At 69.2% G+C, this 54969-nt stretch carries 52 protein-coding genes and 1 tRNA gene; 23 read left to right on the top strand and 30 right to left on the bottom strand.

Going from position 1 to position 54969, the window contains the following annotated elements; translation table 11 throughout:
* Positions 1-624: 624 nt before the first annotated feature.
* On the top strand, positions 625-855 hold the full coding sequence (locus tag MKL09_RS12870; protein WP_244020619.1) for a hypothetical protein: 231 nt from the start codon (positions 625-627) through the stop codon (positions 853-855).
* Positions 856-905: 50 nt separating this feature from the next.
* On the opposite strand, the gene mqo is transcribed toward MKL09_RS12870, so the two are convergent.
* From mqo to leuC, 4 genes are all read right to left on the bottom strand, one after another.
* Positions 906-2636, bottom strand: coding sequence for a malate dehydrogenase (quinone) (gene mqo / locus MKL09_RS12865; RefSeq protein ID WP_244020618.1), 1731 nt, complete (start codon positions 2634-2636; stop codon positions 906-908).
* Positions 2637-3114: 478 nt separating this feature from the next.
* Positions 3115-3636, bottom strand: coding sequence for a lipocalin-like domain-containing protein (locus MKL09_RS12860; protein ID WP_244020616.1), 522 nt, complete (start codon positions 3634-3636; stop codon positions 3115-3117).
* A 278-nt stretch (positions 3637-3914) separates the two neighbouring features.
* A tRNA-Leu gene (locus MKL09_RS12855) sits at positions 3915-3999 on the bottom strand.
* Positions 4000-4080: 81 nt separating this feature from the next.
* Positions 4081-5493: a 3-isopropylmalate dehydratase large subunit gene (leuC, locus tag MKL09_RS12850; protein WP_244020614.1), complete on the bottom strand. Its 1413-nt coding sequence runs from the start codon at positions 5491-5493 to the stop codon at positions 4081-4083.
* A gap of 244 nt (positions 5494-5737) precedes the next feature.
* On the opposite strand from leuC, the gene MKL09_RS12845 reads away from it, so the two are divergent.
* Both MKL09_RS12845 and MKL09_RS12840 read left to right on the top strand, forming a co-directional pair.
* Positions 5738-6703, top strand: coding sequence for a 2-hydroxyacid dehydrogenase (locus MKL09_RS12845; protein ID WP_244020612.1), 966 nt, complete (start codon positions 5738-5740; stop codon positions 6701-6703).
* The gene (locus MKL09_RS12840; protein WP_244020610.1) at positions 6700-7599 is read left to right on the top strand and encodes an AprI/Inh family metalloprotease inhibitor; all 900 of its coding nucleotides are present in this window, start codon (positions 6700-6702) and stop codon (positions 7597-7599) included. The genes MKL09_RS12845 and MKL09_RS12840 overlap by 4 nt, the downstream gene beginning before the upstream one ends.
* 1 nt (position 7600) lies before the next feature.
* Here MKL09_RS12840 and MKL09_RS12835 read toward each other — a convergent pair whose 3' ends face one another.
* The 4 genes from MKL09_RS12835 to MKL09_RS12820 form a co-directional block, all read right to left on the bottom strand.
* Positions 7601-8215, bottom strand: a complete 615-nt coding sequence (locus MKL09_RS12835) for a cytochrome b (protein ID WP_244020607.1) — start codon at positions 8213-8215, stop codon at positions 7601-7603.
* 147 nt (positions 8216-8362) lie between these two features.
* Positions 8363-8935: an NAD(P)H-dependent oxidoreductase gene (locus MKL09_RS12830; protein WP_244020605.1), complete on the bottom strand. Its 573-nt coding sequence runs from the start codon at positions 8933-8935 to the stop codon at positions 8363-8365.
* Positions 8936-9143: 208 nt separating this feature from the next.
* Complete coding sequence (locus MKL09_RS12825) at positions 9144-9803, bottom strand: class I SAM-dependent methyltransferase (RefSeq protein WP_244020603.1); 660 nt, start codon at positions 9801-9803, stop codon at positions 9144-9146.
* 2 nt (positions 9804-9805) lie between these two features.
* Complete coding sequence (locus tag MKL09_RS12820) at positions 9806-10969, bottom strand: glycosyltransferase family 4 protein (RefSeq protein WP_244020601.1); 1164 nt, start codon at positions 10967-10969, stop codon at positions 9806-9808.
* Positions 10970-11103: 134 nt separating this feature from the next.
* Between MKL09_RS12820 and MKL09_RS12815 the strand changes: the two genes are divergently transcribed.
* On the top strand, positions 11104-12372 hold the full coding sequence (locus MKL09_RS12815; protein ID WP_244020599.1) for a DNA topoisomerase IB: 1269 nt from the start codon (positions 11104-11106) through the stop codon (positions 12370-12372).
* Positions 12373-12408: 36 nt separating this feature from the next.
* Here MKL09_RS12815 and MKL09_RS12810 read toward each other — a convergent pair whose 3' ends face one another.
* Together MKL09_RS12810 and MKL09_RS12805 are read right to left on the bottom strand one after the other, a co-directional pair.
* Positions 12409-13083: a LuxR C-terminal-related transcriptional regulator gene (locus MKL09_RS12810; RefSeq protein WP_244020597.1), complete on the bottom strand. Its 675-nt coding sequence runs from the start codon at positions 13081-13083 to the stop codon at positions 12409-12411.
* Between the two features lie 214 nt (positions 13084-13297).
* On the bottom strand, positions 13298-14194 hold the full coding sequence (locus MKL09_RS12805) for a GGDEF domain-containing protein (protein ID WP_244020595.1): 897 nt from the start codon (positions 14192-14194) through the stop codon (positions 13298-13300).
* Positions 14195-14271: 77 nt separating this feature from the next.
* Here MKL09_RS12805 and MKL09_RS12800 point away from each other — a divergent pair, with 77 nt between their 5' ends.
* Entirely contained in the window at positions 14272-14625 is a 354-nt protein-coding gene (locus tag MKL09_RS12800; RefSeq protein ID WP_244020594.1) for a hypothetical protein, read from the top strand.
* On the opposite strand, the gene MKL09_RS12795 is transcribed toward MKL09_RS12800, so the two are convergent.
* Together MKL09_RS12795 and MKL09_RS12790 are read right to left on the bottom strand one after the other, a co-directional pair.
* Positions 14600-14941, bottom strand: coding sequence for a hypothetical protein (locus MKL09_RS12795; RefSeq protein WP_244020593.1), 342 nt, complete (start codon positions 14939-14941; stop codon positions 14600-14602). The two genes, MKL09_RS12800 and MKL09_RS12795, sit on opposite strands and share 26 nt — an antisense overlap.
* A 123-nt stretch (positions 14942-15064) precedes the next feature.
* A complete protein-coding gene (locus MKL09_RS12790) occupies positions 15065-15304 on the bottom strand; it encodes a hypothetical protein (RefSeq protein WP_244020592.1) in 240 nt (79 codons plus the stop codon).
* A 254-nt stretch (positions 15305-15558) separates the two neighbouring features.
* Here MKL09_RS12790 and ruvB point away from each other — a divergent pair, with 254 nt between their 5' ends.
* From ruvB to ybgC, 3 genes are all read left to right on the top strand, one after another.
* Complete coding sequence (gene ruvB / locus MKL09_RS12785) at positions 15559-16608, top strand: Holliday junction branch migration DNA helicase RuvB (protein ID WP_244020591.1); 1050 nt, start codon at positions 15559-15561, stop codon at positions 16606-16608.
* Between the two features lie 367 nt (positions 16609-16975).
* Positions 16976-17704 carry a DUF4142 domain-containing protein gene (locus MKL09_RS12780; RefSeq protein ID WP_244020590.1) on the top strand — a complete coding sequence of 243 codons (729 nt, stop codon included), beginning with the start codon at positions 16976-16978 and terminating at the stop codon, positions 17702-17704.
* Between the two features lie 128 nt (positions 17705-17832).
* The gene (gene ybgC, locus MKL09_RS12775) at positions 17833-18264 is read left to right on the top strand and encodes a tol-pal system-associated acyl-CoA thioesterase (RefSeq protein ID WP_244020589.1); all 432 of its coding nucleotides are present in this window, start codon (positions 17833-17835) and stop codon (positions 18262-18264) included.
* Between the two features lie 9 nt (positions 18265-18273).
* Here ybgC and MKL09_RS12770 read toward each other — a convergent pair whose 3' ends face one another.
* Complete coding sequence (locus MKL09_RS12770; protein ID WP_244020588.1) at positions 18274-19062, bottom strand: HpcH/HpaI aldolase family protein; 789 nt, start codon at positions 19060-19062, stop codon at positions 18274-18276.
* Positions 19063-19381: 319 nt separating this feature from the next.
* Between MKL09_RS12770 and tolQ the strand changes: the two genes are divergently transcribed.
* From tolQ to tolB, 4 genes are all read left to right on the top strand, one after another.
* Positions 19382-20098, top strand: coding sequence for a protein TolQ (tolQ, locus tag MKL09_RS12765; protein ID WP_092043862.1), 717 nt, complete (start codon positions 19382-19384; stop codon positions 20096-20098).
* Between the two features lie 25 nt (positions 20099-20123).
* Complete coding sequence (locus MKL09_RS12760; protein WP_244020587.1) at positions 20124-20570, top strand: ExbD/TolR family protein; 447 nt, start codon at positions 20124-20126, stop codon at positions 20568-20570.
* A gap of 11 nt (positions 20571-20581) precedes the next feature.
* A complete protein-coding gene (gene tolA / locus MKL09_RS12755) occupies positions 20582-21883 on the top strand; it encodes a cell envelope integrity protein TolA (protein WP_244020585.1) in 1302 nt (433 codons plus the stop codon).
* A gap of 65 nt (positions 21884-21948) precedes the next feature.
* Entirely contained in the window at positions 21949-23307 is a 1359-nt protein-coding gene (gene tolB / locus MKL09_RS12750) for a Tol-Pal system beta propeller repeat protein TolB (RefSeq protein WP_244020583.1), read from the top strand.
* Positions 23308-23332: 25 nt separating this feature from the next.
* On the opposite strand, the gene MKL09_RS12745 is transcribed toward tolB, so the two are convergent.
* From MKL09_RS12745 to secA, 7 genes are all read right to left on the bottom strand, one after another.
* Positions 23333-24388: a nucleotidyltransferase domain-containing protein gene (locus MKL09_RS12745; RefSeq protein ID WP_244020581.1), complete on the bottom strand. Its 1056-nt coding sequence runs from the start codon at positions 24386-24388 to the stop codon at positions 23333-23335.
* Positions 24389-24600: 212 nt separating this feature from the next.
* A complete protein-coding gene (locus MKL09_RS12740) occupies positions 24601-25833 on the bottom strand; it encodes an MFS transporter (RefSeq protein ID WP_244020580.1) in 1233 nt (410 codons plus the stop codon).
* A 74-nt stretch (positions 25834-25907) separates the two neighbouring features.
* Positions 25908-28457 carry a sensor histidine kinase gene (locus MKL09_RS12735; RefSeq protein ID WP_244020578.1) on the bottom strand — a complete coding sequence of 850 codons (2550 nt, stop codon included), beginning with the start codon at positions 28455-28457 and terminating at the stop codon, positions 25908-25910.
* A gap of 393 nt (positions 28458-28850) precedes the next feature.
* Complete coding sequence (gene ahcY, locus MKL09_RS12730; RefSeq protein ID WP_244020576.1) at positions 28851-30251, bottom strand: adenosylhomocysteinase; 1401 nt, start codon at positions 30249-30251, stop codon at positions 28851-28853.
* A 137-nt stretch (positions 30252-30388) separates the two neighbouring features.
* Complete coding sequence (locus MKL09_RS12725) at positions 30389-32335, bottom strand: potassium transporter Kup (RefSeq protein WP_244020574.1); 1947 nt, start codon at positions 32333-32335, stop codon at positions 30389-30391.
* A gap of 268 nt (positions 32336-32603) precedes the next feature.
* Complete coding sequence (gene bioD, locus MKL09_RS12720) at positions 32604-33275, bottom strand: dethiobiotin synthase (protein ID WP_244020572.1); 672 nt, start codon at positions 33273-33275, stop codon at positions 32604-32606.
* Positions 33276-33288: 13 nt separating this feature from the next.
* Complete coding sequence (secA, locus tag MKL09_RS12715; RefSeq protein WP_244020571.1) at positions 33289-36186, bottom strand: preprotein translocase subunit SecA; 2898 nt, start codon at positions 36184-36186, stop codon at positions 33289-33291.
* A gap of 248 nt (positions 36187-36434) precedes the next feature.
* Here secA and MKL09_RS12710 point away from each other — a divergent pair, with 248 nt between their 5' ends.
* Positions 36435-37340, top strand: coding sequence for a peptidylprolyl isomerase (locus MKL09_RS12710; protein ID WP_244020569.1), 906 nt, complete (start codon positions 36435-36437; stop codon positions 37338-37340).
* Between the two features lie 76 nt (positions 37341-37416).
* On the opposite strand, the gene MKL09_RS12705 is transcribed toward MKL09_RS12710, so the two are convergent.
* From MKL09_RS12705 to hemH, 4 genes are all read right to left on the bottom strand, one after another.
* Entirely contained in the window at positions 37417-37713 is a 297-nt protein-coding gene (locus tag MKL09_RS12705) for a type II toxin-antitoxin system RelE/ParE family toxin (protein ID WP_244020567.1), read from the bottom strand.
* Positions 37710-37967, bottom strand: coding sequence for a type II toxin-antitoxin system ParD family antitoxin (locus MKL09_RS12700; protein WP_244020566.1), 258 nt, complete (start codon positions 37965-37967; stop codon positions 37710-37712). The genes MKL09_RS12705 and MKL09_RS12700 overlap by 4 nt, the downstream gene beginning before the upstream one ends.
* A 108-nt stretch (positions 37968-38075) precedes the next feature.
* Complete coding sequence (locus MKL09_RS12695) at positions 38076-38234, bottom strand: hypothetical protein (protein ID WP_244020565.1); 159 nt, start codon at positions 38232-38234, stop codon at positions 38076-38078.
* Between the two features lie 94 nt (positions 38235-38328).
* Positions 38329-39411 (bottom strand): ferrochelatase, encoded by a 1083-nt coding sequence (hemH, locus tag MKL09_RS12690; RefSeq protein WP_244020564.1) that lies wholly within the window; start codon positions 39409-39411, stop codon positions 38329-38331.
* A 224-nt stretch (positions 39412-39635) separates the two neighbouring features.
* Between hemH and MKL09_RS12685 the strand changes: the two genes are divergently transcribed.
* Positions 39636-40325: a uracil-DNA glycosylase gene (locus MKL09_RS12685; RefSeq protein WP_244020563.1), complete on the top strand. Its 690-nt coding sequence runs from the start codon at positions 39636-39638 to the stop codon at positions 40323-40325.
* A gap of 4 nt (positions 40326-40329) precedes the next feature.
* On the opposite strand, the gene MKL09_RS12680 is transcribed toward MKL09_RS12685, so the two are convergent.
* The gene (locus MKL09_RS12680; RefSeq protein ID WP_244020723.1) at positions 40330-40701 is read right to left on the bottom strand and encodes a hypothetical protein; all 372 of its coding nucleotides are present in this window, start codon (positions 40699-40701) and stop codon (positions 40330-40332) included.
* Positions 40702-41071: 370 nt separating this feature from the next.
* Here MKL09_RS12680 and MKL09_RS12675 point away from each other — a divergent pair, with 370 nt between their 5' ends.
* A complete protein-coding gene (locus tag MKL09_RS12675; RefSeq protein WP_244020562.1) occupies positions 41072-41548 on the top strand; it encodes an AMP-dependent synthetase in 477 nt (158 codons plus the stop codon).
* A 109-nt stretch (positions 41549-41657) separates the two neighbouring features.
* Here the strand turns inward: MKL09_RS12675 and MKL09_RS12670 are convergent, their stop codons facing one another.
* On the bottom strand, positions 41658-42233 hold the full coding sequence (locus MKL09_RS12670) for a disulfide bond formation protein B (RefSeq protein ID WP_244020561.1): 576 nt from the start codon (positions 42231-42233) through the stop codon (positions 41658-41660).
* Positions 42234-42245: 12 nt separating this feature from the next.
* Complete coding sequence (locus MKL09_RS12665) at positions 42246-42407, bottom strand: DUF5993 family protein (RefSeq protein WP_244020559.1); 162 nt, start codon at positions 42405-42407, stop codon at positions 42246-42248.
* Positions 42408-42599: 192 nt separating this feature from the next.
* Here MKL09_RS12665 and MKL09_RS12660 point away from each other — a divergent pair, with 192 nt between their 5' ends.
* The 3 genes from MKL09_RS12660 to MKL09_RS12650 all read left to right on the top strand — a co-directional run bounded on the left by MKL09_RS12660 (position 42600) and on the right by MKL09_RS12650 (position 45418).
* Positions 42600-43421, top strand: a complete 822-nt coding sequence (locus tag MKL09_RS12660; RefSeq protein ID WP_244020557.1) for an enoyl-CoA hydratase — start codon at positions 42600-42602, stop codon at positions 43419-43421.
* 119 nt (positions 43422-43540) lie between these two features.
* Complete coding sequence (locus tag MKL09_RS12655) at positions 43541-43855, top strand: hypothetical protein (RefSeq protein WP_244020555.1); 315 nt, start codon at positions 43541-43543, stop codon at positions 43853-43855.
* A gap of 126 nt (positions 43856-43981) precedes the next feature.
* Positions 43982-45418 (top strand): phospholipase D-like domain-containing protein, encoded by a 1437-nt coding sequence (locus MKL09_RS12650; RefSeq protein ID WP_244020553.1) that lies wholly within the window; start codon positions 43982-43984, stop codon positions 45416-45418.
* On the opposite strand, the gene MKL09_RS12645 is transcribed toward MKL09_RS12650, so the two are convergent.
* Positions 45336-46091: an endonuclease/exonuclease/phosphatase family protein gene (locus MKL09_RS12645; protein ID WP_244020552.1), complete on the bottom strand. Its 756-nt coding sequence runs from the start codon at positions 46089-46091 to the stop codon at positions 45336-45338. The genes MKL09_RS12650 and MKL09_RS12645 overlap by 83 nt on opposite strands.
* Positions 46092-46516: 425 nt before the next feature.
* Between MKL09_RS12645 and MKL09_RS12640 the strand changes: the two genes are divergently transcribed.
* The 5 genes from MKL09_RS12640 to MKL09_RS12620 all read left to right on the top strand — a co-directional run bounded on the left by MKL09_RS12640 (position 46517) and on the right by MKL09_RS12620 (position 53740).
* Entirely contained in the window at positions 46517-47755 is a 1239-nt protein-coding gene (locus tag MKL09_RS12640) for an exonuclease SbcCD subunit D (protein ID WP_244020551.1), read from the top strand.
* 10 nt (positions 47756-47765) lie between these two features.
* Positions 47766-51242, top strand: a complete 3477-nt coding sequence (locus MKL09_RS12635) for an ATP-binding protein (protein WP_244020550.1) — start codon at positions 47766-47768, stop codon at positions 51240-51242.
* A 181-nt stretch (positions 51243-51423) separates the two neighbouring features.
* Positions 51424-52485, top strand: a complete 1062-nt coding sequence (locus MKL09_RS12630; RefSeq protein ID WP_244020549.1) for an alpha/beta fold hydrolase — start codon at positions 51424-51426, stop codon at positions 52483-52485.
* Positions 52482-53150 (top strand): DUF938 domain-containing protein, encoded by a 669-nt coding sequence (locus MKL09_RS12625; RefSeq protein WP_244020548.1) that lies wholly within the window; start codon positions 52482-52484, stop codon positions 53148-53150. The genes MKL09_RS12630 and MKL09_RS12625 overlap by 4 nt, the downstream gene beginning before the upstream one ends.
* Before the next feature lie 257 nt (positions 53151-53407).
* Positions 53408-53740, top strand: coding sequence for a YdhR family protein (locus MKL09_RS12620; protein ID WP_244020547.1), 333 nt, complete (start codon positions 53408-53410; stop codon positions 53738-53740).
* Positions 53741-53786: 46 nt separating this feature from the next.
* Here MKL09_RS12620 and MKL09_RS12615 read toward each other — a convergent pair whose 3' ends face one another.
* Together MKL09_RS12615 and MKL09_RS12610 are read right to left on the bottom strand one after the other, a co-directional pair.
* Positions 53787-54161: a hypothetical protein gene (locus MKL09_RS12615; protein WP_244020546.1), complete on the bottom strand. Its 375-nt coding sequence runs from the start codon at positions 54159-54161 to the stop codon at positions 53787-53789.
* 201 nt (positions 54162-54362) lie between these two features.
* Positions 54363-54902, bottom strand: coding sequence for a VOC family protein (locus MKL09_RS12610; protein WP_244020544.1), 540 nt, complete (start codon positions 54900-54902; stop codon positions 54363-54365).
* Between the last annotated feature and the right edge of the window lie 67 nt (positions 54903-54969).

The following is a 54969-nucleotide window of genomic DNA, read 5'->3' as shown; positions in this document are numbered from 1 at the left end:
CCACCGGAGGCTTGGATCGGCATCCGGACGAGGCCAGGGGACACCTGTAAGATGAACGCTTCGTAAAATTTACAACCGGGCCAGACGGTGGGGACGCGCCCAGCGGCTTTCGGGTTGCTGGTTTCGGCATGTCCGCCCGGTAGCCACGCCGATACTGATGACTGTGCAAAATAAACTGGACTGTCCAGATTTTGCCGCAATTTAGATCAGACTTCGGGCCTATATCAGGACATGCGATCGGAAGTATCAGATGTTCGAGAGTCTTTTCTGGGGGGCGGCGATCATCGCCCTGGTTGGATCGGCGGCGCTGGTCGCGATCGGGGCCGCCGTTCAGCCCCGGATCGTTCAGAAGGATGATCCCGCGTCCGGCATCCTGGACCCGCGCCGGACGTTTGGACGAAAGCGAACCTGGCGCCGGCCGTTTCGCCCGACGCGTCGCCTCCGGTCTCTCCCACTGCGGTAGCGGTCCGGCTTTACCACATTGGACAGTAAATCTGTCTGCACCAAAGACGTACGGCCGAAGTTCATGCCGCCGATGCTAACGTGCCGAGACTGCAAAACAGCAGTCCAACCGAAGTGCGAGAGGGCTCAGGACGGATGAGCGTGCGTCAGATTTGCGATCAGGTGCGAGTCACCGAACAGGCGTTCACCGCGGCGCTCGGCGCCATGAAGGCGACGGGGTTGCGCGAGGAACTGACCCGCGAACTTCAGGATATGGAATCCGCGGAGATCGAGGCCGGACAGGACGCGGTCTCGGCCCGCTCGGCCTCGTGGAAGCGGGTCAAGATGCTCCACGGCCTCGGTTATCCGGTCGATTTCGGCTGGCTCCACCTCACCGGCAACGCGGCCCGCTGAGGCCGGCCCCGAGCCTCGCGCGAGCGCGGGAGACCCGGGACCGGTTCGGCTCAGGGAGCCAGATCGTGGACCGGCGCCGGGACGGCGGTGTTGCTGCTGTTCAGCACCGTGCTGCTGGTCGGGACGGCCTTGAGCGCCGCCTTGTCGATCTGCGGCGGGGCCGGCAGCTGCAGCTGCTCGCTGGTATAGGCCCATTCCTCAGCGACCCGATCCGGATCGTCGTTGAGCTTGGTGCCGTAGCTCGGGACGATCTGCTTGATCTTGGCCTGCCACTCGGGCGTGGCGACGTTCTTGGCGAACACCTTCTCGAGCACCTGCAGCATGATCGGCGCCGCCGTCGAGGCACCCGGCGAGGCGCCGAGCAGGGCGGCGATGCTGCCGTCCTTGGCGTTGACGATCTCGGTGCCGAGCTTCAGCACGCCGCCCTTGTCCGTGTCGCGCTTGATGATCTGCACGCGCTGACCCGCCTGCCAGAGGCGCCACTCCTCCTTCTTGGCCTTCGGGAAGTACTCGCGCAGGGCCGCGATCCGGTCGTCATCCGACAGCATGAGCTGGCCGGCCAGGTACTCGACCAGGGGGAACTCGTCGACGCCGACCCGGACCATCGGCCAGATGTTGCTGGTCGTGGTCGAGCTGAGCAGGTCGAGATACGAGCCCTCCTTGAGGAACTTGGTCGAGAAGGTCGCGAACGGCCCGAACAGGATCACGCGCTTGCCGCCGAGCACGCGCGTATCCAAGTGCGGCACCGACATCGGCGGGGAGCCGACCGACGCCTTGCCGTAGGCCTTGGCGAGGTGGAGCGTCGCCACGTCCGGGTTCTCGTTGATCAGGAACGAGCCGCCGACCGGGAAGCCGGCGTAATCCTCGCCCTCCGGGATGCCCGACTTCTGCAGCAGGTGCAGGGCGCCGCCGCCGGCGCCGATGAACACGAACTTGGCGTCGACGTTGCGCCGCGACCCGTCCTTGGTGTTGCGGGAGGTGACCCGCCAGGAGCCGTCCGCGTTCTTGGTGATGCCCTCGACCTCGGTCGAGAGGTTCAGCTTGAAGCTCGGCTGGCCCTGCAGATACGACACGTACTGCCGGGTGACCTCGCCCCATTCGACGTCGGTGCCGAGCGGCGTCCAGGTGGCGGCGACCTTCTGCTTCGGGTCGCGCCCCTCCATCATCAGGGGCACCCACTTGTTGAGCTGCGCCGGATCGGTCGAGTATTCCATGCCGGCAAACAGCGGGCTGGCCTTCAGCGCCTCCCAGCGCTTCTTCAGGTAGGTGATGTTGTCGGCACCCCAGACGAAGCTCATGTGCGGGGTGTAGTTGATGAAGGAATGGGGGTTCTTCAGCACCCCGGTCTTGACCAGCGAGGCCAGGAACTGGCGCGTGACCTGGAACGCCTCGTTGATCTCCACCGCCTTGGCGATCTCGACCTGGCCGTTCTTCTTCTCGGGGGTGTAGTTCAGCTCGGCGAGGGCCGAGTGGCCAGTGCCGGCGTTGTTCCAGCCGTTCGAGCTCTCCAGGGCGACCTGGTCCAGACGCTCGACCATCTGGATCGACCAGGTCGGCTCCAGCTGGTTGAGCCACACGCCGAGGGTCGCGCTCATGATGCCGCCGCCGATCAGCAGCACGTCGACCTTTCCGTCGGCGCTGTCGGCAAAGGCCAGGGAGCTCGGCAGCGACGCCATTGCGAGCCCGGTCGCCGCGGTGCCGAGAAGTTGCCGGCGGCTGAAGGCGGTCGTGGCCTGCGACGCGCGCTCGGACCGGGGCTTGTTGGTGTCGTCGGCACGCATCGGCAAATCTCACGGTTGCGTACCGGGCATGCGCGGCTGCCACCACCCGGTACAGAAGGCGTCGGATCAAGACGATCGGGAGACCCGCGCGTCCAGCCTTCCAGAACGTTCCCCCGCAGGTGATGCGGCACTCTAACAAGTGATCGATCGGTCTTGTGCGATCGTTTTTTGTTTATCGGCTGTAAAGGCTCCATGATTGCTGCCCAAAGCAGCTTTCAGAAGCCGGGTCCCGGGTCGAAGCGTTTTCTATTAACCAAGGGCCAATTTCGGAACGGCAACGCCGAATAGAGCGACGATCAGACTCCGACATCGGCGACCGCCGTCAGCGAAAACACGCTGGCTGAGTTCGGCCGACGGGTTGCTGCCCGCCTCTTAGAGGATGAGGTCTGAAAGAACAATCTGTGGTGTTGGACAATCCGCTAACACGCACCAGGCCCGGACGCGCGGCGCGCCTGCGCGCGGCATGAATGGGCCGGCACTATCGGGCGCGTCGGAAGCGGATGATGCTGCGCGACAGGCGCCCGGCCTCCCAGTTGGGCATGATGCGCCAGGGCGTCGTCACGTCCGCCTCGTCGCCGTGGATCGTGATCGTCCGCCGTTGCTCGGTGTTGACCCATTCCGGCGCCCAGGCGGTCTGGACCTGCGTGATCCACTGGTCGCCCTCGATCCGATAACGGCCGATATAGGCGACCAGCGTCTTCATCAGCGCGGCGCGATCGGCATCGGTCTCGGCCGGCTTGCGGTCGGTGCCTTCGAGGTTGAACGCGACCCAGCCGTCCTTGGTGAAGATCACCCGACCCCGCGGCGCGCTGCCCATCGCATCGATGAGCGATCCGGTCGCCTTGTCTTCGACGTGGTAGGAGATGAGCTCCCAGGTTCCGACGATCTTCTCGGCGAGGTCCCCCTCGTCCACATGAACCTGAGGCTGAGCATCGGCGGCCCGGCCCGGTGACGCGGCCATGAGCAGCGCGGCAGCGAGCGTCGCGGAGAATTTCGTCATCCTGTGATTCTCCTTCCGGCGTGCTTCGCCTTCGGCCCAACGGGGGATCCGGCTCCCTTCGCCGAACGACGGTTCCGCCGTCTGCGCGCGCGAACGATCCTGAGATACGGCGCGCGAAGCTGCTCTAACAGGTCTCGGTCGCGCGAAGCTGGAAGCGAAGGGAGATTGGCGGCTTCGATCGACAGGGATCCGAAGACGACTTGGACCGGCTGCCGAAGCCGATCACTTATGAAAGTCAGGGAAAACGTGTTGTGCGGATCAGCGCTTTAGGCGGCTGATGGTGCCCAGGAAAGGACTCGAACCTTCACCTCTTGCAAGACTGGTACCTGAAACCAGCGCGTCTACCAATTCCGCCACCTGGGCTCGCCGCCGGCCTTGGCCGGCGACGGCTTCGTTTATGCGGACCCGCCCGGTCCGTCAATCGCGATTTCAGCCTTTCTAGCCTCAGCCGCGCGGCCAGTCCCGGATGTCGACGAACCGGCCGGCGACGGCTGCGGCTGCCGCCATGGCGGGCGAGACCAGGTGCGTGCGCCCGCGATGGCCCTGACGGCCCTCGAAGTTGCGGTTCGACGTCGAGGCGCACCGCTCCAGCGGGTTGAGCCGATCGGCGTTCATCCCGAGGCACATGGAGCAGCCCGGCTCGCGCCAGTCGAACCCCGCGGCCTTCAGCACCCGGTCGATGCCCTCGGCCTCAGCCTGCGCCTTCACGAGGCCCGAACCCGGCACCACCATGGCCGAGACGCTCTCGTGCACCTTGCGGCCCTCGACCATCTGGGCGACGACCCGCAGGTCCTCGATCCGGCCGTTGGTGCAGGAGCCGATGAACACCCGGTCCAGGGTGATGTCGGTGATCGGCGTGCCCGGGGTCAGGCCCATATAGGCGAGCGCCTGCTCTTTCGACTGACGCTTGTTCTCGTCGGCGATCGCGGCCGGATCCGGCACGCGGCCCTGCACCGAGATCACGTCCTCCGGGCTGGTGCCCCAGCTGACGATCGGCGGCAGGCTCGCGGCGTCCAGGCAGACCTCGCGGTCGAAGAACGCGCCCTCGTCGGTCAGCAGGCTCTCCCAATAGGCCCGCGCCTTGTCGAAGGCGGCGCCCTTGGGCGCCTTCGGGCGGTCCTTGACGTAGGCGTAGGTGGTGGCGTCCGGCGCCACCAGGCCGGCCCGGGCGCCGCCCTCGATCGACATGTTGCAGATCGTCATCCGGCCCTCCATCGAGAGGGCGCGGATCGCTTCGCCGGCATATTCGATCACGTGGCCGGTGCCGCCCGCGGTGCCGATCTCGCCGATGATCGCCAGGATGATGTCCTTGGCGCCGACGCCGGCCGGCAGCGCGCCGTCCACCGTGACGCGCATGTTCCTGGCCTTCTTCTGCACCAGCGTCTGCGTGGCGAGCACGTGCTCGACTTCCGAGGTGCCGATGCCGTGCGCGAGCGCCCCGAAGGCGCCGTGCGTCGAGGTGTGCGAGTCGCCGCACACGATGGTCTGGCCGGGCAGCGTGAAGCCCTGCTCCGGGCCGATGATGTGGACGATGCCCTGGCGGCGGTCGAGGGCGTCGTAGAACTCGATGCCGAAGTCGCGCACGTTCTCGGCCAGCGCCTCGAGCTGGGTCCGGCTCTCGGGATCGTCGATGCCCTTCGAGCGGTCGGAGGTCTGGACGTTGTGGTCCACCACCGCCAGCGTCTTCTCCGGGTGCCGGACCTTGCGGCCGGCCACGCGAAGGCCCTCGAACGCCTGCGGGCTCGTGACTTCGTGAACGAGGTGCCGGTCGATGTAGAGGAGGCTGGTGCCATCCGGCTGGACATCGACGACGTGGTCGTCCCAGATCTTGTCGTAGAGGGTGCGCGGGCTGGTCATCGGTTTTCGTCTTCGGATGGGATCGGTGCAGAGCTCTCGCGATTAGGCGGGTTCCTTAGTAGGCATCGCGCACGGTTTTCGGAAGAGGCAAGTCTTCACACTGTCACTTAGCCGCTCGGCGTTTAACCCCCGGATGTCACGGCCGGGCGAGGGACGTGGCTGGCGCCGCACCGGGTCCTGGCCCTATGCCGGGTCGAGCGTGACCAGCCGCATCGGCGGCCGTTCAAAAACAAGGGAGTGTGAGATGCCCGAAGCGTCGCCCGAGATCCTGCTCCTCAAAAAGATGCACCCCCTGGTCGAGGCTGCCTTCGAGGGGCGGTTCACCGTGCACCGGCTCGCGGGCGCCGCGGACCCGGAGGCGCTGCTCGCCGAGATCGGCCCGCGGATCCGCGGCCTCTGCGTCGGCGGCCAGGTCGACGCGGCCCTGATGGACAAGCTGCCGAAGCTTGAGCTGATCGCGAATTTCGGCGTGGGCTACGACGCCGTCGACGCCGTCGAGGCGCATCGGCGCGGGATCGTCGTCACCAACACGCCGGACGTGCTCACCGACGAGGTCGCCGATCTCGCCGTCGGCCTGGTGCTGGCGACCGTCCGGCGGCTGCCGCAGGCCGACCGCTACCTGCGCGCGGGCCATTGGCCGAAGGCGCCGTTCCCGCTCACCGCCTCCTTGCGCGGGCGGCGGGTCGGCATCCTGGGGCTCGGCCGGATCGGCAAGGCGATCGCCCATCGGCTCGAAAGCTTCGGCGTCGCGATCGACTATCACGGCCGCAGCCGGAAGGCGGACGTGTCCTACACCTACCACGACAGCCTGATCGGCATGGCGCGGGCGGTCCATATCCTGATCGTGGTTGCGCCCGGAGGCGACGACACTCGTGGCTTGGTTGATGCGTCCATCCTGGAGGCGCTGGGGCCCGAGGGCATCCTAATCAACGTCGCCCGCGGCAGCCTCGTCGACGAGGCCGCTTTGGTCGCGGCGCTCCAGGCCGGCACGATCCTGGGAGCCGGGCTCGACGTGTTCGAGAACGAGCCGCACGTGCCGGCGGAGCTCGCGGCCCTCGACAACACCGTGCTGCTGCCGCATGTCGGCTCCGCCTCCGAGCATACCCGCACGGCCATGGCGCAGCTCGTCGTCGACAACGTGCTGTCGTGGTTCGAGGGCCGCGGCCCGCTGACCCCCGTTTCCGAGACACCCTGGAGCCCGCCCGCGTGAGACCTGCACTGGCCGCGCTGCTCGCCGCTCTGGCCCTGACCCCGCGGCCGGCGGCGGCGCAGCAGGACTTCGCCGCCCCCGCGACGACGCCCGAGCCGAGCCTCCTGGATCCGGGGACGCTCGCCGCGCCCCCGATCGCGACCCCCGCGGCGCCTCCCGCCCCGCCGAGCCTGCCCGAGCGTCTCAGCGAGGTGCCCGGGACTTGGGATCTGTCCCGCGACGGCACCAATCGCCGTTGCGTGATGACCCTGCGGATCGAGAACGGCGAGGCCGGCCAGCGGGTCAACTTCCCGGCCGGTTGCCGGCGCGCCCTGCCGATGGTGGGCGGGGTCGCCGGGTGGCTGTTCAGCGACCGGGGCGTGCGCCTCGTCGACCGGAACGTCCGCCCGATCCTCGAATTCGTCCGGCGGCCGGACCAGCGCAGCCTCGTCGCCAAGACCGAGGGCGGCGAGACCTACAGTCTGGTGCCCCTCGACATCGCGGCGATGCGCCCGGCCGCGGTCGCGGTGCCGGATCTCGCCGGGGTCGAGACCGCGCCCGCGCCGTCCGCGTTCCAGACGGCGCCGGCCGTACCGTCCGAGCTGCAGCGCACGACGGCCGCGACCGCCACGGCGGCGCCCGGTCCCGCTCCGGGCGTCTACGCCCTCGACCGCTTCCAGGAGCGCGACACCTGCCGGATCACCCTCGACGGGGCCGGCGGCGGGGTCCATGTCGTCCCGGGCTGCCACGACGGCGGCCTGGAGGTGTTCGATCCCGTCCGCTGGCGCTACGCCAACGGTCGCATGACGCTCACCGCCAAGCGCGGCCACACCATCGACCTGGTGCCGAGCGGCGACGGACGCTGGCGGCGCGAGCCCGAGGTCGGCACAACCTTCGTGCTGCGCCGGGTCGACTGAGCTACCTGGATCCGCGTCCGTCCTGGACCGGGAGCATCCGCTCCAGCAGGCCGTCGCGGCGGATCACGAGGTGCCAGATTGTCCCGGCGACGTGCAGCAGCACCAGGGCGTAGACGAACCATTGCCCGACGAGGTGGATCGACTCGGCGATCTTCTGCGCGCCCTCGTCCTTGGTCAGGCCCGGGACGGTGAACAGCCAGAAATACGGCGTGTCCCGCCCCGACAGCGCGCTGAGCAGGTAGCCGCTGACCGGCATGATCAGGAAGATCGCGTAGAGCAGCCAGTGGTTGACGCGGCCGATCAGCGTCAGCAGCCGCGGCGCCTGGGGATCGGCCGGCGCCGGCCGGATCATGCGCCAGACGATCCGCAGGACGACGATCGCCAGGATCGTCAGCCCCACCGACTTGTGCAGAACGAAGATGTTGCCCTTGAGAGGCGCCGGCGGCAGGCTCACCGCTACCCAGGCCAGCGGCAGCACCGCCAACGCCAGGGCGGCCGTGACCCAGTGCAGTGCCTGCGAGACCGGATGATAGCGCGGCAGGCCCGAGGCCGTGACGTAGGTGGCGGGCAGCGGCGCCCCCGCCTTCTTGCCGGCCGTGATGCTTGAGCCTGCCATGATCCCTCGCGGATGAGCATCGTCCACCGCGGACCTGAACGAACTGGCGCTGGGGAACCGACGCCGAACGCGATCAGGTTTAGAACGATACCAGATCATCGGTGTAGAACCGCTTCGGGCTGGCTGCAAACGCTGGTCGCGCCCGCCTCAAGCAGCCGCGCCGGCGTCGATCACCCTGGCCACGTCGAGCAAGGCAGCCAGTTCCACCGCCGCCATGGCGAGGCGGGCCGCCACGGTCGCGTCGGTGATGCGCCCGTCGGCCATGTCGTCGGGGCCGGCATAGACCGAGGTCGGCGCGACATGGGCGGCGAAGAAGCCGAACAGCGGCCGCAGGCCGTGCTCGACGACGAGGGCGTGGCGCAGGCCGCCGCCGGTGGCCGTGAGCACCACCGGCATGCCCGCCATCCGCGCCGGATCGACGAAGTCGAACACATGCTTGAACAGGCCGGCATAGCCGCCCTGGTAGACCGGCGTCCCGACGATCAGGGCGTCCGCTCCCTCGATCGCCGCGATCAGCTGTGCCGCCGGCGGGGGCAGATCCTCGCGCCGCGATGCGCCGATGCCCGGGCCGGCCTCGACCAGATCGTAGACCGTCAGGTCGATGCGGCGCAGGCGCCCGAGTTCGGCGCCGACCGCTTCGACGAGATCGCGGGTCCGCGAGGGGCGCTTGGCGCTCCCGGAGAAGGCGACGACACGGGGAAGGCTCGGCTTGACGCTCACGACTCGACGCTCACTGGAATGACTCCGCCGCTGACTGCGCCCGGCGGGACGCGCAAAAACTTCGAGCCTGCGGAGCGCCGGAGGGCGACTCGCATCGATGTGCCCCTCGCACATCTCGGTCCGGCAGCAACGTAACGCATTCCGGCCGCGGTTGAAGCCTCGCAGCACCGCCTGGAGCGATTGGACACGTCATGGCCGGGCCACCGTCTCAACCGTGCAACCGCCAGACGTGGCTCTGCTTGATCTCGGCGTCTTCCAGCGCCCGAGACACCGGCACGGCGTAGCTCGCGAGGCATTCGAGGCGCTCGCGCGGCAGGTAGGTCCGCCCCGGATCTCCGATCAGCACCGTGAGCCCGCGCGCCTGCAGGTCGATGAGCCAACCGGTCACCGCCCGGGCGAGGTCGCGCTCGTAGAACACGTCGGCGGCGAGCACGAGATCGGCGTCTGGAACCGTACCGAGGAGGTCGGTCGAGACCGGATCGATCAGGCCGGCGACACCGTTGGCCGCGGCGTTGAGACCGATCGCGGCGACGGCGAACGGGTCGAGGTCGCTGGCGATCACGTGCCGTGCGCCGGCGCGGGCCGCTGCGATCGCCACGAGGCCCGAGCCCGAGGCGAAATCCACGACCCGGCGACCTTGTGCGATCTCGGGATGGTCGAGGATGTAGCGGGCCAGCGCCTGACCGCCCGCCCAGGCGAAGGCCCAGAACGGCGGCGGCAGGCCGATCTCCTGCAATTCGTCCTCGGTCTTCTGCCAGAGTTCGGTCGCCTCGTCGGCGACCTGGAGGTGGATCTCCGGCGCATAGGGAACCGGCAGCAGCCGGGTGTGGGCCTGGATGAAGCCGAGCGGATCGTCCGGGGCGCGCATGGTCAGGCGTCCAGCAGGTCGCGCCACACGGCGCAGACCTGATCGGTCACCGCCGCCTCTGTGAAGCCGCCCGCCTCGATCCGGGTCCGGGCCGCCGCGCCGAGGCTCGCGACCAGGGCGGGATCGCCGCTCAGGCGGACCAGCGCGTCGGCCAGGGTCGGGGCGTCGCCCGGGGGCACCAGGAAGCCCTCGATCCCGTCGCGCACGAGGCTGCGGCAGCCCGGCACATCGGTGGTGACCAGCGCCCGGCCGCACGCGCCGGCTTCGAGCAGGCTGCGCGGCAGCCCCTCCCCGCCCCGGGACGGCAGGCACGCGACGTGATGGCCCGCCCAGACGGCCGCCACGTCCGCGGTGGGGCCATGCCAAACGACACCGTCGCGGCTCCAGTCCCGCAGCGTTGCTTCGTCGATCGCGCGGCGGTTCGACGGGTCGGGCGCCCCGAACAGGGCGAGTTCCATGGCGGCGCCCCGGCTCCGGGCCAGGCGGGTCGCTTCGACCGCCACGTCGATGCCCTTCGACCACAGCATGCGCGCCACCACGGCGACCTTGAGCGGCGGTGCCGGTGGCAGCGGCTGCGGCGTGAAGGCGTCGGGATCGACGCCGGCCCCGCCGATCACCGTGACGGATTGCTCGGACGGATCGAGCCCGAGGGCCAGCGCATCGTCCGGGTTCTCGAACAGGAAGCGGGTGCGGGCCGAGGCCAGCGGCCCGCGGATCAACGCTTTGAGGCCGAGCCGGGCCGCGCGTCCGATCCGGTCGCTGCGTGCGCCGACCAGGCCCAGGCCGGTCAGCGCGTAGACCCGCGCCGGGATGCCGGCCATGGCGGCCGCGGTCCCGCCCACCAGGATGCTGCGCAGGGCGATGCAGTGGACGATGTCGGCGTTCAGCGCCTTCAGGATCCCGGCGAGCTGCCCGGCCGCGTAGCCGGCAGCCATCGGGTTGAGGCTCGCCCGCTCCGCCTCCAGCGGCACGACGCGGGCGCCCGTCGCCTCGATGACGGCGCGGTGCGCCCGCACCCGGGTGACCACGGCGACCGAGAGCCCCATGGCGATGGCGGCGCGGGCCATGGGCAGGAAATGGGACGCGAAGAACCAATCCTCGGTGACGACGAAGACGAGGCTTCGCTTCGCGGGGGGCAGGTTTTCGCGGGCGGGTTCGGACTCCATCGGTTCCCTCTAGCACGCCGCGCGGGATCGGCCTGCGGCGGATGCGCAGACCCGGAACGGGGATCGGGCACCGCCGGTTGATCAGCGCCTTCTCGCCGGGCGGTACCCCGGCGGCGTATCCGGGAGGGGCGGCCATGGCGGATGTCGAGACGGATCAGAACGGCGGGAGCCTCCGCGCGGCGGCCGAGGAGGCCGGCCTCGTCTATGTCGACGACCGCCGGCCGGGCCTGACGCGTAAGCGCAGCGGCACGGGTTTCCGCTATCTCGACGCGAAGGGCGCCCCGGTGCGCGACAAGCGGATCCTGGCCCGCATCCGCGCCCTGGCGATCCCCCCGGCCTATACCGATGTCTGGATCTGCGCGCGCAGCAGCGGCCATATCCAGGCCACCGGCCGGGACGCCAAGGGCCGCAAGCAGTACCGCTATCATCCGGATTTCCGGCAGGCGCGCGAGACGAACAAGTTCGCGCGGATCATGGCCTTTGCGGATGCCCTGCCGGGGATCCGCCGGCGCGTCGATGCCGACATGAAGCGGTCGGGCCTGTGCCGCGAGAAGGTGCTCGCCACCGTGGTCCATCTGCTCGAGACCACGCTGATCCGGGTCGGCAACGACGATTATGCCCGCATCAACAAGAGCTACGGCCTGACCACTCTGCGCGACCCGCATGTCCGGATCGCGGGGTCGGAACTGTCGTTCCGCTTCAAGGGCAAGAGCGGCAAGTTCTGGGACGTGTCCCTCAAGGACCGGCGCGTCGCCCGGATCGTGAAGGCGTGCCAGGAGCTGCCCGGACAGGAGCTGTTCCAGTATCTCGATGCGGACGGCACCCAGCATGACGTGACCTCATCGGACGTGAATGCCTATCTGCGTGAGATCGCCGGCGAGGATTTCACCGCCAAGGATTTCCGGACCTGGGCCGGGACGGTCCTGGCAGCCCTGGCGCTGCGGGAGTTCGAGAGCTTCGACAGCGAGGCGGGGGCCAAGCGCAACGTCCGCGCGGCGATCGAGAGCGTCGCCGGACGGCTGGGCAACACGCCGACGATCTGCCGCAAATGCTACATCCACCCCCAGATCCTCGATTGCTACCTGGAGGGCGATCTCCTGCTGCAGGTGAAGGATGCGGTGGAGACCGAGCTGAGCGAGGATCTTGGCCAACTCCGCTCCGAGGAGGCGGCGGTGCTCGGGCTGCTCCAGGCGCGGCTGGCCGCGTCGGAGGCCGAGGGCCTGGCCGGCAAGAGGGTCAAGCCGGCTGCGGCTCAGGTTCGCAAACGGAGCCCGGCGAAGAAGGGGGCGGCGCCCCGGGCCGAGGCGGCTGCCATGACCGCAATCAAGTCGGTTGCGGGCGGGAAGAAAAGAACGTCCGGGGCTGCGCGGACCCGCGCCGGGGCGCAGGTCGGCGTCGCGTAGGGGGGCAGCCCCGCGCGGGGCTGCCCGGGATCCCGGTCAGTGCCGGGACTGGTTGCTGCTGCCGGACCCGCCGCCGCGCCGGTTCTGCTCGCTGTCGACCACCGGGGCCAGGCCGAGCTGGCGGGCCAGCGAGACCAGGTCCTTCAGACGACCGGTCTGCGTCTTGCGCCGCAGGTTGAGCCGGTGGGTCTCCACCGTCCGGACGCTGAGCGCCAGGCGGCGGGCCACCTCCTTGTTGCTGAAGCCGGAGCTGAGGAAGCGCAGCACCTCCGCCTCGCGCGGCGTGAGCCCGAGGCCGTCGCCCTGCTCCGCCGGCATCACGGCCTGCTGCTCGGGCGGCACGAGGCAGTCCGATCCCTCGGCCAGGGCGAGGAGGGCGGCGCACAATTCCCGCGGCGACTTCGACCGTGCCACGAAGGCATCGGCACCCGCAGCCAGCAGCGCCCGAAGGTCGTCGGCGGTGAGAGCCCCGAACGCCACGAGCGTGCGCAGGTCCGGTTGACGCTCCTTCAGGCCGACGAGACGCGCGATCCCGTCCGCCAGGCGGATCTCGTCGAGGAAGATCAGCGCCACCGTGGTCCCGGCATCGGCCCGGTCCAAGTCTTCCTCGCCGATCGTATGGAACTCCGGCATGTGCTCCAGAGTGGCGCGAACAGTCGCGCTCAGGTCCTGCGGTTCATCCAGGATCAGGACGCCAACGGCCGTACTCATGACCTCGCACCTTTCGTCTCCCGGCGATACAAAGGGGCCGGGATCGGATGCGTAGTTCCAAGATCCATTCCACGAGTTTCGGGCGAATATTAAGCTTTATATTCGCGTATTCGATCGATTCCTGTCTTCGTGCCGCGAGCTGGTGTGTCAATATGGGGCGCGGCCAATAACCATTCTCCGCCCATTCGTGTCAGGTCGGGGCGGCTCGGCTGTCTCAGCTTGCGACGGCCAAGCCTGACTCGCCCTGGTACGGCACCACGCGGTTGCGTCCGCCGCTCTTGGCGGCATAGAGCGCGATGTCGGCCCGCTTGATCAGGGCGTGGACGTCGTCGGCCTCGATCCAGGTGCTGACGCCGAAGCTGCAGGTCAGGCCGATCGCATGGGCCCCGCTACGGATGCGCAGGGCTTGAACGCCCTTCCGCAGGCGCTCGGCCCGCTCGGTTGCCTCGGCGAGGCCGCAGCCCGGGAGGACGACGCCGAATTCCTCGCCGCCCAGGCGGCCGCCGATCCCGTCCGCGCCGATCAGGTCGGCCACGGCCTTGATGGCGACGTCGCCGACATCGTGCCCGTGCTCGTCGTTGATCCGCTTGAAATGGTCGATGTCGGCCAGGATCGCCGAGATCCGGCCCGGGCGTCCGCCCTGCTCGGCGGCGATGCGCGCCCGATCGAAGAACGCCCGGCGGTTGTAGGCGCCGGTCAGCGGGTCGGTCTCGGCGAGACGGATCAGCTCCTCTTGCAGGGTGATCAGGCGCTCGGCCGCGCGCAGCCGGGCGTTCAGTTCCTCGGCGCTCGGCGGCTTCTCGATGAAGTCGTCGGCACCGCTGTCGAGCGCCTCGGCCAGGCTGCGGACGTTGCGGGCGGACGACATGGTGATGACGTGCAACGGTCGGCGTTCGTCCGCGAGGAGACGCGCGGACCAGCAGAGCTCCAGGCCGCAGAGTGGCCGCACCTCGACGCTGGTGATCAGGACGCGGACCGAAGGCGTCGCGGACAGGAATTGCAGGGCCTGCGCGGAATCCGTGAAGGCGTGCACGTCATGGCCGCGCGGCTCGATCAGCGACGCGATGATCTGCAGGACGACACGGCTCGAATCGACGACGACGATCTGCATGGCATAACCCGGACCCTATCTCCGGTGTGTACGCGGCAAGACTTAACTTGAACCCAACAGCGGAGGCGAATTCCAGCATGCGTGAGGTCATCATCACGCCCGACTTGCACTATATCGTCGTCCGCGACCGTCTGTGGCGGCGCGCCAATCCGCACCTGTCTGAGGAGCATCGCGCGGCGCTGGTGGCCCGGCTGATGGATGCGCGCCGGGCCGTGAAGGCGGCCAAGGTTATCGAGCGGGCGGGCGATCCGGAGGCCGCCGCTGCGATGAAGGCCGCCCGGGCCGAGGTCAACGCAGCCAAGACCGCCCTCGGCGAGCGCGGTCCTGTCTGGTGGACCGACGGTGCACCGGACCTGAACCGTCACCTCGTCCGGAACACGCCCTACGCCGCCTGGTTCGCGTCGCTCAACGGCGCGGAACCTGCACCGTGATGACCTGCGCACCGGCCGCGCGGCTCACCGCCGGATTGGTCGCGTTGATCACCGTGATGGTCGGCGGCTGCGCGGGCGCCGCCGCGATGCCGGTGACGGTGGGGATCCCGTAGGTTCCGTAGCTCCAGGGCGACGGCACAAGCTGGCTCGGCCGCGGCACCCGGGTCAGCGGGGCACCGATATAGGTGCCGCGCACCAACGGGCCGGCGAAGTCGCTCTCCTGGGTCGCCACAGGGGCGTAGGGATAAATACCCTGGGCCCAGGCCGGTGCGGCCAGGAGGATGGCGGCGAGTGTAAGACCTGTCCGGGAGATCATGCGGCCGGCTCCGAGACTCGATGGGAGGAACACGTCAGGAACGTCCCTGAGGAACCGACACGATCACCGGCCGTTCCGTGCCGCCAGCCGCGCAGAATGCGTATGGGAAGGATCTTACGCGCCTCACCGGCAGGTCGTGATCCGGCGTACCACCCAGCCCTCGCCCTCGATCCACAGGCGCCGCCGCGCCCGGCTGCAACTGGCATCGTCGTCGTGCTCGACGATAGCGACCGGGTGGACCTGCGTCGGGGCGGCCTCGGCCACCTTGGTCTCGTTTCCGGCCGGCGCGGCCTGAGCGGTCGCCAGGCTGGCCAGAAGCAGGAAGGCGCTGGCCGCGCCGGTTCCGGTCGATCGGATGGTCATGGTCGAAGAATGCCCTGCGGCCGAGTTTGCGGATTCCCCAACGAAATGCGCGGCGCAGCAATTCGGTTTCATCGAGTCCAACGGTTGTGGCCGCCTGAATCGTCGCCGTCGGGCGTGACGGTGTGCTGCGGCGGGGAAGCTGTGACGTGCTTAGACTTCGCCGGCTCCCCGTATTAGGAGGAGCGGCCCGGACGCGGCGGCTCCCGTGGACGCTTCATCGGCGCCCAGTCGGGCCGGTCCACGAGCGAAGGTCCATGAGCAAGCCGAAGCCCCCGACCAACGTGCTGCTGACGCCGGAAAAGCGCGCCGAGGACGTGGACCAGACCATCCGGCCGCTGAGCCTGGCCGAGTTCGTCGGCCAGAAGGCGGCGCGCGCCAACATGCACATCTTCATCGAGGCGGCCAAGATGACCGGCCAGGCCCTTGACCACGTGCTGTTCGTCGGACCGCCCGGCCTGGGCAAGACCACGCTGGCGCAGATCGTGGCGCGCGAACTCGGGGTGAATTTCCGCTCGACCTCGGGGCCGGTCATCGCCAAGGCCGGCGACCTCGCCGCGCAGCTGACCAATCTCGAAGAGCGCGACGTGCTGTTCATCGACGAGATCCACCGGCTCAATCCGGCGGTCGAAGAAATCCTCTACCCGGCCATGGAGGATTACCAGCTCGACCTGATCATCGGCGAGGGACCGGCGGCCCGCTCGGTCAAGATCGAGCTGCCGAAATTCACCCTGGTCGGGGCCACCACCCGGGCGGGCCTGCTGACGACGCCGTTGCGCGACCGGTTCGGCATCCCGATCCGGCTCGAATTCTACGAGATCGACGAACTCGAGAAGATCGTGGCCCGCGGCGCCCGGGTGCTCGGGATCGGCATGTCCGACGAGGGCGCCAACGAGATCGCCCGGCGGGCGCGCGGCACGCCGCGCATCGCCGGCCGGCTGCTGCGGCGGGTGCGGGACTTCGCCATCGTGGCCGAAGCCGAGACCGTGACGCGCGCCATCGCCGACCGGGCGCTGAAGCTGCTCGACGTCGATTCGGTCGGCCTCGACGTGATGGACCGCAAATACCTGACGCTGATCGCGACGTCGTTCGGCGGTGGTCCCGTGGGTATCGAGACGATCGGCGCCGCCCTGTCCGAGCCGCGCGACGCCATCGAAGACATCATCGAGCCCTACCTGATCCAGCGCGGCTTCGTGCAGCGCACGCCCCGCGGCCGCGTTCTCACCAAGCACGCCTTCCGCCACATGGGCTTCGCGGAGCCGCGGCGCGAACGGGACGGCCTGTTCGACGACGGCGACGCCGCCTGAACAATCGACGGCCGAGGTCCATGCGGTCGGGACGGGGCTGGTTCACGCCTGGTTCATGGACGGCCGCCCGGACCTCCGGAGCCGAGCTCCCTCGACGCGTGCGCTGCACAAGAGCCAAGCACCTCAGCGCATTCGGGTTTCGGACCAGCCGCCCCCGGCAATAACGCCAAGCTTTTGCGTAGTCGGACGCCTGGATCGCTCACGCAAACGCGATCACGGCGGCGGAACAGCCTCATAACGCAGCAGTTGTGATGACGACCGCGCCAGATTGCGTGGCGCTGGCAGGATTGCGGGACTGTGGTTCAGGCCACGAAATCCCGACACATCTTTGAGCCATCAATAAGAACACCAAGGACCATCTTCCGATATGAAGAACATCACACTCGCCGTCCTCGGCCTTTCCGCCGCTGCGCTCTCGACGCCGGCTTTCGCCCAGGACGCGCTGCCGATCCGGATCCTGCCCTTCGCCAACCAGCAGCAGGACGTCGGCGCCGCCGCGACCGAGACCCCCGCGTTCCGCGCCGAGGCGCTGCGTTCGGATGCCACCAGCATCGAGGCCAGCCGCATCGCCCTCGAGCGGTCGCGCAACCCGCGGGTCCGGAATTACGCAAACCGTGTCCTGGTCGAGCGTAAGGCCACCACCGATGCCCTCCTGCCGCCGAACACCTCCCTGTCGCGCAACGGCACGGTGGTCTCGGACAACCAGGGTATCCAGACCGATCTGAGCAACCCGGTCGGCTTCGTGCTGGCCCCGGTGACCATCGCCGCGAACCTCGGCACCAGCATCGTCGGTGGCGCGCTGGGCGCGGTCGGCATCGTCGACAACAGCCCGACCGAGCCGGGCCGTCGCGTGGCCCTTGGCGAGCGCGGCCAGGCCCGCCTGTCCCAGCTCAAGTCGGCCCCGAACAACCGGTCCTTCGATCGGACCTATATCGACCAGCAGGCGCGGTCCGACGCCCAGACCCTGGCGCTCTACGACGCCTACGCCAAGTCGGGCGACAGCGCCCAGGGCCGCCGCTTCGCCAGCGAGGCGCTGCCCTACATCGCCGACGAGCACGCCCACTCGGCGAGCCTGGCCGCCCGCATCGGCGGCTGATCCGACAGCGCGAACCTGACTATGCGAGGGCCGCCCCAGGGCGGCCCTCGTCGTGTCCGGCACAGGCCGGCGCGCCTGTTTCAGCGGTCGGGTTTCCCCGCCTCCGCACCATGCCGTAGACCACGCCGATGAGCGGACCGAACCCTGTCGACACGGAGCCTCACCGCCTGGCGGTGCGGGTCTATTACGAGGACACCGACTTCTCGGGCTTCGTCTACCACGCGAGCTACCTGCGCTTCCTGGAGCGCGGCCGGACCGAGCTGCTGCGCGGCTTGGCGGGCGACCAATCCGATCTGCACCGGGAGGCGCGCGGCCTAGTCTTCGTGGTTCGCCGGATGACGCTGGATTTCATCCGCCCCGCCCGCATGGACGACCAGCTCACCATCGTGACCCGCACCCAGCTTCTGCGTGGTGCCTCGATGCAACTCGCCCAGGAGGTCCGCCGGGGCGACGACCTGCTCGTCGCTGCCGAGGTCACGGTCGCCTGCGTGCGCGACGGCCGCGCCATCCGGTTACCGGAGGCGTTGCGGCGGCTCCTCGCCCCGGCCGGGGCCGAGTAACGCCTCGGGTCAAGCGACCCGCGACGGATCGGTGTCGCGCAGGAGCTTGGCGAAGGCGTTGACGATGGTCATCGCATCGTACTCGACCGAGACCAGCTGAAAGCCCATCGCGACCATCTCCCGCGCCCGCAGCGGCGATGGCGAGAAGGCGCAGGGCAGCTTGCCGGCCGCCCGGGTCTTGCGCACGATCTCGCCGAGGGCGGCCGTGACCGCCGCGCCCGCTGGGTCGATGGCCTTGCCCTTGGACAGGGCGATCGACAGGTCGGCGGGCCCGACCAGGATGCCGTCGATCCCCGGCAGGGCCAGGATCGGCTCCAGGGCGTCGATCGCCTCCGCGGTCTCGCACATGGCGATGGTCAGCGCCCGGGCGTTGGCGCCGGCGAGAAACTCGGTCGCGTCGCTCTGGCCCGACATCCACATGGCGCGGTCCGGACCCCAGCTCCGCTGCCCGACCGGCGGGTACTTGGTCGCCGCCGCCAGCGCCTGCGCGTCCGCCACGCTGTTGATCATCGGCGCGACGATGCCCGAGGCGCCGGCATCCAGCATCCGCGACGCCATGGCGAAGTCGCCGACCGGGATCCGGACGAGACTCGGCTTGCCGGCGAGCGCCACCTCGGTGATCGCCGCACAGCACGAATGATAGTCGTGCGCGCCATGCTGCTGGTCGAGCAGCACGGCATCGAAGCCCGAACGCGCGAGGGCGCCGGCGATGGCCGGATCGGCGATACAGGACCAGCCGAGGTATCGGGCCGGCTCGGCGGGCAGCAGGCCGTGGAGGCTCGGGACGGGCAGGGTCATGGCGCTTCCTGAACTGAGACTCGCGGTGCGTGCGGCACTCTGATGACGCAAGAATAACGGCGTCGGTTTCGTGAGGTCCAGCCTCCCCTGGGCGGCGGCACAACCGATACTTCGGAATGCCTTGGGATCGCCCGGATCGAAACCGATCCTTAACCCTGTCGCGCCCTTAACGGAGCCGGTGCAAGCCGGCCGAGTCCCGGCGCGAAGACGGCCCTTACTTTCGACAGATTCGCGGGCGATAGCATTGATATCGCTCACGGATCCGGCGGACGCGGGCCTCGCCCGGCGCATCGCGATCCGGAGCAGGAGACCTCGACGGATGAACCCAGCCGACGCGATGCAGGCCGCGCCTGTCGCCGACATGACGCTGCTCGGGCTGTTCCTGCAAGCCCACTTCGTCGTGAAGATCGTGATGGTCGGGCTGCTCAGCGCGTCGATCTGGTGCTGGTCGATCATCGTCGACAAGACCCTGCTGTTCCGCCGCACCAAGGCCGAGATGGACGCGTTCGAGGATGCGTTCTGGTCCGGCCGCTCCCTGGAAGAGCTGTTCCGCTCGTTCAACGACCGCCCGGCCACCGGGCTGGCGGCGGTGTTCGTGGCCGCCATGCGCGAGTGGAAGCGCTCGTTCGAGGGCTCCGGCCGTCAGGTCCAGTCCCTGTCCCAGCGCATCGAGAAGCAGCTCGACGTCACCATCCAGCGCGAGGTCGAGCGGCTCGAATCGCGCCTGCTGTTCCTCGCCTCGATCGGCTCGGCCGGCCCGTATATCGGCCTGTTCGGCACGGTCTGGGGCATCATGACCGCGTTCACCTCGATCGCGGCCTCCAAGAACACCTCGCTCGCCGTCGTGGCGCCGGGCATCGCCGAGGCCCTGTTCGCCACCGCGATCGGCCTGTTCGCCGCGATCCCGGCGGTGCTCGCCTACAACAAGCTCCAGGCCGAGGTCTCGAAGTCGCAATCGCGGCTGGAGGGTTTCGCCGACGAGTTCTCCGCGATCCTCTCTCGCCAGATCGACGAGCGCCTCTCGCTCGCCGCCTGACCGGGCCGATCCAGGAGATTGATCCATGAGCATGGCGGCGGGGGCATCCCACGGCGGCAAAAGGCGGCGGCGCAGGGGCCGGCGCGGCGGGCCGATCAACGAGATCAACATGACGCCGTTCATCGACGTCGTGCTGGTGCTGCTGATCATCTTCATGGTCGCGGCGCCGATGATGACGGTGGGCGTTCCCCTCGACCTTCCTCAGTCGAAGGCATCGCCGCTCAATTCCGACGTGAAGCCGGTGACGATCTCGATCCGGCAGACCGGCCAGGTCTTCCTCGGCGAGGACGAGCTGACCGACGAGACGATCATCCCGAAGCTGCTCGAGACGTCGAAATCCGGCACCGAGGAGCGCGTGTTCGTGCGCGGCGACAAGCGGGTCGATTACGGCCGGGTCGCGCAGGTGATGGCGATCGTGACCGGCGGCGGCTTCAAGAAGGTCGCCCTCGTGACCGAGCCTGAGCATCAGTAGGGCGTAGAACCGTGGAGTTCCACTTCGACCGCAAGGAACCGGGTGTCTGGATCTCCGCCGGCACCCACGTGGCGCTGCTGGCCTTCGCGCTGTTCAGCGTGGCGGCCCCGGCCCTGCCCGAGGCGCAGGAGGGTGTGCCCGTCGAGGTGATCACCGAGAACCAGTTCTCCGAGATCACCAAGGGCGAGCGCCAGGCCGACAAGCCGATGCCGAACGCCCAGCCGCGCGCCGACCGCCAAGCCGAGAAGGTCGAGGAGCGCGAGCCCGAGAACGCCAAGACCGACGCGCCGACCGCGCCCAAGCGCACGGCCGAGATGAAGCTCGCCAACGCGGAGGAGATGCCCCTGCGCGCCGAGCCGGATCCGCAGGAGGTGGCGAAAGCCGCCAAGGCTGCCGAGGAAAAGCGCGACGCCGAGAAGGCTGCCGCCAAGGCCGCCGAGAAGGCGGCCGAGAAAGCGGCGGCCGACAAGGCGGCCGCCGCCGAGAAGGCGGCTGCGGCCAAGGCCGAAGCCAAAGCGGCCGCGAAGGCCGACGCCGAGAAGCGCGAGCAGCTCGACAAGCTGATCGAGCGGCAGGAGGCCGAAGCCGCGGCAGCCGCCGCCAAGGCCGCCGCCGCGAAGGCCGAGGCCAAGGCCAAGGCGGATGCCGCCAAGGCCGAGGCCGCCCGCGAAGCTGCCCGGAAGGCCGCCGAAGCCAAGGCCGAGGCGGAAGCCGAGCGGCAGAAGGAGATGGCCGAGGCCAAGGCCGCGCACGAGAAGGCGGAGGCCGCCGCCAAGGCCGAGGCTGCCGCCAAGGCGAAGGCCAAGGCGATGGCGGACGCGAAGGCCAAGGCCGATGGCGAGGCCAAGGCGCGCAAGCAGGCCGAGCTCGCCGACAAGTTCAACGCCGGCGACATCCGCTCGGTGCTCGCCTCGAAGGCGCCGTCGCAATCGACCGGCGCCACCGGCCATACGGTGCAGAAGGTGGCCGCCCTGGGTGCCGCGACCGGCACGGCCCAACGCCTGTCGCCGTCCCTGCGCGACGCCCTGGTCGGCCTGCTGCAGCAGCAGATCGAGCGCTGCTACTCGGCCCCGCCCGGCGCCGCCCAGGGGGTGGTCCTGCCGGTGCTCGACATCCGCCTGAACCCGAACGGCTCGCTCAGCACCGAGCCGCGGATCATGCGCGGCGGCTCCAGCGGCGTGGACCAGTCGATCGCGCAAGCTGCGCTCCGGGCGGTGCGCCGCTGTGCGCCGTACAACATACCGGCCACCTACGCGCCGTATTACAACGACTGGAAGGCCATCAACGCGGAGTTCGAATTCACGGCGACCTGAGGTCGCCACCCGCGCAGCCTGCCGTCACCCGCCTCCCCGTCTGATCGCCACTTCGGATCCGACCCATGCATGACCTTCCCTCCGCCGGGCGCCTTCCGGCGCCCTATGCCGCGCGCCTGTTCGCGCCCATCGTCGCGTTTCTGGCGCTGCTGACGGTCGCCCTCGGCTTCGCTGCGCCGGCCCAGGCGCAGCTGCAGCTGCGCATCGGCGGCGGCAACTTCCAGCCGCTGCCGATCGCCATCGCGGATTTCGGCGGCGATCCGAGCCTCGGCGGCCTCGTCTCCGGCGTGGTGACCAACAACCTGCGCCGCTCAGGGTATTTCACGCCCCTCGACCACGCCCGCTTCCCGGAGCAGCCGAATTTCGACGCCGCGCCGAACTTCGAGAAGTGGCGCGCCACCGGCGTGCAGGGGCTGGTCACGGGCCGCGTCTCGCGCGATGCCTCCGGCAAGCTCAAGGTCGAGTTCCGTCTCTGGGACGTGACCTCCGGCCAGCAGATGACCGGCCAGCAATACGGCACCGACACCGCCAACGCCCGGCGCACCGGCCACCTGATCTCGGACGCGGTCTACACCAAGATCACCGGCCTCGGCCCCTGGTTCGACAGCCGCATCGCCTTCGTGGACGAGAGCGGCCCCAAGGAGAACCGGCGCAAGCGCCTGATGGTCATGGACCAGGACGGCGCCAACGTCCGGGCGATCACCAGCGGCGAGACCTCGATCGTCGCGCCGCGCTACTCGCCGGCCACCCAGGACATCGCGTTCATGTCCCAGGCCACCGGGCACCAGCCGCGGGTCCAGGTGATCAACCTCGAGACCGGCGCCCGGCAGGCGCTCGGCAACGTTGACTCCATGAGCGCCAGCCCGCGCTTCTCACCGGACGGCCGCCGCCTGGTGATGAGCGTGCAGCAGGGCGGCAACGCCGATATCGTGACCATGGACATCGCCACGAAGGCCCAGCACTCGGTCACCAACGGCATGGCGATCGACACCTCGCCGACCTACGCCCCGGACGGTTCGCAGATCGCGTTCGAATCCGATCGCGGCGGCTCGCAGCAGGTCTACGTGATGGGCGCGGACGGCTCGAACCCGCACCGCATCACCTTCGGCACCGGCTCGGCCTCGCAGCCGGCCTGGTCGCCGCGCGGTGACCTGATCGCCTACACCCGCCAGCGCAACGGCGGCTTCGCCATCTGCGTGTCGAAGCCCGACGGCACCGGCGAGCGCGTCCTGACCGAGGGTTACCACAACGAGGGGCCGACCTTCGCGCCGAACGGCCAGTACGTGCTGTTCTTCCGCGATCCCGGCGGCCAGGGCGGCGGCAAGCTGTTCATGGTCGACATCACCGGCAAGGTCGAGCAGCCGGTCCCGACGCCGTCCTACGCCTCGGATCCGACCTGGTCGCCGCTGCTGGCGGGGCGCTGATCTTTTTCGGGACTTTGGAGCCCGGCTACCAGTCGGGCTCCAGGGCGTCGTTCGTTTCGCCGCCCGTGACGGCAGGGGTGAGCGTCGCGGCCTGATCCCGCAACGCTTTCGGCAGAGCCCCGAGGACGGGATCGTCGAAACCGAGATGCGGCAGGTAGCGGGCGATGAGTCCGGCAATGAGCTTGGCCTGGGCTGCGTCGCGGCGGCGCTTCTCGGGATTGCGTTCCGGTCTCTCCGACAACCAGGCTTTGTGGAGCGCGAAGGCGCGGGGATCGGGCACGGTCATCTCGGCCGGGTAGCCGCGCAGATCGAGCACCGTGACCCGGACCTTGGGACTGTTCACGAGCCAGGTCAGACCAAAAATCTCGACGGCGACGAGATCGTCAGGGTCGCGCCCGATCTGTCTGACCTCGCTCGGTCGAATCGGATCTTTCGGGGCGGGCGTGATGAGATCGACGATGTAGCCGTCGCGGTTCGCCGCGCGAAATCCGCGCCTGCCCATGACCTCGAAGGAATGATCGACCTTCCGAAGCAGGCCGACGACGCCGGATGCTGCGACTTCCGGCACGATGAGTTTCAAGCTGGCCCGGGCATCGTATAGCAGATCGAAATCGGCTGTTTCGAGAACCGCCTGGTCGATCTGGACACCGGCCATCCTCTCGTAGGCGAACAACGCGTTCGTTCCGACCGTGGCGACCACCGGTTCCGTGAGACGGGCATCGGACAGAGCCCGCAGGATCCGGGCGGCGATCACCGGCATTCGGCCGAGCCGCTGGGCTCGGTTGACGGCCGCGATCCTGTTCAGCCGTTGTGCAAGCGAGGTGCTGCGCGTTTTCGCGCGCGCACGACCCTCGACGAAGCGTTGGTGAATGGCCTCCGTCTCGGACGAACGAGGCCCGACCGACTTCCAGACGCCATTCTTGAAACGATAGAGGTAACTGCGCCCATCGACGGTTTTCCAGCCCATCGAACCGGCAAAGCGGCTCTGCAAGGTCGATCGCGCCGCGCGGTAGGCATCGAAGACCTGCTCGGCATTGATGAGTTGCCGGGCCTGTTCATCGTCGAGTTCGCGATAGGCCATGATGCGCGTCCCAGCCGACGGTGCGACCCGCGATCATACTCATCAAGCTGTTGCTAGCAAACGATTTATCCATATCTGGAACAACCAGAGGCGTAAAATGGATAAACGCGATCGCGAGGCCAACGCTTCTGACGGTGTCCGTCGGCCTCGCAGATCCTCGCTCAGCCAGCGTCCGACCAGCCGGTCCACTCTTCGATTGCAGAGAGGAGGTTCTACCCCTGCACCAGCAACCGGTCCCGCGCCCGCAAGGCCGGAAAGAACCGGCCCCAGAGCAGCGCGACCGCAATAGTCGCGGCACCGCCCGCCACTACCGCCGGGACCGCCCCGATCGCGGCGGCGAGCACGCCGGATTCGAACTCGCCGAGTTCGTTCGAAGCGCCGATGAACACCGTGTTCACCGCCGAGACCCGGCCCCGCATGGCGTCCGGCGTCTCGCCCTGCACGAAGGTCTGGCGGACATAGACCGAGATCATGTCAGCCGCGCCCGTGACGAACAGGCAGGCCATCGACAGGGGCAGCGAGGTGGAAAGCCCGAACGCCACCGTGGCCGCGCCGAACACGGCGCACGCCCGGAGCATCCGCACCCCGGCATGGCGCCGGAGCGGGCGATAGGCCAGCAGGACTGCCATGGTGACCGCCCCGAAGGCCGGCATGCTTCGCAGAGCCCCGAGGCCGAGGGGACCGACATGCAGCACCTCGCCGGCATAGATCGGCAGCAGCGCCGTGGCGCCCCCGAGCAGCACGGTGAACAGGTCGAGGCTGATGGCGCCCAGCACCACCGGCTGCGAACGGATGTAGCCGATGCCGGCTGAGAGCGCGGCCCAGGTGATCGGCGGCCGCTCGGTCACCGCCGCCGGTCGGAAGCGGATTAGCCCGGTCAGGAGGCTCGCCAGGGCGAAGCTCGCCGCCGCGCCACCGAACACCACCGACGGCCCGAGGGCGTAGAGCAGGCCGCCGAGCGCCGGACCCATCACCGAGGCGCTCTGCCAGAGCGAGGCGTTCCAGGCGATGGCCGAGCCGAATTGCGGCCCCGGCACCAGCGTCGGCAGCAAAGCCTGCAGGGCGGGGTTGGCGAAGGCCCGGGCCGTGCCGACGACGATCACCAGGGCGTAGATCGGCCAGACCGACTGGAGCCCGGCCAGCGCGTAGGCGAGGAGCCCGAAGCTCGCCAGGCTCTGGAGCCCGAAGGCCGCGGCGCCGACGAGACGGCGGTCATAGGCATCCGCGACGTGGCCGGTGATCAGGGCGCAGATCACCGCGGGCAGGAAGCCGGCCAGCCCGACGAGGCCGAGCGCCAAGGCGGAATGGGTCAGGTCGTAGACGAACCAGCCGATCGCCACCGCCTGCATCTGATACGCGAGGCCGGTCAGGAAGCGGGCCGCGCCGAACAGGCGGAAGTCGCCGATGCCGAAGACGGCCCAGCCGGAACGATCTCTTTCGGACATGGCCCCCTGCTGAGCCCGGCCGGGGGATTAATCAAGCCCGGCGCGGAAACGGATCGCCTCGCTCGCCGTCGGCCTCAGTGGAGCGCGAAGCCCGGCTTGCGACCGGCGGTCTCGGGCAGGGCCGTGACGGGTCGCGCCTCGTGATGATCGAGACGCGACTCGTCAAAAGGGAAAAGCGGGAAGATGCAGGTCACCTGGGTCCCGGCCCCGGGCGCGGTTTCCAGAAGGACCCGCCCGCCATGGAGTTCGACGAAGGACCGCACGATCGACAGGCCCAGCCCGACCCCGCGATGGCGGGTGCCCAGGGTGTGGCTCTCGAAGCGGCGGAAGACCGAATCGGCGATCTCCGGCGGCATGCCGCGGCCGTGGTCGCGCACGCTCAGGATCAGCTCGTGCGCCTCCCGGCGGGCGCGGACCTCGACGCGCTGCCCGGCATCCGAGAAGCCGACGGCGTTGGAGAGCAGGTTGAACAGGATCTGGCGGACCCGCTTCCCGTCCGCGTGGACGCTGCCGATTTCCTCCGGCACGTCCAGCGCGAGGGTGATGTGGGATTCGGCCAGCCGGTCCTCGATGCCGCGAACCGCGGCCTCAATGGTCGCCTGGACGTCGACCTCCTCCCGCAGAAGCTCCAGCGAGCCGGCATCGATCGAGGCGAGGTCGAGGATGTCGTTGATGATCACCAGCAGCGCCGCCGACGAGCGCATGATGTGGTCGGAATATTCGCGCTGCCGGTCGTTGAGCGCCCCGACCGTCTCGTCCCCGAGCAATTGGGTGAAGCCGATGATGTTCGTGAGCGGCGAGCGCAGCTCGTAGGAGACGTGGTGCACGAAGGTGTCGCGCAATTGCGCGGCCTTCTCCAGGGCGTCGTTCTTCTCGGTCAGCGCCCGCTCGACGTTCACGCTGGCGGTGACGTCGATCAGGGTCAGCAGGGTCGCGCCCTCGGGCAGCGGCTGCGCGGCGCAATCGAGGACGGTGCCGTCCACCACCTCCAGGCGGCAGGACCGGGCGGTGCGCGATTCGAGACCGACCACCGCGTCGCGGATGTCGAGCCAGGGCTCCTCGGCCGGTGCCAGGGACCGGCAGGCCTCGATGACGGCATCGACATGCGGCCGCTCCTCGACGGTCGCCGGATCGAGCCGCCAGACGGTGCAGAACGCCCGGTTGGCGAGCGTCATGCGGCCGTCGGCGCCGAACACGGCCACCGGCTCGGCCAGGGTGTCCAGGGTCTCGGCCTGGAGGCGGCGCAGGGCGTTGTAGCGCGATTCGGCGTTCAGGCTGTCGGAGACGTCGTCGAACAGGTAGGTCAGGCCGCCCTGCGGGTTCGGGTCGGCGACCACGCGCAGCGTCCGGCCGTCGGGCAGGTACCACCAGCCGTGGTTCGCCTCGGCGGCCCGGTAGGCGGCGAGCACCCCCTGCTTCCAGCCGCGGAAATCGGCATGCTCCTCGAGCTTCCGCTCGGCCCGGAGGTGGTCGAGGATCTCGCCGTCGGAGGGGCGGCTGTCGAGGAAGGCCTGATCGAGGTCCCAGAGCTCGCGGTAGGCGGCATTGTGGAAGATCAGCCGCTGCGAGACGTCGAACATCGCCACGGCGGTCGGCAATTGGTCCAGGGTGCGGACATTGGCGTTCATCTGGCGCTGCAGGTCGGCGCGGACGCTCTCCAGCTCGGATACGTCGATGGCGATCCCGACATGGCCGCTATCCAGGGTGGTCTCGAACACGTCGAGCATGCGCCGGCTGCCGGCCACCACGGCCGAGAGCCGCGGGACGCTCCGGGTCGGGCTGGCGGCGCGTGCCGCCGCGTCGCGGGCGATCGCCTCGCGGGCGGGACGGTCCAGCAGCTCGATGCCGCCATCCAAAGCGGCCTCGCGGGTCGGCGCCTCGACGGCCGCCACGTAGGCGGCGTTGACCCAGCTCAGGCCGCCCTCGCGGTTGCGCCGCCAGACCGGCTGCGGAATCGCGTCGAGCAGGCCGGCCAGCGCGGACAGGCCGCGGCGGGTCTCGTCCAGGGTCGCCCGCAGGTCGGCGATCTCACAGCGCTCCTGGCTGGTCTCGCGCAGCCGCAGCAGCGCGCGTCCGGCCACGGCCTGCCCGTGCGCGTCGATGCTGCGCCCGGTCTGGGTGCGCAGGCTGAGCGTGAAGCTCGTGCCCCGCGCCCGCAGGGCCTCGACCGCGGTCTCGACCGCGGCGGCGTCGGTGGCGACCAGCCAGGTCCCGAAGGCCAGGACCCGGCGGGCATAGCCCGAGGTCGGCCGCTCGCCGTAGATCGCCAGGCTGATATCGCCCTCGACCACGGGCTCGCTGCGCCGGTCCCAGGTGACGATGATCTGGCGCTCGGCATTGAGCAGCATCTCGGCGCGGTCATGGGCGCCGCGCAGCACGTCGAGGGCGCCGGCCAGCTCGCGCTCCCGGCGGGTCCAGCGGCTGCGCTCGTAGAGATGGAGCAGCGACAGGATCACTGCGAAGGCGACCAGGCCGCCGAAGATCGCCAGGGCGGCGACCCCGTGCATCTCGCGCGGCGCGTGCGTAGCCGCGGTCTCGGGCAGTTCGGCGAGCGCAGCGCTCGCCGCAGTCAATGTGAGCGTACCCACGCAGATTCGAACGTGCGCGGCACGACCGACACCCATGATAGCCCTGCCCCCACCCTGGCGATCCGCATGCGCGCGCAACCGCGCGGCGCAGAACGCACCGTTCCCGCAGATGATTCTCTCGAACCGCCGCGGACCCACCGATCTAAGATTCGCCCGCACCTTACCGTGCGGCGGAATCGACCCGGAAGGGGAACGAAGCGTGGCTATACGCCGGTCGCGCACAATCATCCGTTAACGACACTCAGAAGACACAGTGCGGTTGCGCCGAAACGGATTGACAAATGAAAAGGCCCGACGCAGCGCGCCGGGCCTTTTCGTGCTCTCGATCAGTGTGTTCGAAACCGTACCGATCGCCGCCTGGGCGGTCAGGATTTCAACCTCCGGTTCGGCGCGTCGGCCGAACCGAAGCCGCTCCCGACCGAGGCCGGCTCAGTAGCGGTAGTGGTCGGACTTGAACGGGCCGGACTCGGACACGCCGATATAGGCGGCCTGGTCGGGGCGCAGCTTCGAGAGCTTCACGCCGATCTTTTCCAGGTGCAGAGCCGCGACCTTCTCGTCGAGGGTTTTGGGCAGGGTGTAGACTTGGCGTTGGTACTTGGTCGTGTTGGTCCAGAGCTCGATCTGCGCCAGCGTCTGGTTGGTGAACGAGGCCGACATCACGAAGGACGGGTGCCCCGTCGCGTTGCCGAGGTTCACCAGGCGGCCCTCCGACAGGAGGATGATGCGGTGGCCGTCCGCGAAGGTGATCTCGTCCACCTGCGGCTTGATGTTCGACCACTTGAGGTTCTTCAGGCCGGCGACCTGAATCTCGTTGTCGAAGTGACCGATGTTGCAGACGATCGCCCGGTCCTTCATCGCCCGCATGTGGTCGAGGGTGATGATGTCCTTGTTGCCGGTGGCGGTGACGAAGATGTCGGCGCGCGGGGCGGCATCCTCCATGGTCACGACCTCGTAGCCCTCCATGGCGGCCTGGAGCGCGCAGATCGGGTCGATCTCCGACACGAGCACGCGGCAGCCCGCGTTGCGCAGCGACGCGGCCGAACCCTTGCCGACGTCGCCGAAGCCCGCGACCATGGCGACCTTGCCGGCCATCATCACGTCGGTACCGCGGCGGATGCCGTCGACCAGCGACTCCTTGCAGCCGTAGAGGTTGTCGAACTTCGACTTGGTGACCGAGTCGTTCACGTTGATCGCTGGGAAGAGCAGCTTGCCCTCCTTGGCCAGCACGTACAGGCGGTGCACGCCCGTGGTGGTCTCCTCGGAGACGCCCTTGATGCTGTCGGCCAACCCGGCGAACCAGCCCTTCGGCTTCTCGGCGAGCTTCTTCTTCAGGAGCGCGAAGAAGACTTCCTCCTCCTCGCTCTCCGGCTTGTCGAGGAAGGCGGTGTCGCCGTTCTCGGCACGCAGGCCGAGATGGACGAACATGGTGGCGTCGCCGCCGTCGTCGAGGATCATGTTCGGCATGCCGCCGTCATGCCAGTCGAACAGGCGGGAGGTGTAGTCCCAATACTCTTCCAGGGTCTCGCCCTTCACGGCGAAGACCGGGATGCCGGCGGCCGCGATGGCGGCGGCGGCGTGGTCCTGGGTCGAGTAGATGTTGCAGGAGACCCAGCGGATGTCGGCGCCGAGCGCCTTCAGGGTCTCGATCAGCACGGCGGTCTGGATCGTCATGTGGAGCGAGCCGGCGATCTTGGCGCCCTTCAGGGGCTGGCTCGCGCCGTACTCCTCGCGGACCGCCATCAGGCCCGGCATCTCCGTCTCGGCGATCGAGATCTCCTTGCGGCCGTAATCGGCCAGCCCGATGTCCTTGACGATGTAATCCTTGGCCATGAGTCGGCGGCTCCGTGTGTTCGCGTTGCGGTTCGGGGCCAGCCCCTACCACTTCGCGGGATACGAAGCAATCAAGACATAAACATGTCTTTATACGTTCCAGGCTGCGGGGCGGCCGCTTCCGGGCCGTTGGACGCCTAAATCTCGATTTCGGTGCCGACCTCCACCACCTGGCGGGTCGGCACGCCGAAGAAGGCGCCGGTGCGCTCGGCGTTGCGCTGCATGAAGGCGAACAGGTTCTCGCGCCACGGCGCCATGCCGCGCTTGTCATTCTTGGGGATGATCGTCTCGTGGCCGACGAACACGGTCATGTCGTCGACGACGTTCGCCGGCAGGTGGCGGGCGGCGACCGCGCAGGCCAGCCCCTCCGGGATGGAGGCATCCTCCATGAAGCCGTAGCGCAGAATCACCCGGTAGAAGTCCGGCGCCAAGATCGTCACGTGGGCGCGCTGCTCCACCGGGACCGTGGGAGTCTCCTCGTAGAGGGCGGTGATGATCAGGATCCGCTCCATCAGGGCGTGGTTGCGCTCGACGAAGCGCGAGAGGTGGAGCGGGATCCCGTGCTCGGCCGCCGAGAGGAACGCCGCGGTGCCGGGCAGGCGCAGCAGGTCGCGGTGCTGGAGCCCAGCCAGGAACGCATCCTCCGGCAGGCGCAGGGCGACCCGGGCCTGCTCGACCAGCTCGTTGCCCTTCTTCCACGTGAGCATCATCAGCGCGACGAGGCCGGCGAGCACCAGGGGAAACCAGCCGCCCTCCAAGATCTTCACGCTGTTGGCCGCGAAGAACACGGCGTCGATGGCCAGGAACAGGCCGTTGACCGCGAAGACCAGGATCGGGTTGTAGCCCCAGCGCAGCGCGATCAGCGCGGCGAGCAGGGTGGTGATGGCCATCAGCATCGAGACCGCGATGCCGTAGGCGCCGGCCAGCGCGTCCGAGGAGCCGAACATCACCACCGCCACCAGGGTCGCGGCGGCGAGCAGCCAGTTGACCATCGGCACGTAGATCTGGCCACGCTCCTCCTTGGCCGTCTGGACGATGCGCATGGCCGGCAGGAAGCCGAGCTGCACCGATTGCTGGGTCAGGGAGAACACGCCCGAGATGATCGCCTGGGAGGCGATGATGGTCGCGAGCGTCGCGAGCGCGATCAGCGGGTAGTGGCCCCAATCCGGGCACAGCCGGAAGAACGGGTTCTCCAGTGCGTCCGGCGAGGCCAGCAGCAGGGCGCCCTGGCCGAAATAGTTGAGCACCAGCGCCGGCAGCACGAGGACGAACCACGCGACCCGGATCGGCATCGCGCCGAAATGGCCGAGATCGGCGTACATCGCCTCGCCGCCGGTCACCGCCAGGAAGGCCGCGCCCAGCATGGCGAAACTCACGTGCCAGCCGGCATGCAGCATGAACTCGACGGCGCGCAGCGGGTTCAGCGCGGCGAGAATCTCCGGCTTGCCGAGGATGCCGCCGATCCCGAGCAGCGCCAGAACGATGAACCACACCAGCATCACCGGGCCGAACACCCGGCCGATCACCGCCACGCCCTTGTGCTGGACGGCAAACAGCACGAGCAGGATCACGATCGTGATCGGCACGACGAAATGGCCCAGCGCCGGGGCGTCGACCTTCAGCCCCTCGATGGCGGAGAGCACCGAGATCGCCGGCGTGATCGCGCCGTCGCCGTAGAGCAGGGCCGCCCCGATCAGACCGACCACCAGCAGTGCCGCCTTCCAAGTCCCGTGGCGAGCCTGCCGGGCGCCGAGCAGCGCCAGCATGGCGACGATGCCGCCCTCGCCCTTGTTGTCGGCCCGCAGGATCAGCACCGCGTATTTCAGCGACACGATCAGGATCAGCGACCACAGGATCAGCGACACCGCGCCGGTGGCGGCTTCCGCTACGGAGGCACCGCCTGCGGTGGCCGCCTTCACGGCCTCCTTGAAGGCGTAGAGCGGGCTGGTGCCGATATCGCCGTAGACGACGCCGAGCGCACCGAAGATCAGCGCCGGCTTGAGCCGGCCCTTCTGGGACGCGGCGTCGTCGCCGGCATCGGCCGGGGAACCCGAAGCCGCCGCGGGGGCAAGGGACTGACTCAACGCACGGCTCCCGCGGGATTCAACGTATTTCCCTGGCGGGACAGGTAGAGCGGAGTTCGCCGAAGTGGAAGCCGATGCGGTTGGATCCGCGCGCGACCGAAGGGTGCGCCCTCGGCTCTCACCGTCATTGCGAGCGCAGCGAAGCAACCCAGTGCGGCGCGCGGTCTCCGGTCGTAGCGGATTCCTGGGTCGCTTCGCTGCGCTCGCGATGACGGTGCGGGGCAATCGGCGAGTCGATCAAACCCGACACCGTGTGAGAACCACCCTGTCACACCAGATCGGCCAGCCCTTCCGGGCAGGCCTCGCCGCGCCGCAGGCCGAAGACCGGGACGCCGGCATGGCGGGCGATCGACGCGGCCACGGTGCCGAGCGGCGCCGGCGCCGCCTCGCTCTCGCTCACCGCAACGGCGAGGAGCCGGATGCCGTGCAGGCGCAGGGTCTCGCAGGCGGTGAGCGTGTGGCTGATCGCCCCCAGATAGCTGCCGGAGACGAGGAGCGCCGGCACCGCCAGTTCGCGGAGCCAGTCGAGCCCGGTGGCGCTCTCGGTAACCGGGCTCATGAGCCCGCCGACACCCTCGATGATCAGGGTTCCTTCGCTGTGGGCGATCTGCATCCGGCACCAGCCGACGAGGTCGGGCAGCGCCAGGGACCGGCCCTCCAGCGCCGCAGCCTGATCGGGCGCGAGCGGGGCCGCGAACCGCCAGGGCGAGCAGGCCTCGACGGTCTCGTCCTCGACGGCGAGGCCCTGCGCGTCGAGCAGCCGGGCGGTGTCGCTCTCCGCGAAGGCCGGGTCGCTCAGGGGCGGCACGCTGCTCGCCAGCGGTTTCAGCGTCCGCACCGGCCTTCCCTGTCCCCGCAGGCGCCGGGTCAGCGCCGCGGTGACGTAGGTCTTGCCGATCTCGGTGCCGGCGCCGGCGACGAAGACCGTGCGGGCAGCCATGGTCCCGGCCGCCTCAGGCCTGGAAGGTGCCGTGGCAGTGCTTGTACTTCTTGCCCGAGCCGCACGGGCACGGCTCGTTGCGCCCGACCCGGCCCCAGGTCGTGGAATCGGTGGGGTCGCGCTCCAGCACGGCGCCGTCGACGGACAGGCCCTGCGCGGCGTAGCCGTAGGCCGGACCGCCGCCGCCATCGCTGCCCGAGCCGCGCGTATCGTAATCCATCTCGTTCTCGCCGGTGACCGGATCGAGGTGCTGCGCGAACATCTGCGGCAGCTCCGGGGTACCGCCCGGGAAGGCCTGCTGCTGATCGGGCTGCTGATGCACGATCTCGACGCGGGAGAGCTGCGCCGTCACCTGCTCGCGCAGGGCCGTGACCAGGTTGTTGAACAGGTCGAATGCCTCGGACTTGTACTCGTTGAGCGGGTCGCGCTGGGCGAAGCCGCGCCAGCCGATCACCTGCCGCAGGTGGTCGAGGGTCACGAGGTGCTCGCGCCACAGGTGGTCCAGGGTCTGGAGCAGGACCTGCTTCTCGATATAGGCGGTGATCTCGGTGCCGTTCTTCTCGGCCCGGGCGGCGTAGGCGGTCTCGGCGGCCTTGAGCAGGCGCTCGCGCATCTCCTCGTCGGCGATGCCCTCCTCCTTGGCCCATTCCTCTACCGGCTCGTCGAGGTTGAGCACCTCCCGGACCTGCTCGCGCAAGGCCGCGACATCCCACTGCTCGGCATAGGCGTTCTGCGGGATGTAGCGGGCGACGAGGTCGTCGATCACGCCCTCGCGCATCTCGTCCACGGTCTCGCGCACGCTCTCCTGGGCCATGAAGTCCCGGCGCTGCTCGAACACGACCTTGCGCTGGTCGTTCATGACGTTGTCGTACTTGAGCACATTCTTGCGCATGTCGAAGTTGCGGGCTTCGACCTTCTGCTGCGCCTTCTCGATCGCCTTGTTGATCCAGGGGTGGATGATCGCCTCGCCCTGCTCCAGGCCGAGCTTCTGCAGCATCCCGTCCATGCGGTCGGAGCCGAAGATCCGCATCAGGTCGTCCTGAAGCGACAGGTAGAACTTTGAGCGGCCGGGATCGCCCTGGCGGCCGGAGCGGCCGCGGAGCTGGTTGTCGATGCGCCGGGATTCGTGGCGCTCGGTGCCGATGATGTAGAGGCCGCCCGGCAGGGCCTTCTTGCGGCCGGCTGCCGGATCGGCCGGCTCGCCGGAGGCCAGCACCTTCGCCCGGTTGTCGGCGATCTCCGCCTTGATCGCCTCGATGGCGGCGTCGCGCTCCGGCCCGGCCGGGAGCTGGCCGAGTTCCTTCTCGATGCGCATCTCGAGATTGCCGCCGAGTTTGATGTCGGTGCCGCGGCCGGCCATGTTGGTGGCGATGGTGATCGCGCCCGGCACGCCGGCCTCGGCCACGATGTAGGCCTCCTGCTCGTGGAAGCGGGCGTTCAGCACGGCGAAGCGCTTGGTGACCCGGCCCTCGCGGGCGGCCTTGTAGACGTCGGTGAGCGCGTTCGGATCCGAGTAGTCGAGCAGGGTGTAGCCGGCCTTCTTCAGCATCTCGGCCAGGTGCTCGGACTTCTCGATCGAGCCGGTGCCGACCAGGATCGGCTGGTGGCGGGTGTGCGCCTTGTCGATCTCCGCGATGATGCCTTCGTACTTCTCGCCGACCGTGCGGTAGACCTCGTCGTCCTCGTCGACGCGCTCGACCTCCTTGTTGGTCGGGATGTCGACCACGTCGAGCTTGTAGATCTCGGCGAACTCGTCGGCCTCGGTGGAGGCCGTGCCGGTCATACCGGCAAGCTTATTGTAGAGTCGGAAATAATTCTGGAAGGTGATCGAGGCGAGCGTCTGGTTCTCGGGCTGGATCGTCACGCGCTCCTTGGCCTCGAGCGCTTGGTGCAGCCCTTCCGAGTAGCGCCGACCCTGCATCATGCGGCCGGTGAACTCGTCGATGATCACCACCTCGTCGTTCTTGACGATGTAGTCCTTGTCCCGGGTGAACAGGGTGTGGGCGCGCAGGGCCTGATTCACGTGGTGGACCAGGCTGACGTTGTGGGCATCGTACAGGTCGCCGTCCTTAAGCAGGCCGACCTCGCGCAGGGTCTCCTCCACGAACTCGTTGCCGGACTCGGTCAGCGAGACCGTGCGCTGCTTCTCGTCGAGGTCGTAATGCTCGCGCACCAGCCGGGGCAGGATCGCGTCGACCGACACGTACAGCTCGGACCGGTCGTCCACCGGACCCGAGATGATCAGCGGCGTGCGCGCCTCGTCGATCAGGATCGAATCGACCTCGTCGACGATCGCGAAGTTGTGTCCGCGCTGGGCGAGCTGCGACAGCTCGTACTTCATGTTGTCGCGGAGGTAATCGAACCCGTACTCGTTGTTGGTGCCGTAGGTGATGTCGCAGGCATAGGCCGCCTTGCGCTGCTCGTCGTCCAGCCCGTGCACGATGGTGCCGACGGTGAGCCCCAGGAACCGGTAGAGCTGGCCCATCCACTCCGCATCGCGGGCGGCGAGATAGTCGTTCACCGTGACGACGTGGACGCCCTTGCCCTCCAGGGCATTCAGGTAGACCGGCAGCGTCGCCACCAGGGTCTTGCCCTCGCCGGTCTTCATCTCGGCGATGCCGCCCTCGTGCAGCACCATGCCGCCGATCAGCTGCACGTCGAAGTGGCGCTGGCCGAAGACGCGCTTGGCCGCCTCGCGCACCGTCGCGAAGGCCGGGACCAGGATGTCGTCGAGGCTCTTGCCGGCGGCGATCTCCGCCTTCAGCATGTCGGTCCGCGCTCGGAGCGCGTCGTCCGAGAGGGCCTGGATCTCCGGTTCCAGCGCGTTGATCAGCGCCACGCGCGGGCGATAGCCCTTGACGCGCCGGTCGTTGGAGGAGCCGAAAATCTTCTTGGCGATCGAGCCGAGCATCGTTGACCTGCGGACGCGCGAGCCCGCCCACGGGTGTGCGTGGCGGGCCGGCCTTGGCGGAGTTGGCCGGGCTTATAGAGGTAAACATCGGCCGGCGCACCTGAAAGAGGCGGCCTCCGATCCATCGGGCTCCGAACGGTTGAAACGGCAGCGCTTGCCTTCTCGGGCGACCCGCGCCACCTGTGCCGCGGACCGCCGCCCGGCCTCAACGGGGCGGCGCCGAGACGTCAGCCGAGGACCACGCCAGCATGCCGAACCCCGCCCTCCTCCGGCGCGCGAGCGCACTCGCCCTGATGCTCGCGATGCCCGGACTCGCGCTGGCGCAGGCCCCCCAGGCGGCTCCGACCTCGACACCGGCAGCGAACACGGCCGCCCCGAGCCCCGACACGGTGGTGGCCAGCGTCAACGGCAAGCCGATCACGCAGGGCGACCTCGCCATCGCGTCGGACGACCCTGCCCTGTCGCTGCCGGGCGTCGACGAGGCGCAGAAGAAGTCCCTGCTGGTGGATTACATGGTCGACCTGCGGGTCGGCGCGCAGGCCGCCGAGGCCGCCAAGGTCGGCGACTCGCCCGAGTTCAGGCGCAAGCTCGCCTATTTCCGCGACAAGCTGCTGCTCGACGACTACCTGGAGCAGGAGGCCAAGCGCGCGGTGACGCCCGAGGCCGAGCACGCGATCTTCGACCAGACCGTCAAGCTGATGAAGCCCGAGGAGGAGGTGCACGCGCGCCACATCCTCGTGGACAACGAGGGCGACGCCAAGAAGATCGCCGCGCGGATCAAGGGCGGCGAGGATTTTGCCAAGGTCGCGGCCGAGACCTCGAAGGATCCCGGCTCGAAGGCCGAGGGCGGCGATCTCGGCTGGTTCACCAAGGAGCGGATGGTCGCGGATTTCGCCAACGCCGCCTTCGCGATGAAGCCGGGCCAGGTCTCCGACCCGGTCAAGAGCCAGTTCGGCTGGCACGTGATCAAGGTCGAGGAGAAGCGCACCAAGCCGCAGCCGACCTTCGACGAATTGAAGGACCAGATCGACCAGCACATCGTCCGCAAGGCGCAGCAGGACCTGATCCTGAAGCTGCGCGCCGAGGCCAAGATCGACCGCACCGACGCGGCGCCCGCTCCCGCACAGCCGGCGCCGGAGACGAAGAAGCCGTGATCGGATCGGCATAGCGGATCGATCCGGCAGATGGCTTGCGCACCTGCCGGATCCTCACGATTCAAACAAGGACTGCTCAGGGCGGAAAAAGGATGCCGTCGTAATCCACTGCGCCATTGAGGAGGTGCAAGATCACGATCTGATCGGTCTCGACACGATAGAAGATCAGATAATTGCGGTGGACCCGACGGCGAATCCCCTGCTTCTCGTAACGTGGGACCAGAGGAAACCCGTTCGGTAATTCGGCGAGGCCCATGCACTTGGAACGAAGCGACTGCACGAAGCTGAGCGCCCGAAACGGGTTATCGCGGGCAATGTAGTCGCCGATCAACTCCAGGTCGCGTTCCGCTTCCTCGGTGAAACGGACGATCACGCCTTGGCGTTGCTCAGGTCACGGTACTTGCGTTCGAGGCGGTCGAAAACCTCCTCGGCGGCCTTCGTCTGTCCCGCATCCGCCTGCTCGATCCCGCGTGCGATCGAGGCGTCCAGAACCGCGATTCGGACTTCCCGATCCTGGATGAGCCGGACCCCCTCACGCAGAACTTCGCTCTGTGATGTGTACCGGCCGGTCTCGACCAGCCGCGCCACGAAGGCTTCGAGTTGCTGCCCGAGATCTGCACGGATCATCGCGTCCTCCTGAAGACCGCTCCCGAGCGAAGGCTATCAAGTCTTGCAAAGCGTCGCCAGCGAGGCATGCGGGCCGATGAGGCCCGCTCCACGCCTGCTCGCGGCCTCTCAATACGGCCGGTCGGGATGCAGATACGCCGAGCTCGCGGGCGGCGTCGGTGCGGTGACGCCGAGTGCCACGAGCTCAGCCGAGCGGCGGCTTTCGGCGATCCGATCGAGCACCGCGATCAGCAGCCACGGACACGCGATCCCGATGAAGAAGGCCATGTGATCCTCCGACGCCGGATCTGAGAATTGTCCAGCTTCGGACGATGATAGGCCGGCCGGGGCCGTCCGCAAGCGGCGCCCCGGCGGTTTTGCGTCAGAGCCAGCCCTGAAGCTCGCGGCGCACCACGTGCTCGATCACCTTCATGCCGAGATCGGAATCGTTCAGGCACGGGATGTAGGCGAAGCGCTCGCCGCCGTTGCCCTCGAAATAGTGGCGGTTCTCGCCGTCGAGTTCCTCCAGCGTCTCCAGGCAATCGGCCGTGAAGCCGGGAGCGACGATCGCCATGCGCTTGACGCCGGATTTGGCCAGCTCCGTCACGGTCTCGTCGGTATAGGGCTTGAGCCACTCCTCATTGCCGAAGCGCGACTGGAAGGTCACCCGCATGCGCTCGGGCGACATCCCGAGCGCTTCGCGGATCAGGCGCCCAGTCTTGTGGCACTGGCAATGGTACGGGTCGCCCTTGAGCAGGTAGCTGCGCGGCACGCCGTGGAACGAGGTCAGGATCACCTCGGGCTCGAAGTCGAGCTTGGCCAGGCCCTCGCGGATCGAATCGGCCATCGCGGCGATGTAGACGGGGTCGTCGTGATAGGGCGGCGAGACCCGCACGGTCGGCTGCCAGCGCATGTCCATGAGCGCGCGGAACGCCTGGTCGCAGGCGGTGGCCGAGGTGGCGGCGGCGTATTGCGGGTAGAGCGGCACCAGCAGGATCCGGTCGCAGCCCTGGTCGAGCAGCGCCTGGAGTCGGTCGGCCACCTCCGGCTTGCCGTAGCGCATCGCCCAGTCGACCACGACGGAATCGCCCATCGCGGCCTGCAGGCGCTCGCTCTGGCCGCGGGTGGTGGTCTTGAGCGGACCCTCGTTGCGGTCGGTGTTCCAGACGCTGGCGTAGTCGCGGCCCTTGGGCCCCGGGCGCTTGGTCAGGATGATCAGGTTGAGCAGCGGCCACCAGATCAGCCGGGGCACCTCGATGACGCGGCGGTCCGACAGGAATTCCTTGAGATAGCGCCGCATCGGCCAGTAGCTGGTGCCCTCGGGGGTGCCGAGGTTCATCAGCAGGACCCCGACACGGCCCCAGGCCACCTTCGGGTGGTCGGCCGGGAAGCCGCCCGCGGCCGGGACCAGTGTCGCGAGGGGCCGGCCTTCCGCCAGCGCGGCGGGTTCGACGCGTTCGTTCATGGCAGCGTTCCGGCGCCGCGCGCCGAGTCCTTCTTCTGGCTTCAGATACCCGGCGGCCGGCGCACGCGCTTGGGCCGGAGGCTTCCCGGTGTCAGGTGCAATCCCATGTAGGGTGCCACACCGCCCAGCGAAGGCCGGCTGCGACATGCTGCACCGGGCGTGCCACGCGTGATCGACCGTTCCTCCCTAGCTACCGCCGCTCCGCCCCGCAACCGCGAGATCCGATGTCCGACACCCCCGTGGCCGCCGCGCTGGCCGCCTTCCGCGCCTCCGGATCGCCGTGGCTGGCGCTGCCGTTCTTCGCCGGTGGGGCGGCCGACGCCGTTGCGGCCCGGGTCGATGCCCGGATCGCCGAAGGCGCGCGAGTGCTGCCGGCGCCGACCGACATCTTCCGGGCGCTCACCGAGACGCCGCTGCCGGCCGTGCGCGCGGTCATCCTCGGGCAGGACCCCTACCCGACCCCGGGCGACGCGAACGGGCTCGCCTTCTCGTATGTCGGCTCCGGCCGCCTGCCGGCCTCGCTGCGGGTGATTCTGGCGGAGGCCGGCTCCGAGCGATCCGCGGGTGGCGACCTGACCCCCTGGGCCCGGCAGGGTGTGCTGCTGCTCAACAGCGCCCTCACCGTGGAGGCCGGCAAGGCCGGCGCACACCTGCGCTACGGCTGGGCAGCGCTGACCGACGAGGCCGTGGCCGCGGTCTCCGCCCGTCCGGAACCGGCGGTTTTCCTGCTCTGGGGTGCCCAGGCCCGGGCCCGGACCGCCCTGATCGAGTCGGCGCGCCACGGCGTGTTCGAGAGCGGGCACCCCTCCCCGCTCAACCGCGCCCGGGATTTCCCGGGCTCCGACCCATTCGGCCGCGCCAATGGCTGGCTCGCCGAACGCGGGGTATCGCCGATCGACTGGCGTCTCGGCTGAGCGATCACTGCGCGGGCTTGGCGGGCTCCGCCGGGGCCGGTGCCTCGGTCGTCTGGCCCGCCGGCAGCAGGACGTTCTTGGCGACCGAGCCCTCCGGCCCATACTCGCCGGCCACCGCCAGGCAGGCCTGATCGCGGTTCTGGGCCATCTGGTTCGACATCAGCGTGAACATGGTCTGCACATGGTTGCCGAACGGCCCGCGCGGCTGGACGTCTGCCGCCTGCACGTTCTGCTTGGCCAGCAGGCCCTCGAACGCCGCGTTGCCGATCCGGTAGCCGCAGACGTTCGAGGCCGCGAAGATGTAGGCGGCAAATTCCAGGGCCCGCGGGGACGGCGCGTTCCGGATCTGCGCCTGGGCCGGAAGGGCGGCGAGCATCAGGGCGAGTGCGGCGGCGGGAGCGATCCGGCCAATGGGGCGACGATTCACGGAGGTGTGATTCTTGGGGATGTGATTCATGGGTGTGTGATTCATGGGGCGTTGTTTCCTCGGTCGAGGGCGACCTCTTCCGGGGCGCCTGCGTCAGGCCGGACATAGGCCGGGCCGCTGCGCACGCCAATGCGACCGAATTTGCCGACACTTTGCCGTCGCCCGTTCATCCTCGATTCGGCATAGGCGCAGTCCCGGCCGCCCGGAGCCGTGAAAAGCGGCCAGTGTTCTGACGATCCGCGAACCTGAGACAGAGTTTTAACCTGCCCGCGTCACGCCAAGGTCCACCGTTTATCCAGACCCAGGCGGTTCGCAGCGTATGTTTGGCGTGAACTCCACTTTCGCAGACAGCTCTACCTCGGTACCGGGCCCGCGTGATCCCGACCGGCGCTTCCGGCCGGGGGCCGGCTTCGCGTCCGGCGACCGGCGCGCCTCCCAGCCGCCCGCCGCTCCGGCGATCTGCCCCAACCGCGTCGCGCATTGGGCCTACGGCGAGGGCCTGCGCGCCGGCGAGACCGTCGCGCTCCTGGTCCGCGACCTCGGTCAGGCGGAGGCGATGCGCCTCGGCCTCGCCCGGCTCGGGATCCGCGTCGTCGCCCTCGACGGCGGTCGCCGCGGCGAGGCGCTCGCCGACAGCCTCGCCCTGGCGGGGGCCACCCTGGCGATCGTCGACACCGCCCTGGCCGAGACCTATGCCGGCGTGATGGGCCGGATGGCCTCCTATCCCAGCGTGTGGTGGAACGGCCCCGGCGCCGATTTTGCCAGTCTCGATCTCGCCTTGGCCGAGCAGGGCTGAGGGGCGGTACGCCCGGGCGGCCTTCGGCGGGCATCGGACACGAAGCCCGATCGCGCACGCGTCGCGCGATCCGCCGTCTCCCCGTCGGACCGTGGTCTCGGCGGCCTCCTCAGCGCAGCCCGAACCGCGCCAGCCAGTCGTCGAGGGCCTCGTACCGGGACGGATCGTCGGGACACAGGCCGGTGCCGCATTCCGCCACCGTGGACACGGCATTGGCGAGGACGACGCAGAGGAACAGCAGCAGACAGGCCTTCCCGAAGGTGCCGACCCCGTTCCGCTCGTCCTGCCGTTCGGGGCTGATCGCCCTGTCGTTCAGGAGCAGCACGCCGACGCCGACGATCATCGCCGCGAAGGCGATGAGGGCGAGCGTGTAGAAATGCAGCCCGGCCAGCGTCGAGCCGTAACCACCGGTCCCGGGGACGACGTGCAGCGCGACTTGCCGGGCCGATACGCCGGCGCCGGCGACTGCGCTCAGGATCACGACGCCGTAATGGGACGGTCGCGGACCGAAGCGGACGCCGAGCGCGAAGCCGATCCCCGCCGCCGCGAAGGCGGACCGTTGCAGCAGGCATAGCGGGCACGGCAATTCGCCGAGATGGAACTGATACCCGAACGCCACGAGCAGGATGGCCGAGCAGCCGAGCAGCCCGAGGGCGTTGAGAGTCCGGGCTTGAGAGGCGGTCATCACGCGATCGGCTCAGAAATCGAGTTGCAGGGTCGAGGTCGCGTGCGCGGCGAACAGCGCGAGCGTGCCGACCAGCGACGCCAGCCAGAGGCCCAGGGCGATCCCGCGCCGCCCTGCCAGGATGGCGACCGCACTTCCCGCGAAACCGACGAACGGCAGAACCAACATGGACATCGACCCCGCTCGCCGGCGTCGCATCCCCACGCCGGGCCGCCTCTGCCGCACGAGCTTGCCAGGATGACGGTTTAAGCTTTCGTGAAGCCGCCTTCCCGGCCGAGCGCCATCGCGAAACCGCCGCCGGCCTGTTATCCTCCGGCCAAGAGACCGGTCCCGAGCGCCAGGGAGGCCGGCACCGGGAGACGCCCCATGACTGCAGCCGTGAGCACGGCCCCGTCCGCCGCCCCGACCCCCGTCGACGCACCCGCCCTGCTGCGCCACGATGCCGACGGCATCGCGACCCTGACGCTGAACCGTCCGCAGGCGCGCAACGCCCTGTCGATGGCGCTGATGGGCGCGCTCCAGGACGCGCTCGACGCGATCCGGGAGGATTCGTCGGTGCGGGTCGTGATCCTGCGCGCGGCCGGCCCGGCCTTCTGCGCCGGCCATGACCTCAAGGAGATGCGCGCCGATCCCTCCCGGGAGGCGACCGAGGCGGTGTTCCGCACCTGCGCCCGGCTGATGCTGAGCCTCACGCGTCTGCCGCAGCCGGTGATCGCGCAGGTCCACGGCATCGCCACCGCGGCCGGCTGCCAGCTCGTCGCCACCTGCGACCTCGCGATCTGCGCCGAGGAGGCCCGGTTCGCCACGCCGGGGGTGCAGATCGGCCTGTTCTGCTCGACCCCGATGGTCGCCCTGTCCCGCGCCGTGTCGCGCAAGGCCGCCCTGGAGATGCTCCTGGTCGGCGAGCCGATCGACGCGCAGGAGGCGCTGCGGATCGGTCTCGTCAACCGCGTCGTGCCGGCCGCGGAACTGGAGAATGCCGTCGCCGCCATGGCCCAAAAGATCGCCGGGAAGGCGCGGCGGGTCGTGGCGATCGGCAAGGAGGCGTTCGGCCGTCAGATCGAGATGGGCCTGGAGGAGGCCTACGGCTACGCCGCCGAGGTGATGACCCGGAACATGATGATGGCCGATGCGCGAGAGGGCATCGATGCGTTCATCGCCAAGCGGGTGCCGCATTGGGAGCCGTAGCCCCGCGCGATACGACGCAGGGCCCCCGCGTCGCGATGCGTAGGTTCCGGGGCCGCCATGCCGTAGGGTGACGGCAGGTCCTGTCCTGCCGGGCCCAGCGCCTGCATGCGGAACGGCTGATGAGCGTGATCGACCTGTTCGGACTGACGCTGGCCTTCGTCGGCGCCATGCCGCCGCCCCGGCCGCCGCGTCCGCGGCCGGACAGGGCGACCTGGGCCGCCGCGCTACTGTTCGGCGGCATCTGCCTCGGGACGGTCGGACCGATGATCACGATCTGGAGCTTCCACCGCCCCTATGCCGAGGCCAAGGCGCGCTGCATCGCCGATGGCGGCCGGATCCTGTACGCGGCGCTCGACGGCAGCGGCCCCTATCGCTGCGCGCGGCCCATCGGCGCCGCGAATGCCGGCACGCAGCCGGCCCTGCGGGCGTATTAGACCCGCGCCCCGGCGTTCCCATCGGGCTTCCGAGCGGCAGGAGCGTTTTTCGCCAAACCCGGCCCCCACCGTTCGGGATGTTGGTCTATATCCGGCGCCGTCTGACGCGAACCGGATGCCGAGACCTTGGAAGACGCGCTGTATCGGTGGCTGCAATCCACCGCCCTGTTGCGGGCGGATGTCGCCGCGCTCATCGGCATCACCCTGGCGCTCGGCGTCACCCTGCACGCCCTGCTGCGCAAGCGCCGGGTCAGCGTCGCGGTCGGGTGGATCGGTCTGGCCTGGCTGTCGCCGATCTTCGGCACCGCGCTCTACTTGACCTTCGGCATCAACCGCGTCTCGCGCCGCGCGCGCAAGCTGCGCACGAAGCCGTCCGACGCGACGCACCTCCCCGATACCGACGACGCCGTGGTGCCGGAGGCGCTCTGGCCCCTCGACCGGGCGATCCGGCGGATCACCGGCCTGCCGGCCTTCGCGGGCAACGACGTGCAGATGTTCCGCAACGGTGATGCCGGCTACCCGGCCATGCTGGAGGCGATCCGCGCAGCCGAGGCCAGCATCGGGCTGTCGAGCTACATTTTCCGCGACGACCCGATCGGTCGCGAGTTCTGCGACGCCCTGGCCGAGGCCAAGGCCCGGGGCGTCAAGGTCCGGGTCATCATCGACGGGATCGGCGGCGGCTATTTTCGCGCGCCGGTCTACCGCCGGCTGACCAGCCTCGGGGTGCCGGCGGCCCTGTTCATGCACTCGGCCCTGCCCTGGCGGATGCCGTTCCTCAACCTGCGCTCGCACAAGAAGCTGCTGATCATCGACGGGCGTGTCGCCTTCACGGGCGGCCTCAATATCTCGCAGCCGAACCGCGTCGCGCTGAAGCCCGAGCACCCGATCCGCGACACGCATTTCCGGCTCCGTGGACCGGTGGTCGAGCAGCTCGCCGCGGCGTTCGCCGCCGACTGGGCCTTCGTCGACGGCGAGATCCTCGATTCCGCGCCCTGGTTCGCCGACCTGGAGCCGGAGGGGAATAGCATCGCCCGGGTGGTCACCTCGGGGCCGGACGCCGACGTGGAGAAGATCGAGCAGGTGGTCCTCCAGGCGCTGTCCTGCGCCCGCCGCACCGTCCGGTTCGTCACCCCGTACTTCCTGCCAGACGAGCTGGTCACCGGCGCCCTCGCCCAGGCCGCGACCCGGGGCATCACCGTGGACGTGATCATTCCCCGGGTGAGCGATCACCCGTTCATCGACTGGGCGACGCGGGCGCATCTCGACGCGCTGCTCAAGGCCGGCGTGCGGGTCTGGCTCGACGAGCCGCCCTTCGACCATTCCAAGGCGATGGTGGTGGACGACGTCTGGTGCTTCGTCGGCAGCGCGAATTGGGACATGCGCAGCTTCCGGCTCAATTTCGAGCTGAACGTCGAGATCATCGATCCGGATCTCGCGGCCCAGCTCGATACGTTCATGCGCGGCAAGATGCAGGCGCGGCTCAGCCGGGAGGATCTCGCCGCCCGCGCCCTGCCGATCCGTCTGCGCGACGCAGGCGTGCGACTGCTGCTGCCATACCTTTGAAGCGGGCGGGGGCGTGCGCCTCCGGGGCCGGCCCGAGATGGACCACGATCGGCCGGTGGTCGGAGGGGCCGCGCGGCAGCACGGCGTGCGCGTGGCAGATCAGCCCGCGGGCGAGGCAGCGGTCGAGGCGCAGCGGCAGCACGTCGACCATCGCGTGGGTCGGCCGGCGAGGGCCGACATCGCGAAAGCCCGGGATCATCGCCGGGCCGACGATATTGTAGTCCCCGAGCACCGCGGCCCGCTGCGGCAATTCGCCGACGATGCGCCGCAGCTGGCGGCGGTTCAGCATCTGCCCGTGCGACAGGTGAACGTTGGCGATTCCGAACGCGCCGAGGTCGAGCACCTGGCAGACCCGATGCACCAGGGCGCCGGCGGGGAGCGTGATCACCCGCGGCGCGTTCGGGAACGGTTTCGGGCTCCACATGGCGAGCCCGTGGATCCGCCCGGGCAGCGGCGCCCAGGCGTAATGGCCGCCGATCCGGTCCTGCAGGAAGCCGATCGCCCGGGTCGCCTCCTGCATCAGCAGCAGGTCTGGCTTTTCCTGAGCCACCAGGGCGACCACATCGTCCACCGCCGCACCGGTGCGCCGCAGCAGGTTCCAGCTCACGATCTTGAACGGCAACGCGGAGGCCGAAGCGAGGCCGGAGCGGTCCGGATGGGTGACGCTGTTCATCGGGCCGGCCTCGTACCTCACCGGGCGGTTCTGTCGCCACCGCCGCGCTTCAACGCGCCGGGGGCTTGGGCGTTCGCTGCGATTATTGTGGTGTGAGTGGTGCCGCTGCGCGGCGCATGATGCGCTGGGTCCGGGGTCACCATTCGCTGACGCTCCAGGCGCCCGGGAAAGGGCGTTGCACTTGACCCGGCACCGTCCCTTTCCCGGACGGGTGGAGCGAAGCGGAGTCCGATCCGGGACCTAGCGAACGAGCTGCTGCGCAGCAGCTCACCTTGTGCGGCGGATCGCACTGAAAGAAACCGCCGCCTGCGATGCCCATATCCGCTGATCCATGTTCACAGCCCGCCCTTTGCCGCCGCCGGTGCTTGAGGCGGCACGCTCCGGCGGCCTAAGACCCCGGCTCACCGATCGCTCATCGGAGACCGATGTCGGGCTTCAGCTTCATCCACGCGGCGGATCTGCATCTCGGCAGCCCGCTCTCGGGCCTCGCCACCCGCGACGCGGACCTCGCCCGACGCCTCGCCACGGCCGGGCGTCAGGCCTTCGAGGATCTCGTCACCCAGGCGATCGAGCGGCGGGTCGCGTTCGTGGTGGTGGCCGGCGACATCTATGACGGCGACTGGGCCGACAACACGATCGGGCTGTTCTTCGCCCGCCAGGTGGCCCGCCTCGACCGCGCCGGCATCCCGACGATCCTGGTGCGCGGCAACCACGACGCCGAGAGCGTGATCACCCGCTCGATCACCCTGCCGCCCTCGGTGCACGTCTTCCCGTCGGCCCGGGCCGAGACGCTGCGCCTCGATGCCCTCCGGGTCGCGGTGCACGGCCGCAGCTTTCAGGCCCGGGCCGTGGAGGAGAACCTGTCGCTGACCTACCCGGCCGCCCTGCCGGGCTGGTTCAACCTCGGCGTGCTGCACACCTCCTGCACCGGCCACGCCGCCCACGAGACCTACGCCCCCTGCTCGATCGCCGACCTCACCGCCCGGGGCTACGATTACTGGGCGCTCGGCCACATCCACGAGTATGCTGAACTATCCCGAGATCCCTGGATCGTGTTCCCCGGCAACATCCAGGGTCGAAGCGTGCGCGAATGCGGCGCGAAGGGCGCGGTCCTGGTCGAGGTCGTCGACGGGCGGGTCACCGGATTGAGCCGCCTCCCCCTCGACCGCGCGCGGTTTGAGCAGATCACCGTCGACCTGAGCGCGGCCGCGGACACAAGCGCGACCCTCGAGACGGTTGAGAAAGCCCTGCGGCCCCTTGCGGAGGTGGCGGCACACCGCCTCGTCCTGGTGCGGGTGCATCTCACCGGCACGACCGCGGCCCATGACGCGCTCTCGGCCGACAGAGACAACCTCACCGCCGAGATCCAGGCCGCCGCCCACCGGTTGCACGAGGATATCTGGCTGGAGCGCCTGAAGATCGAGACCCGCCGGCCCCGCGCCCCGGTCGCGGCCTCCGGGGCGGCGATCGACCCGGCGGCCCTGCTCGCCGATCTCGACCGCGACCCGGATTTCCGCAGCCGGGCCAAGGCGGCGCTGGCTGAGATCGGCGCCCGCATGCCCGCCACCGCCGCCGCGGAAGCCGATCTGGAGGCCGAGTTCGACGCGCTCTGCGCCGAGGCCGAGGCGCTGATCCTGGGCCGCCTCGGCGGCCGGCACTGCTGAGGCGCGCATCATGCGGCTGATCCGCCTCGCCCTGGAGCGCTACGGCGCCTTCACCGACCGGACCGTGACCTTCCGGCCCGAGGCCCGCCTGCACGTGGTGCTGGGCGCCAACGAGGCCGGCAAGAGCACGGCGCTGGCGGCGGTCACCGACCTGCTGTTCGGCTTCGAGAAGACCACCCGCTACGCCTTCCTGCACGACATGCCGCTGCTGCGCCTGGGCGCGGAGGTCGAGGCCGCCGATGGGCGCCGCCTGGCCTTCCGCCGCCGCAAGGGCAACACCCGGACGCTGATCGACGCCGCCGAGGCGCCGCTCCCCGACGATGCCCTGGCGCCGTTCCTCGGCGGCATCTCCCGCAGCGTGTTCTGCCGCGCCTTCGGCCTCGACGCCGGCAGCCTGCGGGCCGGCGGGCGCGAGATGGTCGATGTCGAGGGCGAGGTCGGCGCCAGCCTGTTCGCGGCGGGTTCCGGCTTGCGCGGCCTCACCGAGCTGCAAACCGCCCTCGACGCGGAGGCCGAGGGCATCTTCGCGCCGCGCCAAGCCAAGCACCGGACCTTCTACCAGGCGCTGGAGCGGCACGAGACCGCCCGCAAGGCGATCCGCGAGAAGGGCCTGCGGTCTGGGGACTGGCGCGCGCTCAACGACGAGATCGCGGCCGCCGCCCAGCAGCTCGATGCGCTCCGGGCCGAAAATCAGCGCGTGGCAACCGAGCGCGCCCGGCTGGAGCGCCTGAAGCGCGCCCGGCCGATCGTCGCCGAGATCGACGTGTTGGACCACCGGATCGCCGCGGATGCCGGCCTCGCCGAGGCGGGCTCCGCCTGGATCGAGCGCCTGGGCGCCGCCCTCGAACGCTGCCGTACGGCCGAGGCCGAGGCGGCGCGCGCCGACGCCGCCCTCACCCGGGCGCGCGGCGAGGCCGAATCGGTGCCGGTGGAGCCGGCGCTGATCCTGCGGGCCGAGGAGATCCTAGCGGCGTTCAGCGGCACCAAGGAGTTCGAGAAGGGCGGCACCGACTTGCCCCGGATCGAGGGCGACGCCCACAAGGTCGGGCTCGACCTGGAGCGCCTGCGCGCCCGGATCGGCGCCCCGGATCTCGCGTCCCTGGAAGCCGGCCAGCCCACCGACGCCGCCCGCGCCCGGGTCGAGCGGCTGATCCGCGACGGACGGATGCTCGCCGCCGCCGAGGACCAGCTCACCCGGGACGCTGCCGCGGCCCGAGCCGAGCGCGACCGGCTCGCCCGGGAGGTCGAGGCCGCCGGCGCCACCCATGATCCGACGCCGCTGCGCGAGGCCCTGAAGCCGCTCGCCAAGCTGCACGAGCGCCTCGCCGCCCACGAGGCGCTCGACACCGCGATCCGGCGGGAGACGGCTTTGCTGCGCAACCAGGCGGCGCGTCTGTCGCCGCCGGTGGCCGACACCGCTGCGCTCGCCCGCATGCCCATGCCCAGCGCCGACACGATCGCGCGCTATCGCGGCCTGCTCGACGGCAAGCGGCGCGAGCAGGAGCGCGCCGCCGACCGCCGGGACGCGGCGCGGGCCCAGGCGGACGCCACCCGCACCCGTCTGCGCGAGCGCGAGGCCGGCCGGCCGATCGCCACCCAGGAGCGGCTCGAGTCCGTCCGGGCCGCCCGCGATGCCGCCTTCGCCCCCTTGCGCGATGCCCTCGCGGCCGGCCGGACGACCGAGCCAGGCACGCTCGCCGCCTACGAGCGCGCCCTGTTCGAGGCGGACCGCCTCGCCGACGAGCGCGCCACCGACGCCGCACGGGTCGCGGCCCACGCGGCCGATCTCGACCGACTGGCCGCCGAGAATGCGGCGCTGGCGGCGGCCGACAGGGTGCTCGCCGGGATCGCGGACGAGATCGCCGAGGGTGAGGCCGCCTGGCGCGAGGAATGGCAGGCCGCCGGCCTCGTCCCCGGCCCCCCGCCCGAGATGGCGGCCTGGCTCGCCGAGACCGAGAGCCTGATCGACGGGGAGCAGCAGCTGGCCGAGCAGCGGATCGAGCGGGACCATCTGAAGGCCCGGATCGAATCCGCCAGGGCGCCGCTCGCCGACCTCTTCACCCGGGCCGGGCTCGAATCGGCGCCGGATGGCGATATCGGCCAGGCCCTCGAACGGCTCGAGGCCCGGGTCGCTACCTTGGCGAGCCGCTGGGAAGCCAATCTCGAAACCGGCGGGCGGCTGCGCGCCGCCGCCGCGACGGCGGAGAAGCTGGAGGCCGCTCTGGCCGAGACTGCGTCACGCCGCGCCGCCTGGCAGGCGGACTGGGCGGAGGCGCTGTTTCCCCTCGGTCTGCCCGCCACCGCCCGTCCCGAGGAGGCCGAGGGTGCGCTGGAAGCCTGGCGCACGGTGCCGGATCGCCTCGCCGAGCGTGCCGCCCTGCAGCGCCGGGCGGCGGGTCTGCGGCGGGACATGGAGGCGTTCCGCGTCGGGGCGGACGCCCTGGTCGCGGCCCTGGCGCCGGACCTCGCCGACACGCCGCCGACCGGCGCGATCCGCACCCTGCACGCTCGCCTGGTCGCCGCCCAGGCCCGGGAGGCCCGCCGGGCCGAGCTGGACCGCCGCCTGGAGGAGGCGGAAACGGCCCTGCGCCACGCGGTCGGCCTGCGCGACGCCGCCCGGGCGGACCTGACCCGCCAGGTCGCAGACACGATGCCGGATCTGGCCGAGGCCCCGATCCCTGCCATCGCGGAGGTGTTCGGCCGGCTGAACGCCCGGGAGATGCTCCGGGCCGAGCGCCTGCGGCTGCGCGGCAGCCTCGCGGGCGCCGCCGACGGCTTGCCGGAAGCCGAGATCCGCGCCGGCCTCGACGCCCTGCCCCCGGAGGCCGTGGAGGCGGAACTCGCCCGCCTCGCCATGGAGGCCGAGGAGCAGGCCGAGCGCGGCCAAGTCATCTTCGCCGATCGCGACCGGGCCGAGCGGCGCCGGGCGGAGCTTGAAGGCGGCAGCGGCGCCGAGCTGGCCGCCGCCGAGCGCAAGGCGGCGGAAGCCGACCTCCAGGCGGCGTCCCGCTCCTGGGCGGTGCTGCGGCTCGCCGGCCTGATGCTCGGCCAGGCGGTGGCCCGGCACCGGGCCGGCCAGCAGGACCCCCTGGTGGCCCGGGCCGGTGCCCTGTTCCGGGCTCTCACCGGCGGCGCCTTCTCCGGCCTCACCCAGACCTACGACGAGGCCGACACGCCCAAGCTCGCCGGCCAGCGCGCGGGCGGCGGCCTGGTCGGGATCGAGGCGCTCAGCGAGGGCACCCGCGACCAGCTCTACCTCGCCCTGCGCCTGGCCTACCTGGAGGATTACGCCGGCCGCGCCGAGCCCGCCCCGTTCATCGGTGACGATCTCTTCTCCACCTTCGACGAGGCCCGCACCGGCTACGGCCTCGACGCGCTCGCCGAGATCGGCGCCAGCGTCCAGCCGATCCTGTTCACCCACCACCGCCACGTGGCCGAGATCGCCCAGAATCGGCTGGGGGCGGCGGTGGATGTGCTGGAGCTGTAGGGCGTCACAAGAGGCTGACCGGTCTCTCGTTCACCCGGTCCGATCGCCTCCCCGCCATGCTTTCCACCTCCGGAGCAAGGGTAAGCAAACGCAACATTCTCCCGCGGGATCCATAAACAGAATTGAAAATTTAAGCCCCCACGGTTACGATTTTATACTATGGGGCAAGAGATTTCCGGCCATGGCTGAGTCTTATGATAGCCAGGAGACGCACGGTCCTTACGAGAACTTCAAGGTCGGCGATTTCGTTTTAGAATCCGGCGCAAAGATCCGGGATTTGAGCTTGGCATATGCCACGTTCGGCACATTGAACGCGGAAAAAAGCAACGCCATTCTTTTTCCGTCTTGGTATTCCGGGACAACCAAGATTCTCGAACATGCCTATATCGGCTCGGGACGGTCTCTGGATCCGGAGCGATATTTCGTCATTCTCGTGAATCAGATCGGCAATGGGCTCTCATCCTCGCCGAGCAACACCCCGGCGCCGTTCCATCAAGCCAGGTTTCCGCAACCGTCCATCGGCGATGATGTGCGCGCGCAATATCGGCTGATCACGGAAAGATTTGGTATCGAACGGCTGGCTCTGGTTCTGGGCGGCTCGATGGGGGCACAGCAGACCTGGGAATGGGCGGTTCGGTTTCCGGACGCGGTCGCCCGGGCGGCCCCGATCGCCGGCACCGCTCGGACGACGCCGCACAATCAGCTTCTGGTGGACACGTTCATCGAGGCCATTACCAGCGATCAGGCCTATGGGGACGGCTGGTTCGACGAAGGAGCCGTTCACCGGGGGCTTCGTCGCCATGCCCGCCTGTTCGCCGCGGCCGGCTTCACGCCGCGGCTGTTCAATCAGGCGCTCTGGCGCGACCTCGGCTTCACCACGGTCGATGATTTCGTCACCGGCTTCGTCGAAAACCATTTCCTGCCGCAGGGGCCGAACGACCTGCTCACCCTCCTGCGCAAGTGGCGCGGCGGCGATGTCGGTCCCCACGGCGGTGGCGATCTGGCCCGGGCGCTGGCCCGCATCAAGGCCGAGCTTTCGATCATCGCCATCGACGAGGACGGCTTCTTTCCGTTGGCCGACATCGAGGCGGAGCAGCGGCTGGTTCCCCGAAGCCGCCTGGTGCGGATCTCGTCGGCATGGGGCCATCTCGCGCTGTTCGGGCTCGATCCCGCCTACAACCGCGCCGTCGATGCCGGGCTCAGCGAATTGCTTGCGACTCCGGCTCCACAGGAGGCTCCATGAGTGCGGAAATCCTTCCTTACGTCGATGAACCGCGGCCCGCGATCGACCCCCACCCGCTCAGCGATTACGTGGCCTGGGCTGGGCGCCGCAACCGCAACCCGATCCTGGAGGTGTTCCAGCAGCGCTTTCCGAGCGCGGGCGACGTCCTCGAACTGGCCAGCGGCGCGGGACTGCACGTCAATTATTTCGCTCCGCATTTTCCCGGCCTCACGTTGCAGCCCTCGGATCTGACCGAGGAGGTCTTCGCCGCGATCAAGGCCAAACGGGCGGAGCGGGGAAACGCCAACGTCCTGGACCCGATTCGCATCGACCTGACCGATCCCGCGACGTTTCGGTTCGGTGACAAAAAATTCGATGCGATCTTCGTCATCAATATTTTTCAGGTCGCTCCTGTCGCCATCAACGAGGGTATCGCCGCCCTTGCCGCGCAGGTCCTGAAGGACGAGGGGCGCGTCTACATCTACGGCCCGTTCAAGGTCGATGGTCGCTATACCACCGACTCCAACCGGGCGTTCGACCAGGAGATCCTGGCCGCGAATGTGCCCGAATGGGGATTGAAGGATGTCCGCGATCTCGAGAAGGCGGCCAAGCCGCACGGCATCGTTCTCAAGGAGACGATCGAGCGCCCGGCCAACAATTTTATTCTGGTGTTCGGCCGACAATGAATGCCGGCAGCCGTTTTTCGGTACGGCTTCGTGTGGGGGTCGACACTTAGTATCCAGCAGAACGGGTCAAGATTTCCGCGAATAATAATCGAATCAACGCTTTGATTATTTAAAAATACGCAATCGTTAAAAATGCTCTTTCCAAGCGGGACGGCGCGGCGGGTATTGTTGATGATATCCTTGGATGTGCGTCCGTCCCAAGCAATTAATTTGAAAGTGATCGCCTCAGCGTCGTTCATGAGCCGGAGTGCAAATCCATGAGTGTTCCTGCCGTCTTCCTCTATGCCGAATATCAGACATCTGTCCCATTCGAGGCGATCGACTGGAAGCCGATCGATGTCGAGATGAAGAAATTTACCGGTCTTCTCTCGAAAACATGGCTGAGCGGCCTGAAAACGAACAGTGTCGGCGGCTTCTATGCGTTCGACAGTCTGGAACACGCACAGGCCTATATCGACGGCTTGCTGATCCCGTTTGCTGCACAGGTCGGCGGAAGCTTGAGCGTCCGCCTGTTCGATGCCGATGTGACCCGTGAGGCGAGCAGAGCCATTCATTCGCCCTTCTATCCGGCCGTTTCCGCCGAATCCTGACGTCGCTGCTCCTGTTGGTCTCGGCGATCAGCGGGGACATCCGCGATCATCTCGCCGATCGGGAGATCATGCCGGCCGCGCCGAGCCGGCGCTGTTCATCGGCAATGATTTTTTCGACGTTCGACGAAACCCGCACCGGTCGCGGCCCCGATGCGTTGGTCGAGAGATCGGCGCGAGCGCGCAGCCGATCCCGTTCACCCACCGCCGCCACGTCGCCGAGATCGCCCGGGATCGGCGATGGATGTGGTGAAGCTGTAGGGGGCGGTTTGCGGGCGCGGCCTTCCGGCAACTCCCTGCGATTCAGCCGCCATAACGGCGGCTGGGTAAACCACCCTGTCATTCCGGTGCGCCGCAGGCGGGCCCGGACCGGAGGGGCCGCCAGAGCCGGCAATCCGGAGCCGCCGACGTGCAGGTCCTTCAACAGTCGGCGTTTGTGGATCCCGGGTTCCACTTCGTCGCGCCGGGATGACAAGGAGGGCGACAGGGTTGCCGCTGCGCTCCCAAACCCTTCAGCGAGGAGTGTTTTCGAATGCGATAGCCCTACCCCGAAGAGGAAGGGCACACACCATAAACGGTCCCCTTCCGTCGCGCCGCGGATATTCGGCGCGAAACAGGCGAGGGCTCAAGCGTGTCGGCCCGGCTGCATTCCGCGGTGCGATGCCCGTGCAGCAGCGGCCCGAGCTGGAAGGTCTTCGTCGGCGACCGCTTCTCGGGCGGTCATGAGCCGCCAGACATGGCCGAAGGGATCGACGAATTGCCCGACGCGATCGCCCCAGTAGGCGTCCTCGATGGCCGGTCCCGCGCTGTACAACCGCGCGCCCGCTGACAGGGCCCGAGACATCGCGTCATCCACGTCGGAGACGTAGAGGGAGAAATGGGCCGTCGTGGTCCCGGCAGAGTGCGGCGCGCGCGGCCAATCCGGGCGTGGTGCCTCCGACCAGCGCGGATTCTCCAACGTCACGCACAGATGTATATCGCCGAGGCGCATCTCGATCGCGGTAACAGTCCCGCGGTCGAGATTGCGGATCGGTTCGTCCTGCGTCGTGCGAAGGATTTCCTCGGCGCCCAGGACCGCACGATAGAAATCCGCTGCGGCCGCAACGTCTTTGACCACAAGAAACAGACCGAATTGACCGGGTTTATGTCTGCCAATGATCGCCATGGCCGATCCCCATGCTTCGTGAGCTGGATGTTAGCACTATGGTTATCGGGGACAAATACGGGCCGAC

It is taken from the genome of Methylobacterium sp. J-048, from assembly GCF_022829515.1.
Lineage (GTDB): Bacteria > Pseudomonadota > Alphaproteobacteria > Rhizobiales > Beijerinckiaceae > Methylobacterium.
Note: the sequence above shows the minus strand (reverse complement) of the source record. Positions and strands in the feature narration are given on the sequence as shown.

Bases quoted from the DNA above. Each gene is read 5' to 3' on its own strand.
- ruvB (WP_244020591.1), top strand. From the start codon at position 15,559: ATGAGCAAGCCGAAGCCCCCGACCAACGTGCTGCTGACGCCGGAAAAG.
- MKL09_RS12800 (WP_244020594.1), top strand. From the start codon at position 14,272: ATGCGTGAGGTCATCATCACGCCCGACTTGCACTATATCGTCGTCCGC.
- tolB (WP_244020583.1), top strand. From the start codon at position 21,949: ATGCATGACCTTCCCTCCGCCGGGCGCCTTCCGGCGCCCTATGCCGCG.
- MKL09_RS12820 (WP_244020601.1), bottom strand. From the start codon at position 10,969: ATGGAGTCCGAACCCGCCCGCGAAAACCTGCCCCCCGCGAAGCGAAGC.
- MKL09_RS12625 (WP_244020548.1), top strand. From the start codon at position 52,482: ATGAGTGCGGAAATCCTTCCTTACGTCGATGAACCGCGGCCCGCGATC.
- MKL09_RS12770 (WP_244020588.1), bottom strand. From the start codon at position 19,062: ATGACCCTGCCCGTCCCGAGCCTCCACGGCCTGCTGCCCGCCGAGCCG.
- MKL09_RS12620 (WP_244020547.1), top strand. From the start codon at position 53,408: ATGAGTGTTCCTGCCGTCTTCCTCTATGCCGAATATCAGACATCTGTC.
- MKL09_RS12665 (WP_244020559.1), bottom strand. From the start codon at position 42,407: ATGTCCATGTTGGTTCTGCCGTTCGTCGGTTTCGCGGGAAGTGCGGTC.
- MKL09_RS12790 (WP_244020592.1), bottom strand. From the start codon at position 15,304: ATGACCATCCGATCGACCGGAACCGGCGCGGCCAGCGCCTTCCTGCTT.
- MKL09_RS12805 (WP_244020595.1), bottom strand. From the start codon at position 14,194: ATGCAGATCGTCGTCGTCGATTCGAGCCGTGTCGTCCTGCAGATCATC.
- MKL09_RS12695 (WP_244020565.1), bottom strand. From the start codon at position 38,234: ATGGCCTTCTTCATCGGGATCGCGTGTCCGTGGCTGCTGATCGCGGTG.
- MKL09_RS12860 (WP_244020616.1), bottom strand. From the start codon at position 3,636: ATGACGAAATTCTCCGCGACGCTCGCTGCCGCGCTGCTCATGGCCGCG.
- MKL09_RS12670 (WP_244020561.1), bottom strand. From the start codon at position 42,233: ATGACCGCCTCTCAAGCCCGGACTCTCAACGCCCTCGGGCTGCTCGGC.
- MKL09_RS12700 (WP_244020566.1), bottom strand. From the start codon at position 37,967: ATGATCCGTGCAGATCTCGGGCAGCAACTCGAAGCCTTCGTGGCGCGG.
- secA (WP_244020571.1), bottom strand. From the start codon at position 36,186: ATGCTCGGCTCGATCGCCAAGAAGATTTTCGGCTCCTCCAACGACCGG.
- MKL09_RS12675 (WP_244020562.1), top strand. From the start codon at position 41,072: ATGTTTGGCGTGAACTCCACTTTCGCAGACAGCTCTACCTCGGTACCG.
- ybgC (WP_244020589.1), top strand. From the start codon at position 17,833: ATGAGCGGACCGAACCCTGTCGACACGGAGCCTCACCGCCTGGCGGTG.
- MKL09_RS12825 (WP_244020603.1), bottom strand. From the start codon at position 9,803: ATGCGCGCCCCGGACGATCCGCTCGGCTTCATCCAGGCCCACACCCGG.
- tolQ (WP_092043862.1), top strand. From the start codon at position 19,382: ATGAACCCAGCCGACGCGATGCAGGCCGCGCCTGTCGCCGACATGACG.
- MKL09_RS12740 (WP_244020580.1), bottom strand. From the start codon at position 25,833: ATGTCCGAAAGAGATCGTTCCGGCTGGGCCGTCTTCGGCATCGGCGAC.
- MKL09_RS12760 (WP_244020587.1), top strand. From the start codon at position 20,124: ATGAGCATGGCGGCGGGGGCATCCCACGGCGGCAAAAGGCGGCGGCGC.
- MKL09_RS12610 (WP_244020544.1), bottom strand. From the start codon at position 54,902: ATGGCGATCATTGGCAGACATAAACCCGGTCAATTCGGTCTGTTTCTT.
- MKL09_RS12660 (WP_244020557.1), top strand. From the start codon at position 42,600: ATGACTGCAGCCGTGAGCACGGCCCCGTCCGCCGCCCCGACCCCCGTC.
- MKL09_RS12645 (WP_244020552.1), bottom strand. From the start codon at position 46,091: ATGAACAGCGTCACCCATCCGGACCGCTCCGGCCTCGCTTCGGCCTCC.
- mqo (WP_244020618.1), bottom strand. From the start codon at position 2,636: ATGCGTGCCGACGACACCAACAAGCCCCGGTCCGAGCGCGCGTCGCAG.
- leuC (WP_244020614.1), bottom strand. From the start codon at position 5,493: ATGACCAGCCCGCGCACCCTCTACGACAAGATCTGGGACGACCACGTC.
- MKL09_RS12630 (WP_244020549.1), top strand. From the start codon at position 51,424: ATGGCTGAGTCTTATGATAGCCAGGAGACGCACGGTCCTTACGAGAAC.
- hemH (WP_244020564.1), bottom strand. From the start codon at position 39,411: ATGAACGAACGCGTCGAACCCGCCGCGCTGGCGGAAGGCCGGCCCCTC.
- ahcY (WP_244020576.1), bottom strand. From the start codon at position 30,251: ATGGCCAAGGATTACATCGTCAAGGACATCGGGCTGGCCGATTACGGC.
- MKL09_RS12780 (WP_244020590.1), top strand. From the start codon at position 16,976: ATGAAGAACATCACACTCGCCGTCCTCGGCCTTTCCGCCGCTGCGCTC.
- MKL09_RS12815 (WP_244020599.1), top strand. From the start codon at position 11,104: ATGGCGGATGTCGAGACGGATCAGAACGGCGGGAGCCTCCGCGCGGCG.
- MKL09_RS12845 (WP_244020612.1), top strand. From the start codon at position 5,738: ATGCCCGAAGCGTCGCCCGAGATCCTGCTCCTCAAAAAGATGCACCCC.
- MKL09_RS12640 (WP_244020551.1), top strand. From the start codon at position 46,517: ATGTCGGGCTTCAGCTTCATCCACGCGGCGGATCTGCATCTCGGCAGC.
- MKL09_RS12685 (WP_244020563.1), top strand. From the start codon at position 39,636: ATGTCCGACACCCCCGTGGCCGCCGCGCTGGCCGCCTTCCGCGCCTCC.
- bioD (WP_244020572.1), bottom strand. From the start codon at position 33,275: ATGGCTGCCCGCACGGTCTTCGTCGCCGGCGCCGGCACCGAGATCGGC.
- MKL09_RS12795 (WP_244020593.1), bottom strand. From the start codon at position 14,941: ATGATCTCCCGGACAGGTCTTACACTCGCCGCCATCCTCCTGGCCGCA.
- MKL09_RS12835 (WP_244020607.1), bottom strand. From the start codon at position 8,215: ATGGCAGGCTCAAGCATCACGGCCGGCAAGAAGGCGGGGGCGCCGCTG.
- MKL09_RS12710 (WP_244020569.1), top strand. From the start codon at position 36,435: ATGCCGAACCCCGCCCTCCTCCGGCGCGCGAGCGCACTCGCCCTGATG.
- MKL09_RS12680 (WP_244020723.1), bottom strand. From the start codon at position 40,701: ATGCTCGCCGCCCTTCCGGCCCAGGCGCAGATCCGGAACGCGCCGTCC.
- MKL09_RS12635 (WP_244020550.1), top strand. From the start codon at position 47,766: ATGCGGCTGATCCGCCTCGCCCTGGAGCGCTACGGCGCCTTCACCGAC.
- MKL09_RS12810 (WP_244020597.1), bottom strand. From the start codon at position 13,083: ATGAGTACGGCCGTTGGCGTCCTGATCCTGGATGAACCGCAGGACCTG.
- MKL09_RS12745 (WP_244020581.1), bottom strand. From the start codon at position 24,388: ATGGCCTATCGCGAACTCGACGATGAACAGGCCCGGCAACTCATCAAT.
- MKL09_RS12655 (WP_244020555.1), top strand. From the start codon at position 43,541: ATGAGCGTGATCGACCTGTTCGGACTGACGCTGGCCTTCGTCGGCGCC.
- MKL09_RS12735 (WP_244020578.1), bottom strand. From the start codon at position 28,457: ATGGGTGTCGGTCGTGCCGCGCACGTTCGAATCTGCGTGGGTACGCTC.